Source organism: Nocardioides speluncae (genome assembly GCF_003121585.1).
Classification (GTDB): domain Bacteria; phylum Actinomycetota; class Actinomycetes; order Propionibacteriales; family Nocardioidaceae; genus Nocardioides; species Nocardioides speluncae.
In genome coordinates this window covers 1-53,272 of sequence record NZ_QEOO01000010.1, presented here as the reverse complement: position 1 = coordinate 53,272, position 53,272 = coordinate 1, and the positions used below count along the sequence as shown (strand labels likewise).

General features: G+C 71.5%; 47 protein-coding genes, 1 tRNA gene, 1 other RNA gene, 3 pseudogenes and 2 riboswitches. Of the genes and pseudogenes, 12 read left to right on the top strand and 40 right to left on the bottom strand.

What is annotated here, in order from left to right; all coding sequences use genetic code 11:
* Positions 1–115: 115 nt before the first annotated feature.
* From DDV73_RS04785 to ffs, 8 genes and pseudogenes are all read right to left on the bottom strand, one after another.
* Positions 116–1,156, bottom strand: coding sequence for an aspartate-semialdehyde dehydrogenase (locus tag DDV73_RS04785; protein ID WP_109506113.1), 1,041 nt, complete (start codon positions 1,154–1,156; stop codon positions 116–118).
* Positions 1,153–2,424, bottom strand: coding sequence for an aspartate kinase (locus DDV73_RS04780; RefSeq protein ID WP_109506117.1), 1,272 nt, complete (start codon positions 2,422–2,424; stop codon positions 1,153–1,155). The genes DDV73_RS04785 and DDV73_RS04780 overlap by 4 nt, the downstream gene beginning before the upstream one ends.
* Positions 2,425–2,515: 91 nt before the next feature.
* Positions 2,516–3,106 carry a DUF5063 domain-containing protein gene (locus DDV73_RS04775; RefSeq protein WP_109506112.1) on the bottom strand — a complete coding sequence of 197 codons (591 nt, stop codon included), beginning with the start codon at positions 3,104–3,106 and terminating at the stop codon, positions 2,516–2,518.
* A 14-nt stretch (positions 3,107–3,120) separates the two neighbouring features.
* Positions 3,121–3,717: a recombination mediator RecR gene (gene recR / locus DDV73_RS04770; protein ID WP_109506111.1), complete on the bottom strand. Its 597-nt coding sequence runs from the start codon at positions 3,715–3,717 to the stop codon at positions 3,121–3,123.
* Complete coding sequence (locus DDV73_RS04765) at positions 3,718–4,116, bottom strand: YbaB/EbfC family nucleoid-associated protein (protein WP_109506110.1); 399 nt, start codon at positions 4,114–4,116, stop codon at positions 3,718–3,720.
* Positions 4,117–4,350: 234 nt separating this feature from the next.
* A pseudogene (locus DDV73_RS04760) lies at positions 4,351–6,141 on the bottom strand (DNA polymerase III subunit gamma and tau); the annotation flags it as partial.
* 30 nt (positions 6,142–6,171) lie between these two features.
* On the bottom strand, positions 6,172–6,927 hold the full coding sequence (locus DDV73_RS04755) for a metallophosphoesterase (protein WP_109506108.1): 756 nt from the start codon (positions 6,925–6,927) through the stop codon (positions 6,172–6,174).
* 57 nt (positions 6,928–6,984) lie between these two features.
* Positions 6,985–7,075: signal recognition particle sRNA small type (gene ffs, locus DDV73_RS04750), an RNA gene on the bottom strand.
* A gap of 95 nt (positions 7,076–7,170) precedes the next feature.
* Here ffs and DDV73_RS04745 point away from each other — a divergent pair.
* Together DDV73_RS04745 and DDV73_RS04740 are read left to right on the top strand one after the other, a co-directional pair.
* Positions 7,171–7,259: transfer RNA gene (locus DDV73_RS04745), tRNA-Ser, on the top strand.
* Between the two features lies 1 nt (position 7,260).
* A complete protein-coding gene (locus DDV73_RS04740; RefSeq protein WP_109506107.1) occupies positions 7,261–7,578 on the top strand; it encodes a hypothetical protein in 318 nt (105 codons plus the stop codon).
* Positions 7,579–7,729: 151 nt separating this feature from the next.
* On the opposite strand, the gene DDV73_RS04735 is transcribed toward DDV73_RS04740, so the two are convergent.
* The 14 genes from DDV73_RS04735 to DDV73_RS04670 form a co-directional block, all read right to left on the bottom strand.
* The gene (locus DDV73_RS04735; protein WP_206050717.1) at positions 7,730–8,089 is read right to left on the bottom strand and encodes a (2Fe-2S) ferredoxin domain-containing protein; all 360 of its coding nucleotides are present in this window, start codon (positions 8,087–8,089) and stop codon (positions 7,730–7,732) included.
* On the bottom strand, positions 8,086–8,835 hold the full coding sequence (locus DDV73_RS04730; protein WP_109506106.1) for a CbtA family protein: 750 nt from the start codon (positions 8,833–8,835) through the stop codon (positions 8,086–8,088). Before DDV73_RS04730 ends, DDV73_RS04735 begins: the two co-directional genes overlap by 4 nt.
* A gap of 1 nt (position 8,836) precedes the next feature.
* Complete coding sequence (locus DDV73_RS04725; protein WP_109506105.1) at positions 8,837–9,025, bottom strand: CbtB domain-containing protein; 189 nt, start codon at positions 9,023–9,025, stop codon at positions 8,837–8,839.
* A gap of 28 nt (positions 9,026–9,053) precedes the next feature.
* Positions 9,054–9,238: riboswitch (cobalamin riboswitch) on the bottom strand.
* Between the two features lie 259 nt (positions 9,239–9,497).
* Entirely contained in the window at positions 9,498–10,745 is a 1,248-nt protein-coding gene (locus DDV73_RS04720) for a S8 family serine peptidase (RefSeq protein ID WP_161962288.1), read from the bottom strand.
* Positions 10,736–12,121, bottom strand: a complete 1,386-nt coding sequence (locus tag DDV73_RS04715) for a type VII secretion protein EccB (protein WP_109506103.1) — start codon at positions 12,119–12,121, stop codon at positions 10,736–10,738. The genes DDV73_RS04720 and DDV73_RS04715 overlap by 10 nt, the downstream gene beginning before the upstream one ends.
* A 14-nt stretch (positions 12,122–12,135) precedes the next feature.
* Positions 12,136–13,488, bottom strand: a complete 1,353-nt coding sequence (gene eccD / locus DDV73_RS04710; RefSeq protein WP_109506102.1) for a type VII secretion integral membrane protein EccD — start codon at positions 13,486–13,488, stop codon at positions 12,136–12,138.
* Positions 13,489–13,787: 299 nt separating this feature from the next.
* Positions 13,788–15,191, bottom strand: coding sequence for a hypothetical protein (locus DDV73_RS04705; RefSeq protein WP_109506101.1), 1,404 nt, complete (start codon positions 15,189–15,191; stop codon positions 13,788–13,790).
* Positions 15,191–15,718, bottom strand: a complete 528-nt coding sequence (locus DDV73_RS04700; protein ID WP_109506100.1) for a hypothetical protein — start codon at positions 15,716–15,718, stop codon at positions 15,191–15,193. The genes DDV73_RS04705 and DDV73_RS04700 overlap by 1 nt, the downstream gene beginning before the upstream one ends.
* A gap of 88 nt (positions 15,719–15,806) precedes the next feature.
* Positions 15,807–16,103, bottom strand: a complete 297-nt coding sequence (locus DDV73_RS04695; RefSeq protein ID WP_161962287.1) for a WXG100 family type VII secretion target — start codon at positions 16,101–16,103, stop codon at positions 15,807–15,809.
* Between the two features lie 41 nt (positions 16,104–16,144).
* Positions 16,145–16,462: a WXG100 family type VII secretion target gene (locus DDV73_RS04690; RefSeq protein WP_109506098.1), complete on the bottom strand. Its 318-nt coding sequence runs from the start codon at positions 16,460–16,462 to the stop codon at positions 16,145–16,147.
* A 150-nt stretch (positions 16,463–16,612) separates the two neighbouring features.
* The gene (locus tag DDV73_RS04685) at positions 16,613–17,263 is read right to left on the bottom strand and encodes a hypothetical protein (RefSeq protein ID WP_109506097.1); all 651 of its coding nucleotides are present in this window, start codon (positions 17,261–17,263) and stop codon (positions 16,613–16,615) included.
* Between the two features lie 65 nt (positions 17,264–17,328).
* Positions 17,329–18,423 carry a hypothetical protein gene (locus tag DDV73_RS04680; RefSeq protein ID WP_109506096.1) on the bottom strand — a complete coding sequence of 365 codons (1,095 nt, stop codon included), beginning with the start codon at positions 18,421–18,423 and terminating at the stop codon, positions 17,329–17,331.
* Entirely contained in the window at positions 18,423–18,800 is a 378-nt protein-coding gene (locus DDV73_RS04675) for a hypothetical protein (RefSeq protein ID WP_109506095.1), read from the bottom strand. Before DDV73_RS04675 ends, DDV73_RS04680 begins: the two co-directional genes overlap by 1 nt.
* Before the next feature lie 117 nt (positions 18,801–18,917).
* Positions 18,918–20,294, bottom strand: coding sequence for a hypothetical protein (locus tag DDV73_RS04670; protein ID WP_109506094.1), 1,377 nt, complete (start codon positions 20,292–20,294; stop codon positions 18,918–18,920).
* A gap of 123 nt (positions 20,295–20,417) precedes the next feature.
* Here DDV73_RS04670 and eccCa point away from each other — a divergent pair, with 123 nt between their 5' ends.
* Together eccCa and DDV73_RS04660 are read left to right on the top strand one after the other, a co-directional pair.
* The gene (gene eccCa / locus DDV73_RS04665) at positions 20,418–24,419 is read left to right on the top strand and encodes a type VII secretion protein EccCa (RefSeq protein WP_240617122.1); all 4,002 of its coding nucleotides are present in this window, start codon (positions 20,418–20,420) and stop codon (positions 24,417–24,419) included.
* Between the two features lie 55 nt (positions 24,420–24,474).
* The gene (locus DDV73_RS04660; protein ID WP_109506093.1) at positions 24,475–25,644 is read left to right on the top strand and encodes an alpha-hydroxy-acid oxidizing protein; all 1,170 of its coding nucleotides are present in this window, start codon (positions 24,475–24,477) and stop codon (positions 25,642–25,644) included.
* Between the two features lie 6 nt (positions 25,645–25,650).
* Here DDV73_RS04660 and DDV73_RS04655 read toward each other — a convergent pair whose 3' ends face one another.
* Positions 25,651–26,100, bottom strand: coding sequence for a nuclear transport factor 2 family protein (locus tag DDV73_RS04655; protein WP_109506092.1), 450 nt, complete (start codon positions 26,098–26,100; stop codon positions 25,651–25,653).
* Positions 26,101–26,426: 326 nt separating this feature from the next.
* Here DDV73_RS04655 and DDV73_RS27705 point away from each other — a divergent pair, with 326 nt between their 5' ends.
* Entirely contained in the window at positions 26,427–26,600 is a 174-nt protein-coding gene (locus tag DDV73_RS27705; protein WP_154402611.1) for a hypothetical protein, read from the top strand.
* Between the two features lie 83 nt (positions 26,601–26,683).
* On the opposite strand, the gene DDV73_RS04650 is transcribed toward DDV73_RS27705, so the two are convergent.
* The 9 genes and pseudogenes from DDV73_RS04650 to cobN all read right to left on the bottom strand — a co-directional run bounded on the left by DDV73_RS04650 (position 26,684) and on the right by cobN (position 38,686).
* Entirely contained in the window at positions 26,684–27,913 is a 1,230-nt protein-coding gene (locus tag DDV73_RS04650) for an MFS transporter (protein WP_109506091.1), read from the bottom strand.
* A 93-nt stretch (positions 27,914–28,006) separates the two neighbouring features.
* On the bottom strand, positions 28,007–28,324 hold the full coding sequence (locus DDV73_RS04645; protein ID WP_240617121.1) for a hypothetical protein: 318 nt from the start codon (positions 28,322–28,324) through the stop codon (positions 28,007–28,009).
* 191 nt (positions 28,325–28,515) lie between these two features.
* A pseudogene (locus DDV73_RS29665) lies at positions 28,516–28,890 on the bottom strand (helicase HerA-like domain-containing protein); the annotation flags it as partial.
* Positions 28,891–29,026: 136 nt separating this feature from the next.
* A complete protein-coding gene (locus tag DDV73_RS04635; RefSeq protein ID WP_109506089.1) occupies positions 29,027–29,554 on the bottom strand; it encodes a hypothetical protein in 528 nt (175 codons plus the stop codon).
* Between the two features lie 4 nt (positions 29,555–29,558).
* Positions 29,559–30,947, bottom strand: coding sequence for an Rv2231c family histidinol phosphate aminotransferase CobC (gene cobC, locus DDV73_RS04630; protein ID WP_109506088.1), 1,389 nt, complete (start codon positions 30,945–30,947; stop codon positions 29,559–29,561).
* Positions 30,944–32,422 carry a cobyrinic acid a,c-diamide synthase CobB gene (locus DDV73_RS04625; RefSeq protein ID WP_109506087.1) on the bottom strand — a complete coding sequence of 493 codons (1,479 nt, stop codon included), beginning with the start codon at positions 32,420–32,422 and terminating at the stop codon, positions 30,944–30,946. The genes cobC and DDV73_RS04625 overlap by 4 nt, the downstream gene beginning before the upstream one ends.
* A complete protein-coding gene (gene cobO, locus DDV73_RS04620) occupies positions 32,416–33,030 on the bottom strand; it encodes a cob(I)yrinic acid a,c-diamide adenosyltransferase (protein ID WP_109506086.1) in 615 nt (204 codons plus the stop codon). Before cobO ends, DDV73_RS04625 begins: the two co-directional genes overlap by 7 nt.
* A 2-nt stretch (positions 33,031–33,032) precedes the next feature.
* Positions 33,033–35,012: a VWA domain-containing protein gene (locus DDV73_RS04615; protein WP_109506085.1), complete on the bottom strand. Its 1,980-nt coding sequence runs from the start codon at positions 35,010–35,012 to the stop codon at positions 33,033–33,035.
* Positions 35,009–38,686: a cobaltochelatase subunit CobN gene (cobN, locus tag DDV73_RS04610; protein ID WP_276310085.1), complete on the bottom strand. Its 3,678-nt coding sequence runs from the start codon at positions 38,684–38,686 to the stop codon at positions 35,009–35,011. Before cobN ends, DDV73_RS04615 begins: the two co-directional genes overlap by 4 nt.
* 48 nt (positions 38,687–38,734) lie before the next feature.
* Positions 38,735–38,817: riboswitch (cobalamin riboswitch) on the bottom strand.
* Between the two features lie 350 nt (positions 38,818–39,167).
* Between cobN and DDV73_RS04605 the strand changes: the two genes are divergently transcribed.
* From DDV73_RS04605 to DDV73_RS04590, 4 genes are read left to right on the top strand one after another with little or no spacing between them, the layout of a single operon-like run.
* Positions 39,168–39,590: a hypothetical protein gene (locus tag DDV73_RS04605; RefSeq protein WP_154402610.1), complete on the top strand. Its 423-nt coding sequence runs from the start codon at positions 39,168–39,170 to the stop codon at positions 39,588–39,590.
* A 58-nt stretch (positions 39,591–39,648) separates the two neighbouring features.
* The gene (locus DDV73_RS04600; protein ID WP_109506083.1) at positions 39,649–40,707 is read left to right on the top strand and encodes a precorrin-3B synthase; all 1,059 of its coding nucleotides are present in this window, start codon (positions 39,649–39,651) and stop codon (positions 40,705–40,707) included.
* The gene (locus DDV73_RS04595; RefSeq protein ID WP_109506082.1) at positions 40,697–41,323 is read left to right on the top strand and encodes a precorrin-8X methylmutase; all 627 of its coding nucleotides are present in this window, start codon (positions 40,697–40,699) and stop codon (positions 41,321–41,323) included. The genes DDV73_RS04600 and DDV73_RS04595 overlap by 11 nt, the downstream gene beginning before the upstream one ends.
* On the top strand, positions 41,324–42,841 hold the full coding sequence (locus DDV73_RS04590; protein ID WP_109506081.1) for a precorrin-2 C(20)-methyltransferase: 1,518 nt from the start codon (positions 41,324–41,326) through the stop codon (positions 42,839–42,841).
* On the opposite strand, the gene DDV73_RS04585 is transcribed toward DDV73_RS04590, so the two are convergent.
* The 3 genes from DDV73_RS04585 to DDV73_RS04575 are packed head-to-tail and all read right to left on the bottom strand — an operon-like array spanning position 42,823 to position 45,081.
* The gene (locus DDV73_RS04585; RefSeq protein ID WP_109506080.1) at positions 42,823–43,710 is read right to left on the bottom strand and encodes a trypsin-like serine protease; all 888 of its coding nucleotides are present in this window, start codon (positions 43,708–43,710) and stop codon (positions 42,823–42,825) included. The genes DDV73_RS04590 and DDV73_RS04585 overlap by 19 nt on opposite strands.
* A gap of 10 nt (positions 43,711–43,720) precedes the next feature.
* A complete protein-coding gene (locus DDV73_RS04580; protein ID WP_109506079.1) occupies positions 43,721–44,449 on the bottom strand; it encodes a cobalt-precorrin-6A reductase in 729 nt (242 codons plus the stop codon).
* Positions 44,446–45,081, bottom strand: a complete 636-nt coding sequence (locus DDV73_RS04575; RefSeq protein ID WP_109506078.1) for a LysE family translocator — start codon at positions 45,079–45,081, stop codon at positions 44,446–44,448. The genes DDV73_RS04580 and DDV73_RS04575 overlap by 4 nt, the downstream gene beginning before the upstream one ends.
* A gap of 64 nt (positions 45,082–45,145) precedes the next feature.
* On the opposite strand from DDV73_RS04575, the gene DDV73_RS04570 reads away from it, so the two are divergent.
* Entirely contained in the window at positions 45,146–46,243 is a 1,098-nt protein-coding gene (locus DDV73_RS04570) for a cobalt-precorrin-5B (C(1))-methyltransferase (protein WP_240617120.1), read from the top strand.
* Positions 46,244–46,304: 61 nt separating this feature from the next.
* Here DDV73_RS04570 and cobM read toward each other — a convergent pair whose 3' ends face one another.
* The 4 genes and pseudogenes from cobM to DDV73_RS04555 form a co-directional block, all read right to left on the bottom strand.
* Positions 46,305–47,051, bottom strand: a complete 747-nt coding sequence (cobM, locus tag DDV73_RS04565) for a precorrin-4 C(11)-methyltransferase (RefSeq protein WP_109506076.1) — start codon at positions 47,049–47,051, stop codon at positions 46,305–46,307.
* Positions 47,048–48,214: a precorrin-6y C5,15-methyltransferase (decarboxylating) subunit CbiE gene (cbiE, locus tag DDV73_RS29585; protein ID WP_420818467.1), complete on the bottom strand. Its 1,167-nt coding sequence runs from the start codon at positions 48,212–48,214 to the stop codon at positions 47,048–47,050. The genes cobM and cbiE overlap by 4 nt, the downstream gene beginning before the upstream one ends.
* A 102-nt stretch (positions 48,215–48,316) precedes the next feature.
* Positions 48,317–49,783 (bottom strand): annotated as a pseudogene (locus DDV73_RS29580) (cobyric acid synthase); the annotation flags it as partial.
* On the bottom strand, positions 49,780–50,748 hold the full coding sequence (locus tag DDV73_RS04555) for a cobalamin biosynthesis protein (protein WP_109506074.1): 969 nt from the start codon (positions 50,746–50,748) through the stop codon (positions 49,780–49,782). The gene DDV73_RS04555 and the pseudogene DDV73_RS29580, both read right to left, overlap by 4 nt.
* Before the next feature lie 84 nt (positions 50,749–50,832).
* Between DDV73_RS04555 and DDV73_RS04550 the strand changes: the two genes are divergently transcribed.
* Together DDV73_RS04550 and DDV73_RS04545 are read left to right on the top strand one after the other, a co-directional pair.
* Positions 50,833–51,129: a type II toxin-antitoxin system VapB family antitoxin gene (locus DDV73_RS04550; RefSeq protein WP_109506073.1), complete on the top strand. Its 297-nt coding sequence runs from the start codon at positions 50,833–50,835 to the stop codon at positions 51,127–51,129.
* Positions 51,130–51,160: 31 nt separating this feature from the next.
* Positions 51,161–51,688, top strand: a complete 528-nt coding sequence (locus tag DDV73_RS04545) for a LytR C-terminal domain-containing protein (protein ID WP_161962285.1) — start codon at positions 51,161–51,163, stop codon at positions 51,686–51,688.
* 230 nt (positions 51,689–51,918) lie between these two features.
* On the opposite strand, the gene DDV73_RS04540 is transcribed toward DDV73_RS04545, so the two are convergent.
* Positions 51,919–53,133: an IS4 family transposase gene (locus tag DDV73_RS04540; RefSeq protein WP_109506071.1), complete on the bottom strand. Its 1,215-nt coding sequence runs from the start codon at positions 53,131–53,133 to the stop codon at positions 51,919–51,921.
* Positions 53,134–53,272 lie beyond the last annotated feature (139 nt).

The window sequence follows — 53,272 nt, the reverse complement described above, 5'->3', positions numbered from 1 at the left end:
AACACAGACGGCACCATCCGCCACGAGAACACCGGACCAGCCATGCGACACACCCATCAGGAGCAGGATGTTGCACTCACCGATGTGACCCACCTTGTGAATCTGCCCGCCCACGTCAGAGCGAGGCGGCGACCAGCTCGGCGATCTGGACGGTGTTGAGAGCGGCGCCCTTGCGGAGGTTGTCGTTGCTGACGAACAGGGCGAGGCCGCGGTTGTCGTCAACGCCGGGGTCGTGGCGCAGCCGGCCGACGTACGACGGGTCCTTGCCGGCGGCCTGCAGCGGCGTGGGTACGTCGCTCAGCTCGACGCCGGGAGCACCGGCGAGCAGCTCACGCGCCCGCTCCGGGGTCAGCGGCCGCGAGAACTCCGCGTTGATCGCCAGCGAGTGGCCGGTGAAGACCGGCACCCGCACGCAGATCCCGGAGACGCGCAGCTCGGGGATGCCGAGGATCTTGCGGGACTCGAAGCGGAGCTTCTGCTCCTCGTCGGTCTCGTTGAGCCCGTCGTCGACGATCGAGCCGGCGAGCGGGAGCACGTTGTAGGCGATGGTGCGGGCGTACTTCACAGGCTCGGGGAAGGCCACCGCCTCGCCGTCGTATGCCAGCTCGCGGGCCTTCTCGCCGACCGCGGTCACCTGCGATGCCAGCTCCTCGACGCCGGCGACGCCGCTGCCGGAGACCGCCTGGTACGTCGACGCGATCAGCCGGACCAGCCCGGCTTCGTCGTGCAGCGGCTTGAGCACCGGCATCGCGGCCATCGTGGTGCAGTTCGGGTTGGCGATGATGCCCTTCGGCCGGCGGGCGATCGCGTACGGGTTGACCTCGGAGACCACCAGCGGGACGTCGGGGTCGCGCCGCCAGGCCGACGAGTTGTCGACCACGACCACACCCGCGGCCGCGAACTTCGGCGCCAGCTCGCGGGACGCGGTCGCGCCCGCCGAGAAGACGGCGATGTCGAGCCCGGCAGGGTCAGCGGTCGTCGAGTCCTCGACCACGACCTCGCGGTCGCCGAACGGCAGCACCGTCCCGGCCGACCGCGCCGAGGCGAAGAACCGGATCTCCTCGATCGGGAAGCCACGCTCGAGCAGGATCTGCCGCATCGCGACGCCGACCTGCCCGGTCGCGCCGACGACGCCGAGGCGTACGCCGCGGCTCATCGTCCGGTCCCGCCGTACACGACGGCCTCGACCTCGTTGGCATCCAGGTCGAACGCGGTATGCGTGGCCTGGACGGCGGCTGGGACCTGGCCCTCGTCGACGACCACCGAGATCCGGATCTCCGACGTGGAGATCATCTCGATGTTGACGCCGGCCGATGCGAGCGCCGCGAAGAACTTGGCGGTGATGCCCGGGTGCGAGCGCATCCCGGCGCCGATCAGCGAGACCTTGCCGATCTGGTCGTCGTACAGCAGCTTGTCGTAGCCGACCTCGCTCTGGATCCGCGCGAGCGCGGTCATCGCGGTCTGGCCGTCGGTGCGCGGCAGCGTGAACGAGATGTCGGTGCGGCCGGTCGCGGCGGCGGAGATGTTCTGGACGACCATGTCGATGTTGATCTCGGCGGCGGCCAGCGCCTCGAAGATCCGGGCCGCCTCGCCGACCTTGTCGGGTACGCCGACCACCGTGATCTTGGCTTCGCTCCGGTCGTGTGCGACTCCGGCGATGATGGCCTGTTCCACGGCTTCTCCTTCGTTGTTCTCCGGCACGATCCAGGTGCCCTCCTTCTGGCTGAAGGAGGAGCGCACGTGGATCGGCATGTGGTAGCGGCGGGCGTACTCCACGCACCGCAGATGCAGGATCTTCGCGCCGCAGGCCGCCATCTCCAGCATCTCCTCGGTGGAGATCCGGTCCAGCTTGCGGGCGGTCTTGACCAGTCTCGGGTCGGCGGTGAACACGCCGTCGACGTCGCTGTAGATCTCGCAGACCTTCGCGCCCAGCGCCGCTGCCAGCGCGACCGCGGTCGTGTCGGAGGCGCCGCGGCCGAGCGTGGTGACGTCCTTGGTGTCCTGCGAGACGCCCTGGAAGCCGGCCACGATCGCGATCGCGCCGTCGCCGATGGCGGCCTCGATCCGGCCCGGCGTGATGTCGATGATCTTTGCCTTGCCGTGGGCAGAGTCGGTGATCACGCCGGCCTGGCTGCCGGTGAACGACCGAGCCTTGTAGCCGAGCTGCGCGATCGCCATCGCGACCAGCGCCATCGAGATCCGCTCGCCGGCGGTCAGCAGCATGTCCAGCTCGCGCGGCGGCGGCAGCGGGGTGACCTCCTCGGCGAGGTCACGCAGCTCGTCGGTGGTGTCACCCATGGCGGAGACGACGACCACGACGTCGTTGCCGGCCTTCTTGGTGGCCACGATCCGCTGGGCGACCCGCTTGATGCCGGCCGCGTCGGCTACGGAGGAACCGCCGTACTTCTGCACGACAATCGGCACGGTGTGCACTCTCTCTCAGCGCTGGGGGTGTACGACGCGTTCGCGACGGCGTCGTTGCACGTCAGCGATCTGAGGCCTGAGTTTACCGACGCTAGGCACCCGTCGCGTCGAGCATCTCATTGGCCGCGGCCAGGTCCTCGTCCTCGCCGGTGAACTCCGCGTCGAGCCGGTCGTGGGCGACCACGGTCAGCAGCGCGTTGAGGATCGCGCCCGCGAGGTTGCCCCACGACGAGACGTAGGAGAACTGCCACCACCACAGCGCCTCCATGACGTTGCCCTGGCGGTAGTGGCGCAGGCCGTTCTCCAGGTCCGTCGCGATGCTGGTGAGGTCGTCGGACATCTGGTTGATGACGATCTCGGGCGCATACGGGTCGAACACGAAGCTGTAGGTATCGACGCTGTCCAGGATCGTGGCCAGCCGCAGCCTCAGCTCGTCGAGGTCGGCCTCCGGGCCGACGTCGGGCTGGTGTTCCTGCGGTGGCGTGAAGTCGTGCTGCGCGCCGAGCCGGGCGCCGGCAAGCAGGACCTGACTGACCTCGAGCAGCAGCAGCGAGATCGCGCTGCCGCCGCCTTCCTTGGCGATCTCCCGGAGGGCCAGCAGGAAGCTGGTCACCTGGTCGGCGATCTGCTGCGCGAAGTCCTCGGTCTCGCTGTCGACGTCCTCGAGCCGTCTCTCAGTCATCTTCGCCCCTTTGTTCATTCCGCCTGCCGTCTTCCGGCGAATGCGCGGCCCAAGGTGACCTCGTCGGCGTACTCCAGGTCACCGCCTACCGGCAGTCCACTAGCCAACCGCGTTACGCGCAACCCCAACGGCTTCAGCATCCGGGTGAGATACGTCGCGGTCGCCTCGCCCTCGAGGTTCGGATCGGTCGCCAGGATGCACTCGGTGACGGTGCCGTCGGCCAGCCGGATCATCAGCTCGCGGATCCGCAGCTGGTCCGGGCCGATGCCGTCGATCGGCGAGATCGCGCCGCCCAGAACGTGGTAGCGACCGCGGAACTCCCGCGTCTTCTCGATCGCGACGACGTCCTTGTACTCCTCCACCACGCACAGCACGCTCGGGTCCCGCCGCTCGTCACTGCAGATCCGGCACCGCTCGGCTTGCGACACGTTGAAGCAGACGTTGCAGAAGCGCACCTTGGCCTTGACCTCGATCAGCACGTCGGCGAGCCGACGTACGTCGTGGGGGTCGGCCTGCAGCAGGTGGAAGGCGATCCGCTGCGCGCTCTTAGGACCGACGCCCGGCAGCCGGCCGAGCTCGTCGATCAGGTCCTGGACGACACCTTCGTACAACTAGTGCTCCTCGTCGATGCCGGGCATCTTGAGGCTGCCCGCGTCGCCGGAGCCGAGGTCGCTGAAACCACCGGCGACCGGACCCAGCTTCTGGCTGGCCAGCACGTCGGCCTGCGCCTTGGCGTCGCGGTACGCCGCGACGATCATGTCGCCAAGGTCGGTCAGGTCGTCGGCGTCGCCGCCGTCGAACTGGCCGGCCTTGATGTCGACACCGATCAGGTCACCCACGCCGGTGAGCCTCACGGTGACCGCGCCACCCGCGACGGTGCCGTCGACGGTCGCTTCGGCGAGCTCGGTCTGCGCGGCCTGCAGGTCGGCCTGCATCTGCTGGGCCTGCTGCAGCAGCGCGTTCATGTCGAGGCCACCGAAGCCCTCGCCGCCGAACGGGTTGTCCGTCATGTGTGTGTTCTTCCTTCTTCTTGTTGTGGTGTACGACGCCGGTCAGTCGTGGCGGATCTCTTCGATCACCTGCGCGCCGAGCTCACGCTGGAGCAGCTCGGTGCCGGCGAGCCCATTGTTCTCCGCGTCCGCGTCGTCCGGGTGCGCCTCGGCGTCCGCGCGCGCCAGCTCCTCCTTGGACGGCGGCAGGTTCGCCGGCCGAGATGCCACCGGTGGCGGCTCGGGTGCGGCGAGCGGCGGCTCGGGTGGCGGCGCGGTCGCGGCCGACGGCTCCGGTGCCGGGCTCGGCTCGGCTGGTGCCGGCGCGGGCGGCTGAGACTGCACGTGCACCGACGCCTGGGCGCCCGGATCCACGATCGCGTCGACCCGCCAGTCCGCACCGACCACGTCGATCGCGGCCTGGCGGACGATTTCCGGGCTGCCACCGTTGACGAAGCTGTCCCGCGCGCCGGAGTTCGCGAACCCGAGCGTCAGGGTCTTGTCGTCGACCGCGACCACCTGGGCGTGCTGGGTGAGGTGGATCCAGGTCACCCGCCGCTTGAGCTTGGTCGCCTCGACGATGTCGCCCCACAGCCGGCGTACGTCGACGAGCGACAGCCCGCCGCTCTTCGGCGCCGCGGCCGCCGGGGAGGCGGCTTCCGCCGCCTTCGGCGGGGGCGCAGGTGCAGGTGCTGGCTCCGGCTCGGGCACCGGCGGCGGCTCCGGCGCAGGTTCCGGAGCGGGTGGAGGCGGGATGGGGGCAGCAGCTTCGGGAGCGGCGGGCGGCGCGCTCCTCGCCGGCGCCGGAGCCGGTGCCGGCGCCGCGGGCATCGGCGTACCACTTCCAACGATCGACATCCGCTTCTCGAGGCGGTCCAGCCGGGCGAGCAGGCCGTCCTTGCTGTCGTCGGCACCGGGCAGCAGGATCCGTGCACAGATCAGCTCGAGCAGCAGTCGTGGGGCGGTGGCGCCGCGCATCTCGGTGAGGCCGGCCGCGACCAGGTCGGCGGCCCGGCTGAGCTCCAGCCCACCGAACCGGGCGGCCTGGGCGACCAGCCGCTCGCCGGCGTCCTCAGCGACGTCGATCAGGCCGGTGGCCGGCGCGTCCGGGACCGCCGCCACGATCACCAGGTCGCGCAGCCGGCGCAGCAGGTCCTCGGTGAACCGGCGTGGGTCCTGGCCGGTCTCGATCACCTTGTCGACCACGCCGAACACACTCGCCCCGTCACCGGCCGCGAACGCGTCGACGACCTCGTCGAGCAGCGACTCCGGCGTATAGCCGAGCAGCCCGGCGGCCAGCCCGTGGGTGACGCCGGCCTCGCCCGCACCGCCCAGCAGCTGGTCGAGCACCGACAGGGTGTCGCGCGCCGACCCGCCTCCGGCGCGCACCACCAGCGGCAGCGCCGCCGGCTCGATCGCGACGCCCTCGCGCTGGCACAGCTCGGCGAGGTACGCCGACAGCAGCCGCGGCGGGATCAGCCGGAACGGGTAGTGGTGGGTGCGCGACCGGATCGTCGGCAGCACCTTCTCCGGCTCGGTGGTGGCGAAGATGAAGCGCAGGTGGGGCGGCGGCTCCTCGACCAGCTTCAGCAGCGCGTTGAAGCCTTGCGTGGAGACCATGTGGGCCTCGTCGATGATGTAGACCTTGTACCGGCTCTTCACCGGCGCGAAGAACGCCTTCTCCCGCAGGTCCCGCGCGTCGTCGACGCCGCCGTGCGACGCGGCGTCGATCTCGATCACGTCGATCGACCCCGGCCCGCCACGGGCCAGGTCGCGGCAGGAGTCGCACTCACCGCACGGGTCGGCGACCGGCGCCTGCTCGCAGTTCAGCGCCCGCGCGAGGATCCGCGCCGAGGTGGTCTTGCCGCAGCCGCGCGGCCCGGAGAAGAGGTACGCATGGTTCACCCGGTTGTTCGCCAGCGCAGCCCGCAGCGGCGCCGTGACATGGTCCTGGCCGATGACCTCAGCGAAGGTCTCGGGCCGGTAGCGGCGGTAGAGGGCGAGGGGTGACTCCACGTCCTGAACCCTACGCACCCCCGCCGACACCTGGTAGGCGACGTACCGCGGGGCGGCGACTCAGAGCGTGCGCCAGTGGGTGACGAGGCGGCCATCGTCGCCGAGCAGGTGTACGGCGAAGCTCGGGCCCAGCTCGTGAGTGACCAGCGGCAGGGGCTCCGCGTCGAGGGTGACCGTCGAGGCCACCCCACCGCCCACCAGCACCGGCCGCCCGGCGAACGTCGACGCGCAGGCCGTGTGGGCGTGCCCGACCAGGACCGCGACGACGTCGTCGTGCCGCTCCAGGACCACCGCGAGCTGGTCGGCGTTGGCGAGCTTGATCGGGTCCATCAGCGCGATGTGGACGTCGACCGGCGGATGGTGCAGGCACACGAACGCCCGCTCGCCCGGCTCCCGCGCCGCCAGCCGCTCGTCCAGCCAGGCCAGCGTCTCCTTCTCCAGGAAGCCGTGGTCGAACCGCTCACCCGGCGGCGCCGGCACCAGCGACTCGAGCATCAGGAACAGGTGGCCCGCGACCCGGTGCGCCTCGTTGACCGGACCGTCGCCCGGGCGGCGCCGGAACGCGGCGTACCCCTCGCGCACGTCGTGGTTGCCCGGACAGAACAGCATCGGCGCCGGACCCGGCCACTTGCCGAGCGTCTGCTCGGCCTCGGCGTACTCCTCGGCCAGGCCGTGGTCGGCGATGTCGCCGGTGACGAGTACGACGTCCGGTCCCGGCCGGATCCCGGCCAGGTGATCCATCACCCGCTCCGACCGCTCCACCGCCGTGTCGTGGCCGCCGAAGTGGGTGTCGCTGATATGCGCGATGACCAGCACCTTGCCATCGTGACGTGTCCGAGGGCTGCGGCAAAGGCGCCGCGCCTCTGGACATGAAAAGGCCCCCCGCGTACCCGACAGAGCTCGCTTACCCTTGCTGCCTTCCGGCCCTGGGGGAGTTGGGCAAGATGCCGCCACACGGGGGGTTGCCGTTGAGTCTAGGTGAGCGGCGTACGACGCACCAAAGCGGGCCTCCGCGAGCCGGATTTCACCAGCCAGGCGCCGACGGGTAACCTCCTCCGCGGAGGATTCGCCTAGTGGCCTATGGCGCTCGCTTGGAAAGCGGGTTGGGTTAATAGCCCTCAGGGGTTCGAATCCCCTATCCTCCGCCACATGTCTCGCGACGCCGGCTGGTACAGGGTGCTCGGGCGCCGCCATGAGACCCACCTGCAACGCGAGCTTCGGGTCGTCGCTGACCTGGACGAGTGGTCGCGCGCCAAGCTCTATCGGGTTCGTCAAGGCGGATGGCGAGCCGATGCGACAACGGCCATTGCTGCGAGCGCGGCGGAAGAGACCTACCGGCTGACCGACCAGCTACCCGACTGGCAGAACAAGACCAGCGACATGTGGCGGAGCAACCTGCAGCACGTGTGGGGGTTCCTGGCCGGTGACCGATCACAGCACTACGTGCTCTCCCGTGGTGGGGGCTGACAGGGACCCCGTGAACGGCTTCGCACCTGGACTGCTCGCCTCCATCCGGCCCTGAGGTCCCGAAGGTGTACGTACAGGGCTGTCCGTACAAATTCGGCCCGAGTACGCCTCAGGACCCCGCGACTGTCGAACTCCTGTCGCCGGCTCCCGGCTACTCCACCGCGGTGAGGGCCGGCGGCTGCCGCACCAGGCCCGCGAATACGCCGGGCAGCGGCGCCGTACCGGGACCACCGGCACGCACCCAGGCCACGATCGCCGACACGGCGGCGTCGGTCAGCACCGAAGACAGCCAGACCGGGCGCGCACCCCCGTTGCGCGCGCCCGGGCTGGGCGAGACGACCACGACATTGGAGTCCTCGCAGGCGAGCAGGCAGCCCGAGGTGACAACCCGGGCGGCTCCCTCCAGCCCGGTCCGCAGCGCCTCGAGCTGCCCGTCGTGGTCGACGTCAGGGTGCTTGCGGCGGCTGCCGCAGCAGCAGTCCCGGCAGACCGTGACCGTCGGCAGGCTCACCCGGCGACGGCCGGCTCGGCGGCTGCCGCCGTACGGGTCCGCGGCGAGAGCAGCAGACCGAATCCGACCCCGAGCACGGTCCACAGCAGCCCGAGCATCGCCAACGAGGCGACCCGCAGGTCCCAGAGGATGTCGGCCGGCATGTCGGCGGGAATGCCGTCGGGAGAGCCCGGCACCAGCAGGAACAGCAGCGTCAGCCCGACCACCGCACCGGCCACCGCGAGCGCTGCCCGGCGGGGTACGTCGTACCCGCGGTCGGCGAGCGCCCGGTCCAGCGCGAACAGCGCGAGCACGATCAGCAGCCCGACCAGGATCGTCAGCACGTAGATCAGCGTCCGCCGGGTCACCGACTCCGGGTCACCGACGGCCGGCGGGTTCGCCGGGATCCGCAGGCCCGGAAGCAGCGTGAAGACCATGAACCCGAGCCCGGCCAGCACCACTGCACGACCGAAGTCGGACCCGCCCGGCAGCCGGTTGCGCGACCACGCGTAGACGACCGCGAACACCAGCCCGAACAGCAGGCCGGCGACGGTCACAGTGACGATGCCGCCGAAGACCTGCATCGAGCGGGAGACCAGCGGCTCCTCGTGGGAGTGGCCGCCGCCGTCGGCGTTGCCGCGGGCCTCCTCGATCACCAGCGCCCGGCGGACGACGGGCTCGAGGACCAGGTAGAAGAAGACGGCTGCGAGCGCGCCGGCAGCGGCTCCGGCCGCGAGTCCGCGGCGGAGAAGGTATCCGATGCCCATCTCAGTGGCAGGGGACGCCGAGCGCATGCCGCGCGTCGTGCGTGAACTCGTGGATGTACTCGGCGGCGGTGGCGCCGACCAGGCTGCCGTTCTCCTGGGTGATCAGGTAGAGCGCGGCGAAGGCGAGCGCGACCAGCGCCCAGGCCCAGACCGGGACGGTGGCGCGGGTACTGGCGGTGACGTTGGACATGGGCGGGGACCCTTTCTTCCATGCCTCGTGGATAGATCGCGCCGCAGCCGGTCTCCTGGCTTCCGGATCGACGCCCGCCCCTCGCCTTCCCAGCCGCTCCATGGTCGGAGGCGGGCCAGTGGCATCAGTCGAGGGTGGACTCCCCGGTCACAGTGGCGAGGACCACGTCGGAATCGCACCGACTTCCCGTGCACTGCGGCATCGGCACCTTCTCACATCCGGCACCCGCGCCGGTAGTGAGGAGTCCCACTCCCGCCGCCAGCGGAGCTCCGGGTCGAGGCAGTCTTCGCCAGCTCAGACTCGCTGACCCGGCCTGTCTTCACGCACAGACTCGCTGACCCGGCCCGTCTTCACGCACAAACTCGCTGACCCGGCCCGTCTTCACACAGAGAGTGTCAACACGGGCCGGGTCAGCGTTGCCTGGCGTCAACACGGACCGGGTCGGCGCTGCCTGAGGTTAACGCCGGCCGGGTCAGCGGCGTTGGCGGGCGAAGAGGGGGCGGAGGAGGGCGGCGAGGACGAGCGCACCGCCGGCGAGCAGGCCCCACCAGACGAACGACCGCCGGGCGTCGGCGTACCGGTCGGCGGGCGGTTCCGGGGCGGACGCGCGACCGGTCTCCTTGCGCTCCGGCCGGGCGCCGCTCACCTCGCCCTCACGAGAGATGGTCAGGTCCCGGGTCAGCGCCTCGACCGGCCGGATCACGCCGAAGCCCGTGAACACGTTGCGGTCGTCGGTGCTGCCGTTGGCCGTCTCCATGATCCGCGCGGCGGTCTGCTCAGGCGTGTACTTCGGGAACTCCTCCCAGATCATGGCGGCCAGCCCGCTCACCATCGCCGTCGACCAGCTGGTCGCGACCTGGTCCTCCGAGAGGAGGCAGGTGCCGCCTTCTGGGTACGCCGTCACCGCGAGGGCGGTCGGCGCCGTGACATCGGTCGACCGGCTGGCCAGGACGTACCCAGCGACGTCATTCTCGGTCTCACCGGCGGCGGTGTTCGCGTTCACCCCGAGTACGCCGTCGTAGGACGCCGGGAACTTCTTCGCGTTCTCGCCCGGCTCGTAGGGCTCGATCTCCTCGTCGCCATCGCCGGTGCGGTTGCCGGTGGCGGCCACGACCAGGATGTCGTTGGCCTGCGCCCGCTTGACCGCGTCCTTGAGCGCCTCTGTCGAACCGGTGGTCAGCGAGACGTTGATGACCTTGATGTTGTACCTGTCGGCGTTGTCGACGGCGACATCGATGCCCTTGGCGATGCCTTCGGCGGTGAGGTCGACGTCCTCGTCGGACTCCTCGCCCTTCGCAGTGTTGTCGTCGTACACCCGGACCGACAGGATCCGCGCCTCCGGCGCGATGCCGGTGATCTTGCCGTCGCGCTCGCCACCGGCGATCAGGCCGGCCACCTCGGTGCCGTGCGCGGCGCGCAGCTCCCCCTTGTTGAGTCCGCCCAGGATGATCTCGTCGGCCAGGTTCACGAACGAACTCGAGTCCTTGTCGACGCCGCTGTCGATCACCGCGACCCCGACGCCTTCGCCTTTGCTGATCGTCTGCGCACGCTCGACGTTGAGCTCCTCGAAGGGCTTGCTGATGGCGTCCGCCGAATGCGCCTCCGTAAAGTCGCCGGAGCAGTCGTCGTCGGCCGCGAACGCCGGCGTGGGCACCGCAACCGGTAGCACGGGCAGCGTGGCCGCGACGAGCAGGGCGGCAGCGCGGGTGGCTACTCGCACGACGGCTCGAGCTCCGGGTCGGGCGGTGCCAGTGCCAGCGCCGTCGACAGCTGCACACCGCATTCGAACAGCCTCATCCAGGTGTCCGGAACGATCGGCGCTTTCGAGACCTCATAGCCGAGGTTCTCGGGCGCTTTCGGGCCGAGGAGCTGGTGGCGCTTGCCCGCCGCGTCCACGACGTACGGGAGGCCACCCGAGGTGTCGTCGAAGCCCCCGACCAGCACGAACGCACCCCGGCCGGGCTGTACCGACACCTGCATATCGCCATCGTCGATGTCCTCCGCCGACGCGTCGGCGGAGGGGTTGGCGGCCAGTCGCACCGTCGGCGGCTCTCCGGCCTCGGGCTCCAGCCGGGCACACGGGTCGCCCTCGGTCGGCGGCGCGTCGCCCTCGGGCCAGATGTCGCGCGGGTAGTTGGCGCCGACCCGGGCCTCGTTCATCGCCGACGCCTCGCGCGGCTCCTCACCGCTGACCGCGAGGTAGGCGGCCTCGGCGAACTCGGTCAGCAGCACCGGGCCTGCGCTGGTCAGCAGGTAGGTGGCGGTGGGTGCCTCCACCACGTCGCCCACCTCCGGCTCGCCGTCCAGGCCGTCGATCGACTCCGCGTAGTCGATGCCGTCGTCCTCGAGGTCGAACGACTCCAGAGTGAGCGGTGGCCCCGCCGGGAACAGGTTGAGCCACTCCTGCGTCACCTCGAGCGCGTCGGCCGTGCCGGAAGCCCCCACGGCTTCCAGCAGGTTGTCCGCTTCGGCGTCGTCGTTGTCGGGCAGCTCGAACTTGTACGTCGCATCGTCGTCGCCGTCGACCAGCAGGTAGAACTTGCCGCCCTCCTGGACCGTGAGCGACTGGCCGGCCGAGATCTCCGCGCCCGGGTCCTTGGCCAGCCGCAGCCGGATCGCCTGGTCGGAGTCGGTGCAGGCGGTCCAGCCCGTGTTGATCAGCTGCCCGGACCCGGCCAGCGCCTTGGGCGCGTCGAAGATGCCGATGTCCTCGCCGATGTCCTGGGCCGCGATGTCCTCGTCCGCGACCGTCCGCGGGTCCAGGGCGTCTCCGAAGATCAGCTTGGCGGAGGTGTTGTTGTCCAGCGGTCGCAGCTCCGGATCGCCGTCGTCATCGAGGATGACGTACGGCGTACCCGTCTCCTTGGCGATGATCAGACCCGGGCTGAGCCAGTCCGACTCGGGCCGCTTCAGGAAGATGCCGGCGATCGCGGCACCGGCGACCAGGAGGATCGCGAGCGCCAGGCCACCGACCACCGTCCGGCCGGGCCGCACCGGCTCGACCTCGCGGCCTCCGGGCGCACCGCTGACGAACGCGGTCACCAGGCGGCGGCGGCTGAACGAGTGTGCCTCGACCAGATCACGTTTGGTGGACATGTCTCCTCAGATCCTCAGTTGCGGATCGACTCGAAGAGCCCGATGGCGAGCACGAGAAGCGGCAGCAGTGACAGCAGCGCGATCGTCTCGACGACGTCGCCGAACCGGCCGCGCTGCACCGACGGCGTGCTCGGCAGCAGCGTCACCGCCAGCACCAGAGCGCCGGTCGCCGCCAGCGAGACGGCGGCGGCCGGCCGCCAGTCGGGGTGCATCCAGAGGACCGCGATCGCGATCGCGACCAGGCCGAGGATGCCGGAGACCAGGCCGACCAGGACCTCGGACCCGGTGCGGTACTGGCGGGTGCGCAGCATCACGACCAGGCAGCACACGATCGCCAGGACGGTGCCGTAGATGCCGAGCGAGACCGCGAGCGGCGCGATCAGCACGAGGAGTACGCCGACCGTGCCGGACACCGCGAGCAGGATCTCGTGGGCCAGCCGGGCGTCCGCGCGGACCCGCTCCGGGTCGATCTCGGCCGGGTCGTTGGTGATGTCGGCGAGGGTGACCACCTGCTCCACGCGGGTGCTGGTGGCGCCGAGCGCAAGCCACGGGAAGACGCTGCCGGCGATCACTACGAGCGCCAGCGCGATCGTGTAGACCACGGCCGGGTCGAACTCGGCGTTCTCGCGGACCATGCCGCTGGCCGCGAAGATCGCGCCAACCACGACCGCGGGCAGCACCAGCGGCCGGCCCTCGCCGAGGCCGGTCAGCGCGAAGATCCCGACTCCAAGTGCTCCGAGGCCGGCGCACGCGAGCGGCAGACCGAACGGCTTGCCGTCCGGCGCCAGCATCAGACCCGCCGCGGCGCCGTACCCGGCGGCCATCCACGCCAGCGCTACCGCGGCCTCGGGCTCATGCTGGGCGCGGGACAGCACGATCGACCCGGTCAGCAGCAGGGCGGCGACCACCGACGCGGCGACACCGGCCAGCAGGCTGTCGCGCTGGATGAGCAGGGCGGCCGCGCCGAGGGTGAGCAGCAGGCCGGCCGACCAGAGAGCGGTACGCCGGCCCGCGGCCGGCTCCCAGGGCCGCAGCTCGTGCTCGACGACGTCGGACATCGCCTCGACCACGTCGTCGTACACCCGGGGCGGCTCGTCGTCGACGCCCGCGGCGACGGTCAGCAGACCGCCGTCGTCCACGCCCTGCATGGTGAGCCCGGCGTCGGGCGAGAGCTGGCGGCCGTCCTGGGTGACCAGCCGGTAGCCGCCGTACACCGTGGCCGCGTCCAGCAGGCCGACGCTGCGCGCGAGCTCCGGGACGAGCTCGGCGACCGGCACCGCTCCGGGCAGTACCAGGTCAACCCTTCTGGTCCCGGAGGCGACGGTGACACGCACCAGTCCGGACGTGGCGGCAGATGCCTGAGTCATCGTGCCCTTCCTCGAAGTAGTTGCCTGGTGGTCAGCGCTCGCATGCTATCGGGCGGTGCCCAAGCCCGGATCCACCGATGCCCGCCTACTGCGCGCCACCATGTGGGCGCGCTAGCTGCGTTGGCGAAGACTCGACGGGCCTCCGGCCCGCCTTCGCTCCGCCGCCTTGCCATCACACCCACCTGGCGACGCTCGTGACGACGCCCATCGGTGGATCCGGGCTGGGCTGCCGGACGGGCCACAGGGCCCGTGCCAGGAGTACTGGCTCGGGCCCTGTGGAGGGGTTGCTGCATCCGGTGTCAGTCGAGTACGCCGGGAGCGGCGCCCTCGTCGTCGGTCCAGTCATGCTCGGTGTCGAAGAACTCCGACTCGTTCGGGTTCTGCTTGTCTCCCTTGCGCCGGCCTCCGCCGCCGCCCGGGGACATCGCGCCGCGACCACCGCTGGTGCCGCGGCTGGCAGCGCCCTTGGCGCCACCCTTCGCGCCGCCCTTGCCGCTGCCGGAGCCCGCCGAGGCCGCCCCGCGACCGCCGGCCGCACCCTTGACGCCACCCCGGCCGGCGCCCTTCGCGCCGCCCTTGCCGGCGCCGGCACCCGGCGACATCGCACCACGACCGGCACCACGACCGGCACCACGCGTGCCGGTGCCACGGCCGGCGCCGCCGCCCGGCGACATCGCACCGCCACGGCCGATCGCGCCGCCCTTGACGCCACCCGCACCGCGGGTGCCGCCGATCGGGCGGACGCCGCCACCGGGGCTGAGCACGCCGCCACCCTTCAGGCCGCCGAGCGCACCGCCGATGCCGCCGATGCCGCCACCGATCGCACCGGCCACACCGCCGATCGCACCGATCCCGCCCGGCGAGCCCGGGCTGGGGGTCCCGACGTGACCGGGTCCGCCCGGCGTCGGCGGGGTGTAGGTCCCGCCGTCCTCCGGGTCGCCCGGGGTGTCCGGCGGGTCGTACGGGTCGCGGGGGTCGATCGGGTCGCGCGGGTCCGTCGGGTCACGCGGGTCGTCGGGGTCGCGCGGGTCGTCCGGGTCGTCCGGCGGGTCGATCGGGTCGTCCGGCGGGTCGTACGGGTCACGCGGCGGGTCGATCGGTGGCCGGCCCGGGGTCCGGATCGGCGTCCGACCGCCGCCGGGCTTCCTGCCACCCGGGTCGTTGCGATCCGTGGGCGGAATGCCGTGGATCTGGCGCATCTCCTCCGCCGCCTCGTCCAGCTTCGGGGTCAGCTGGTCGAGCTTGATCCTGGCCGCCTTCTCGCGGGCGGCCCAGGCCGCCTCGTTCTTGGCGACCTCTTGCTTGTTGTGGTTCTTGTCCTCGGGAGAGAGGGGCTCCAGGCCCTTCGGCTTCTTGAGCTCCGGATTGGAGATCGGACTGCCGTCGAACTGGTTGACCGTCGAGCTCGCGCTACCGAGCTCGTACTCCGCGGTGCCGAGGGCGGTCTCGGCACGCCGCATCTTCTTGGCTTCGTCGTCCACCTTCTTGCGGACCGCGATGAACGCCTCCCGGGCGGCGACCCGGGTCTGCTTGCCGAGCGGCTCGTCCGACTCGAGCTTCTTGATAGCCCGGGTGAGGGAGGCCGAGACCTCCTCGAGGGAGGTGGCGCCCATGGTCCACTTGCCCTTGCCGGCGGCGATCGACGAGCCGCTGAGGTGGGCGACCGCGGCGCGCAGCTTCTTCTCGTTCGGCCCCATCGCCATCAGCCCTCACCCTCTTCCTTGGTCGGCCCCTTGTCGGAGCCCGGGTCGTCGGTGCTCGGGTCGCCGTCGGCGTCCGGCTCCTCGGAGTCCGGGTTGCCGTCGGTGTCGGCGTCGTCCTCGGTGTCGGTGTCACCGGAGGCCGCGTCGTCCTGAGACTCGTTCGTGTCGGTGGCGGTGTTGTTCATCTCCGCGAGCCGCTGGATGCGGGCCAGGTCCTCGGCGCTCAGCTCGTCGGCGTCAATGGCCTCGCGGCCGGCCTTCTGCATGCCATCGTGGAAGTCACGGAGGTCCTTGATCACGCCGGTGAGCGTTCCGTGCATCACCTTGTGCGCGCGGTCGTGTTCGTAGCCGAGAATCTTTCCGGAGTACGAACCTCCGAAGTCGCTCTCCTTGGTCGGCATGTCGCCGAACTTCACGTCGGAGACGTTGTCGGACTCGCTCAGCAACTCTGTCGCGATACCGCTGATCTCATCCAGCAGGACGCTCATGGTCGAGCTGGTGAGCGCATCGAACGGCATGAAACCCATCGGGGCTCCCCCTCTGTCGGATCGTGTTCCTATCGCCGTCGGGGGCCGGGCTGACGATCAGCACCGGCCCCCGTCGTCATGACGTCGTTCAGCCGCGGAAGCGGTTCGCGCCGCGCAGGTCGGCCTCGAGGTACGAGGTGTTCGACTGGTCGACAGCGACACCGATGTCCTTGAGCAGGTCCTTCATGTCGCGCATCGCGGCTTCCCAGTTCTTCTTGGCCGTGTAGTAGGCCTCCTTGGCCTGACCGGTGAAGTCGGGGAGGATCTTCTCGAGGTCACCCTCGAGCTGGTTGAGGCGGTTGTCCACGTCGGTGGAGGCCTTCACCAGGTCCTGCGACGCGTTGCTGAGCCCGCCGTGGTTAACCTTCAGGTTTCCGTCGCTCATTTGATTCATACCCTCTCTCTAAAGTCGTTGGTGGTGGATGGTCAGCCGAGACGGCCCTGCAGCTTGCTGAACGCCTGCTGCTGCTCGTCGTCGGTGATGTTCCATTCCTTGTCGGTGCCGTCGAGGTTGTCGGCAAGCTCGACCAGGTTGCCGAGAACGGTGGCGGCGTGGGTGTCCCAGGCCTGCATGACCTTCACGAAGGACACCGAACCCATGCCCTCCCACTGCGCGCCGATGCCCTCGAGCTGACCGCGGAGCGTCTTCAGACGACCCTGGAGGTCGGTCTCACAGGTGCGGGTCATCTCCGCGCCCCGCTTCATCGTCGCGTTGATGTTCTGCATTGCGTTGCCGCCAGACATCGCGGCCTCCTTCCCCCGGGCGACTCCGTCGCATCGAGATCGTGGTTTCGGGTGGCGGTCGCCACCCTGACAACAACCTGTCTACCCGACCGACCTTTACCCAAACACCCCTGCAGACATTTTCCACAGTTTTTTTTGCGAACGCACAGTTCAGGGTCTCCAGACGATCGGCTTGCCGTCCCAGATGTTGTACGGCGAGTCCGAGCGCGAGTACTGCGCGCCCACCAGCGCCTCGCCCTTGCGGACCGTGATCGGGTTGCAGGTCTCGAACGAGTCCCCGGGCTCGGGCAGCCTCGGCTCCACCGGGTACTGGCACTGCTCGAGGGTCGAGCTCGCCAGTGGGCCGGCGAAGCCTGTCTTCGTCACGCCGCCGAAGTCGGGGGCGACATCGCCGGTGCTGACCATCCCGTCCTTGGCGTGACTCACGATCGTCACCCGGCTCCGGATGTAGTGCACCGTGTCGGCGGCGAGGTCGACCGACTCGCCCCGGAGGTCCGCGGGCTTCGCGCGATCAATCCGCAGCACGGTCAGCTCGATGACACCGGACCCCTTGATCTCCAACGTCGCGGTCTCGCCGTACTTCAGCTGCGTGCCGGGCGCGGTCATCTCACCGTCGCCGGTCGGGTCGCCCGTGGCCTCCGTCGGCGCGTCGGTGGGTGACTCCTCGGTGGACTCCGAGGCGCTCGGGCTGGCCGACGGCTTGCTGTCACCGTCGCCGTCGTCGTCCGACCCCGACGTACACGCGGCGGTGAGGGCGAGAACGGTCGTCGCGGCGGCGGCAATGCCGGAGCGGATACGCATGGCGGCTCTCCCGATCGAGTCTGTTGGCGTCGGCCCAGGCTACCGGGCTGGGTCGGCAGCGCCGACTACGCGTAGCGACCGCCAGGGTCCTCCGCGTTCGGAATCGCGTCCAGCCGGAGCACCTGCTTGTCGTTGATCTCCTCCGCCAGCGGCTTGAGCCGGTCGCCGATATCGGTCATGGCGTCGGTGGCGTGCTTCGCAATCTTGGTGAGAGCCGCCTCCAGGTCGTCGACGAACTCCTGGGCCGTCTTCGGCGTCTTCGGGCTGGAGTCCCCGGACTCCGCCTTCTGGAGGGCGTCGTAGGTGTAGGTGAAGGCGACATCGAATGTCCCGGCGTACTCCTTGCTGCCGACGAGCTCGGCCAGGAGCACGCCTCCCCCAGGGAACTGGTCGGCGTAGTCGACGGCCGCGTCCCTGGTAGCCATCATGAGGTCGGAGAGCTTGTAGCCACTTCCGGGCGGGAAGGGAAACACGTCGGCGTCCTCGACCCAGGCAGCCAACGCGTCCTCCAAGCCTTGGCGAGCGTTCGTGGCCTGCCGAAGCATGGTCTTCTGGCCCGCGGCGATGATGTCGCCGGTCCCGCCCGCGGCCATCTGAGCGGCGGCCGCATAGTTGAGCAGGGCATGAACGACCGGGCCAACCTCATTGCTCCAGACCTCGAACTCTGTCGAGGCACCGCCCGTCCAGTGGTTGTCCATCAGCACCTGCACGTCGGCGAAGCAGTCCACCAACAACCCGCGCTTCGTCGTCCCCAGCTCGGCCTGCTGGGCCCGAGCCGCCCGGATCAAGGACTGGGCGTCCACGCCGTAGAGGTGCTGCACCAAGCAGCCACGGAGCCAGGCCCCGATGCCCGCGGCCTGGCCCTTGCCTACCGCGAACGCGGCGTCTAGGTGAGGCTTCCACTCGTCGTACCCGATGCTGGGGAGTGTCGGCCAGACGGTGAAGGACCTCCTGGTGGGCATCGCATACGTGTACGGCGCCGGTCCCGCGCCGCCCTCCTCGCCGGTGTCCGTGGGGAGGTTCTGCTCGCGGACATACCGAGCCACCGACTCGATCCCCATGAGGTCGGCAAGGAGCTCCTCGATGTCGTCGGTCACCCGCTCGAACTCCTGGTCGGTGTAGCCCGCCGCGCCGTCGCCCGGCCCGTCATAGGTGCCCATCAGCCCTGACCTCCGCTGCGCGCGGGTGGAACCGGCGGCAGCTCGAGACGACGCTCGGCAAGATCTCCTCCGATGCTGTCGGCCGCGGCGGCCGCCCGCTCATCGGTGGCGACATAGTCGTCAGCAACCGCCACGATGGCGGTCGCCGCGGCATGCCACGACAACACCGCGCGCCGCAGCAGCCGGTACGCGTCGTCGTTGATCGCAACGGCCCGGGTGAGCGATGTGGGCGAGCCAGCGGCGAACGCCTGGGCCTGCCACGCGTCGCTGGCGTCGCCCAGTTGCTCGACGGTCGATGCAAGCTCCCCGGCAAACTCCGGAAAGGTCACCTTCCCCGCCCGATACATGTCCTTGAGATCGGCCTTGAGAGTCGACATCGGTCGGCTCCTTCCCCCTCGGTGGCACTCGGCATTGCCACTCTCCTGCCCGGGCCGACATGGGGCAAACGGGTCCTCGGAGGCCTGTGGATAACTCTCAGCCCGGAGGATCCGGGCTTAGCCGAAGCGCTCGGAGCTGATCTCCCAGAGGGTGCGGACGATGCCGGAGGACACGAAGATCGCCGCGACGGCGAAGGCTCCGCAGATGCCCTCGCCGATCTCGGCGCGGCGGGCCCACCAGACCGAGCGCCAGCCGCGGCCGGTCGCCACCGCGGCGGCGACCATGATCGCGCCGAGGAACAGCGAGGTGACTACGACGAGCGTGGCCTGGCCGCTCTTGGCGTGCCTCAGCAGCTCGATGGTCAGCACCAGCCAGCAGGCGAGACCGGCCAGCCGGAGCAGCAGTCGCGCGGAGCGGTGCCGGTAGCTGCGGGCCGCGAACAGCAGCGCGCCACCGGCGAAGAACACCAGGCAGCGAGCGCCGTTCTGATCCACCTCGACCAGCGCGGTGGCCAGCAGCTGGGTGGCCGAGAGGACCGTGACGACGAAGACGGCTGCCGCTCCTGCGGTCACGATCCGGCTGCCGCGCCGGACCAGGGCGGTGATGGTCGGGGTGGTGACCAGCATCCGGCCGCGACGGCCGCGCGGCCGATCGCGGGCGGACCAGGCGGTGACCGCGAGCCGCTCCAGGTCCAGCAGCACCTGGTCGGGTACGTCGATCGCGAACGACGGGATGAAGCGGGCGGCCAGCATCGCGGTCACCAGCAGCACACTCCACAGCAGTGGCGGGCTGAAGCCGGCGACCGCCCAGACGCCGGCGGCCAGGAAGATGCCGGCGCCGGTGATCATCACGACGGTGAGCGCATCGTCGCGCTCGTCGGCGAGGGTGCGGGCGATCGCCGCGGTGACCGCGGCGGCGAGGCCGGCGATGCCGAGCGCCATCGGCAGCTCGACCGCGCCGGGCTCCCACACGATCGCGTAGGCGCCGGCGGCCGCGAAGGCCGGCGCGGCGAGGGCGCGCTGGGCGGCGTACCGGCCGACGGGGAGTACGCCGAGGATCGCGCCGACGGCGAGCAGGTCGACGGTGATCGTGTGGAGGAGGAACGAGTCGACGTGTGCGGCGAACCAGCCGGACAGCACGGCTGCAGCGGCCGCGACCGCAATCACCAGTCCGGAGACCGGGCCGGCCGTCTCCGGGGCCTCGTCGGTTCGGCCCGCGCCGCTCACGGCGGGCCCTGGGCCGCCGAGCGCGGCGACCAGCAGCTGTCCGGAGACGACCCGCTCCTCGGTCAGCGGGCGGGCCGGGTCGATCACGCGGCCGGTGGTGGTGTGCAGCCGGGGTACGACGCCCAGCCCGGCCTCGCGGGCGTACTCGAGCGCGACGTCGGACCCGGATGCGCCGGCCGGCACCACCAGGTCGAGGACGCCACCTGGGCCGTGCACGCTGAGCGCGAGCGTCTCCGACAGGGTGCCGGATGTCCCGAGTGCCGCCACGGCCGCTGCCCTCCTACGCGCGAGTCTGAGTCGTCTAGAGGCTAGCCGAACGCTCCGGCCGAACGAGTGTCGGAGTTAAGGGCTAGCATCGGGCCGTCCGAGTCCGACGATCTTGGGGGACGATTGAGTACAACGCTGCGTGGCGGCCAGCGGCTCGACGAGCCGGAGATGCCTGGCGGCCAGATCGTCCTGCAAGCGCCTCCGGAACTGCAGGAGCACGAAGGCGCCGCCAGCGTGATGATGAACGCGATCCCGATGCTCGGCAGCGTCGGCTCGATCGTGCTGGTCGCAACCATGGGCGGCGCCAGCGGTGGCGGCACCCGCTGGATCGCGGCGGGCATGTTCCTGTTCGCCACGCTCGGCTTCATCTTCGTCCAGATCGACCGGCAGCGTAAGCAGAGGGCGCAGCAGGTCACCGGCTCCCGGACCGAGTACCTCCGCTACCTCGGCAGCATCCGCAAGGTCGCGCGCGACGCCGCCGACCAGCAGCGCCGAGCGCTCAACTGGCACCACCCCGAGCCGCACGCGCTGCCCGCGATCGCCGAGGACCGGACCCGGCTGTGGGAGCACGGCCCGAGCGACCCCAACTTCCTGCAGGTCAGGTACGGCCTCTGCTCGCAGCCGCTCTCGCTGGAGCTGGTGCCGCCGGAGAGCGCCCCGATCGACCAGGTCGACCCGGCCGCCGCGTCCGCGCTGCACCGGCTGCTCGTCGTACACAGGCTGCAGCCGAACCTGCCGGCCTCGATCGACCTGCGGGCCTTCGACCGGATCGAGGTGTGCGGCCCCGAGGACGAGGCCCGGTCGCTGGCGCGGGCGATGGTCTGCTCCGCCGCGGCGTTCCACAACCCGGACCAGCTGCTGATAGCGGTGCTCTCCTCGGACCAGAACCTGCAGCACTGGGACTGGATGAAGTGGCTTCCCCACGCGCAGAGCGCGCAGCAGTCCGACGCGGTCGGACCGATGCGGATGGTCACCACCTCGCTCGACGACCTCGGCGCGCTGCTGCCCAGCGACCTCGCCGACCGGCCCCGGTTCGGCGCCGACGAGCGGCCGGCCAACCCGCACATCCTGCTGGTCGTGGACGGCGGCCACCTGCCGCCCGGCAACCACATCATCCCGCCCGACGGCCTGCACGGCGTCACCCTGATCGACCTCCCGGCGCGCTGGGACCAGCTGGAGGACCCGACCCGGCTGCGGCTGCAGTTCGAGGACGCGCCGCCGGCCAAGGAGAAGCTGCCGGTGACCGCGCTGCGGATGCGCGAGGAACCGATCAAGGCGATGGCCGACCAGTGCGACCTGGCCACCGCGGAGGCGTTCGCCCGCCGGCTGTCGCCGCTGCACACGGTCTCGGCCGGTACGTCGGAGGCGGCGGCGACGCCGGGCGAGATCACCGGCCCGACCGACTTCATGGAGCTGCTCGGCCTCGGCGACGTCCACACCTTCGAGCCGTCCGCCGCGTGGCGGACCCGGCCGGCGCGCGACCGGCTCCGGGTGCCGATCGGTCTCAACGAGAGCGGCGGCATGGTCCACCTCGACATCAAGGAGTCGGCCCAGCAGGGCATGGGCCCGCACGGCCTGGCGATCGGTGCGACCGGCTCCGGCAAGTCGGAGTTCCTCCGCACGCTGGTGCTCGGCCTGACCATGACCCACTCCCCCGAGCAGCTCAACCTGGTGCTGGTCGACTTCAAGGGTGGTGCGACCTTCGCCGGCATGTCGGAGCTGCCGCACGTGTCGGCCGTGATCACCAACCTGGCCCAGGAGCTCACCCTCGTCGACCGTATGCAGGACGCTCTGTCCGGTGAGATGGTGCGCCGCCAGGAGCTGCTCCGCGAGGCCGGCAACTTCGCCTCGATCCGCGACTACGAGAAGGCCCGGCTCAACGGCGACGACCTCGAGCCGATGCCGTCGCTGTTCATCGTGGTCGACGAGTTCTCCGAGATGCTGACCGCCAAGCCGGAGTTCATCGACCTGTTCGTCGCCATCGGCCGGCTCGGCCGCTCGCTCGGGCTGCACCTGCTGCTCGCCTCGCAGCGCCTGGAGGAGGGCCGGCTGCGCGGGCTGGAGTCCCATCTCTCCTACCGGGTCGGCCTGCGTACCTTCTCCGCGGGCGAGTCGCGCGCGGTGCTCGGCGTACCCGATGCCTACGAGCTGCCGCCGGTCCCGGGCCTCGGCTACCTCAAGCCCGACCCGACCACGCTGCAGCGGTTCAAGGCGGCCTACGTCTCCGGCCCGCCGAGCGGCCGGGTGCGGGTACGCCGCGACGAGGGCGGCCACGTCCAGGGCATCCTGCCGTTCACGATCTCCGAGGTGCAGACCCTGGAGCCGGTCGACCACGAGCCGGAGCCACAGCAGGTGCAGGCGCCGCAGGAGGGCAACCAGGCCTCGCTGCTCGACATCGCGGTGGGCCGGATGGTCGGCCAGGGACCCGCGGCGCACCAGGTGTGGCTGCCGCCGCTCGACGTACCCGACACCCTCGACCAGCTGATGCCGGACCTGACCGTGGACCCGCAGCTCGGCCTGGTCTCGCCGCAATGGCGGGCGCTGGGCGGACTGGTGATCCCGCTCGGCACCGTCGACCGGCCACGCGAGCAGCGCCGCGACACGATGACGGTCAACCTCAGCGGCGCGGCCGGCCACGTCGCGATCGTCGGCGGTCCCCGGTCCGGCAAGAGCACCCTGCTGCGCACGATCGTGACCTCGATGTCGCTGACCACGACGCCGCTGGAGACCCAGGTCTTCGTCCTCGACTTCGGTGGCGGCACCTTCGCGCCGCTGAACCGGCTGCCGCACGTCGCCGGCGTCGGCAGCCGCTCCGAGGGTGACGTCGTACGCCGGATCGTGGCCGAGGTCGCGGGCGTGGTGGACCGCCGCGAGTCGTACTTCCGCGCCCAGGGCATCGACTCCATCGAGACCTACCGGTCTCGGCGGGCCCAGGGCCGCGCCGACGACGGGTACGGCGACGTGTTCCTCATCGTCGACGGCTGGAGCACCCTCCGTGCCGACTTCGACGACCTGGAGGGTGAGCTGCAGCAGCTCGCCACCCGCGGCCTCACCTTCGGCATGCACCTGGTGGTCGCGACCAGCCGCTGGGCGGACTTCCGCGCCTCCACCCGTGACATCTTCGGGACCAAGCTGGAGCTCAAGCTCGGTGACGCGATGGACTCCGAGGTCGACCGGAAGGTGCAGGCGCTGGTGCCGTCCGGCCGCCCGGGCCGCGGTCTGGTCCCCGGCAAGCTGCACTTCCTGGGCGCGCTGCCGCGCGTGGACGGCGCACCCGACGCCGCCACCCTCGGCGACGGCGTCGACAACCTGATCGAGCGCAGCCGGGCGGCCTGGCAGGGCCCGACCGGTCCGAAGCTGCGGCTGCTGCCCGAGCGGATCGAGCTGGAGGCGGTGCGCGAGCAGGCCAAGCAGATGGGGCTGGACGACCGGCTGCTGCTGCTCGGCATCAACGAGAAGGAGCTCGCTCCGGTCGCGCTCGACCCCGACACCGAGCCGCACCTGCTGGTGTTCGGCGACGGCCAGTCCGGCAAGAGCGCGCTCCTGCGCGCCCAGCTCCGCGAGATCATGCGCACCCGCACGCCCAAGGAAGCGCAGATCGTGGTCATCGACTACCGGCGTGCACTGCTGGGCGAGGTGGGCGAGGAGTACCTGCTCAACTACCTCACCAGCGCGACCCAGGCCGAGCCCGCGATCCGCGACCTCGCGGCCTACCTCCAGAACCGGCTGCCCGGGCCCGACGTCACCCCCGAGCAGCTGCGGGCCCGTTCGTGGTGGACCGGCGCGGAGGTGTTCGTCGTGGTCGACGACTACGACCTGGTCGCCACCCAGCAGTCCTCGCCGCTGCAGCCGCTGGTGCCGCTGCTCGCGCAGTCCCGCGACACCGGCCTGCACCTCACGGTGACCCGGCGTTCCGGTGGCGCCTCGCGCGCGCTCTACGAACCGGTCATCCAGACCCTGCGCGACCTGGCGATGCCGGGCATGCTGCTCTCCGGCAGCCCGGACGAGGGCTTCCTGATCGGCAAGCTGCGGCCGGTCCCGGCGCCTCCGGGCCGCGGCCGGATCGTCACCCGCGATGCCGGCACCCAGACCGTCCAGCTCGCCTGGACCGACACCGCCCTCTAGATGTTGGACATCTGACCAGGTTAGGGTCGCGGAAGCGAACCTGAGGGAGAGACACATGGCACTGGCGGCACCGTTCGGCAACTACCAGCTCGAGATCTACCTGAACGGCCTGACGGGAGTCCTCCCGAAGCTGCCGATCACCTACGCCGACCTCGAGGATGCCGCGGCCGGCGCGCTGCCGGCGTCGGTGCTGTCCTACGTCGCGGGCGGGTGCGGCGACGAGCTCACTCAGCGCGTCAACGTCACCGCCTTCGAGAAGTGGGGGCTGATCCCGCGGATGCTGCGGGCCTCCGAGCACCGCGACCTGTCGGTCGAGCTGTTCGGGATCACGCTGCCCACGCCGGTCTTCATGGCGCCGATCGGCGTGATCGCACTCTGCGCCCAGGACGGCCACGGCGACCTCGCCACAGCCAAGGCGTCCGCGCAGACCGGCGTACCCATGGTCGCGTCGACGCTGATGGAGGACCCGATGGAGGAGGTCGCCGCAGCGGCCGAGTCCACGCCCGGGTTCTTCCAGCTCTACACGCCGAAGGACCGCGACCTCGCGGCCAGCCTGGTGAGCCGCGCCGAGGCCGCGGGCTACCGCGGGATCGTGGTCACGCTGGACACCTGGGTGCCCGGCTGGCGGCCGCGCGACCTGGCCGCCGGGAACTTCCCGCAGCTACGCGGGCACTGCCTGGCCAACTACTTCACCGACCCGGTGTTCAAGGCCGCGCTCGGCCAGGACCCGGCCGACAACCCGCAGGCCGCGATCATGCAGTGGGTCGGCACCTTCGGCAACCCGCTCACCTGGGACGACCTGGAGTGGCTGCGCTCGCTCACCAAGCTGCCGCTGATCCTCAAGGGCATCTGCAGTGGCGAGGACGCGCGGCGGGCGCTGGACGCCGGCGTCGACGGGATCTACTGCTCCAACCACGGTGGCCGGCAGGCCAACGGCGGGATGGCCGCGATCGACGCGCTACCCGGCGTTGTGGAGGCCGCCGGTGACGCGCCGGTGCTGTTCGACTCGGGCGTGCGCACCGGCGCCGACGTGGTCAAGGCGCTGGCACTCGGTGCCACTGCGGTCGGGATCGGTCGGCCGTACGCCTACGGGCTGGCGCTGGGTGGGGTCGACGGGGTCGTCCACGTGCTGCGCTCGATCCTCGCCGAGGCCGACCTGCTGATGGCGATCGACGGCTACCCGACGATCGCGGACCTCTCGCCGGAGGCGCTGCACCGCAACTGAGCGCCCTCAGCGGGCGTGCGGCCGCGGGCTGGTGTCAATCTTGAAGCTCGGTACGTCGTCCATCGACCAGGTGAGCTCGAAGGTGCGCTGGTAGCCGGTGTGCTGGACCCGCCAGCCGTCGGCGGTGCGGACGTACCGGTCCTCGTAGATCGCCGCGCCCTCGATCACGACGCGGTACGGAACGGCGTACACCTTGTCCTCGAGGTACCAGACGCCGACCGCGGTGTCGCCGTCCACGGTGATCTCCGGGTGGTGGACGTGGTGCATGGTGACCATGCCCTCGCCGAGGTTGGTCCGCATGTAGCCGACCAGCTCCTCGCGACTGCCGAAGACCAGGCCGGCGTAGTCGGCGGTCGCCTCGGGGACGAAGCAGTCGGCGAACGCCGTCCACTCCTTGGTGTCGAGGGTGCGGAGATAGCGGTACTTCAGCCGCGCGATCGCGTCGATGTCGTCCACTAGTGGGCATCTCCGGAAGTTCGTCGAGGGTCTGAGTGGTCAGGGTGCGTGCAGCGCAAGGCGTCGGAGGGAGGCGGGCCGGTGGCCCGTCGACCGACGACAACGCAGCGATGTGCGTGCCCTGGCCGCTCAGACCCCGACGAACTTCCGGAGATACCCACTAGGGGAACCTAGCGCGCCCGAGTCGCGTTGGACGCGGTGTATCTCACAGGCAGTGAGACACACCTGTAACTCGCCGTGTACCTCCTCGCTAAACGGACATGGCAATCTGGAGTAGTTCACAACACTTAGAACGCTCAACCACCACACAGGGGGCTTCGGAAGAGATGACCACAAGTCATGACATCGACGTCACGCTCGACGCACGACGGGACAAGCGTGACGAGGCGGAGGCACGACGTGCGCGTGACATCGTCGCGCTGCTGGACGATCGCGCCGATCTGCGAGGGGTCTACGCGATGGCCGACATGGTCGACGACGCGGTCCGCTGGACCGCATAGCCACTAAGCGTTCTCTCGGCGGCGCGACGCCCAGCACTCTCGGGCGTCGCGCGCGGTCTGGTCGCCGCTGGCTCAGCGTGGAGTCAGCGGCGACCGGGCTGGCGGGCTGACCGGGCTGCCAGGCCCGCGGCGACGAGCAGGATCACGAGGCCGAGCGCACTAAGGCCAGCGCCGAGTACGGCGGGAGCCCGGTAGCCCCACCCGGCGGCGATCACGAGGCCGCCCAGCCAGGCACCCAGCGCGTTGGCGACGTTGAGCGCCGCGTGGTTCATGGCCGCACCCAAGGTGACCGCACCGCCGGCGACGTCCATCAGCCTTAGCTGCAGGTTGATCACGAGCACCGAGCCGGTAGCGGTGACCAGGAAGGCGACGGGCAGCAGCGCCCAGCCACCGGCGGCGGCCACGAAGTAGGCCAGTAGCACCAGGATCCCGAAGCCGGCCGAGAGCAGCAGGCTGCGGAAGACCGACCAGGCCGCGAGCTCGCCGGCCACCCAGGTGCCGATCACCATGCCGAGGCCGAGCGCCAGCACAAAGAACGGGACGGTGCTGCGCTCCAGACCACCGACCACGGTGACCGTCTTGGCGATGTAGGAGTAGACCGCGAACATCCCGCCGAAGCCGATCGCGCCGGCGGCCATCGTCAGCCAGACCTGCACGCTGCCGAAGAACTCGCGGGCCTCCTTGCGGCCGCTGGTCTCCGAGTCACCCGGCACCGACGGCACGGCGGCCAGCACACCCGCCGCGGTCACGAGCGCGAGCACCGCGGCCAGCAGGTACGTCGTACGCCAGCCGGCCTGCTGCCCCAGCCAGGTCGCGAGCGGTACGCCGACCACGTTGGCGACCGAAAGGCCGAGCATCACGCTGGCCACCGCGCGCCCGCGCCGTGCCGGCGCGACCAGGCTGGCCGCGACCAGGCTGGCGACGCCGAAGAACGCGCCGTGCGGAAGCCCGTCGAGGAACCGGGCGGCGGTCAGCACCCGGAAGTCCGGTGCGAACGCGCTGATCAGGTTGAACGCGCCGTACGCCGCCATCAGGCCGATCAGCATCGCGCGCCGCGGCAGCGCCGCTCCGAAGAACGCCAGCACCGGTACGCCGACAACCACCCCGAGTGCGTACGCCGAGATGATGTGGCCTGCCATCGGCACCGAGACGTCCACGCCGTCGGCGATCTCGGGCAGCACGCCCATCGTCATGAACTCGGTGGTGCCGATCGTGAAGCCACCCACGGCCAGCGCAAAGATCGCCAGCCCGGGGCGAGCGGTCCCGACGGTGGGCTGGTCGTCGGCCGGGGTCACGACCTCGGTCGAGCTCATCGGGCAGGGCTCCATCGGTCGGGGCTGATCGGCGTGGTCACGTGGGGTGACAACCACGGGTGGCGGCCGAGCATTCCAGGGTACGGGGCCGGGTCAACCCGCCATGAACGCCGACAGGGTCCGCTCGATCACCGTCGTCATCTCGCGCCTCGCCAGGTCACGGTCGGCGGCCGACGCGACGTACATCGCCGCCTCGTCGGCGACCGAGATCAGGGCGTGGGCGAGCGGCCGGGTCGGGAGATCGATGACGTCTCCGTCGGCGATGCCCTGGATGAGCGCGCCCTCGATGAGCGCTAGCACGTAGGGCTGGCAGAGCTCGCGCCACCGCATCCAGCCGAGCACCGACGGCCCGTCTGTCAGCAGGATCCGCTGCACCTCTGGCGCCTCGCACGCGTCGAGCCAGGCGTCCATGGCCCGCAGCATGACCGCCGAGAACGTCGGGTCGTCGCCGGCCAGCGCGTGCTCGGCGATCTTCTGGGTGACGTCGGCCTCGACGGACTCGAGCACGCCGGCGAACAGTTCGGTCTTGTCCGCGAAGTGGTGGTAGAGCGCGCCCCGGCTGACCGCGGCCTCGGCCACGATCGCCTCGGTGACTCCTGGGTCTCGTTGAGGCCGAGCACCTTGCTGAGCAGCATCGGGCCGAACGCGGTCATCGTCACCCGCAGCGGGATGCCGGTGCCCTGCCCGCCGAGCGCGTAGAACTCGGTCGGGAAGCCCGTGGCCTGCCACTCCTGGCCGACGCTCGTGGCTCGTTCGGTGATCTTGTCGCTGGCCTCGCCCGGGGTGGAGAGACCGGACAGGTCGCCCTTGATGTCGGCCGCGAACACCGGTACGCCGGCCGCGCTGAGCTGCTCGGCCAGTAGCTGCAGGGTCTTGGTCTTGCCGGTGCCGGTCGCGCCGGCGATCAGGCCGTGCCGGTTGAGCATGCCGAGCGGGATCCGGATCCGTACGTCGGACAGGTCGGTCGGGTTGAGCATCAGGCCGCCGAGCTCGAGCGCCTCGCCCTCGAACTGGTAGCCGGCCGCGATCGCCTCCGCGATCGAGCCCTGGGCGGGTGCGTCGGTCATGGCGGGAGCCTAGTCCGCACTGCGGCCCGATCAGGCGGGTTCTGGGCTACCCGTTCGGCACCGTCGCGAGCGCCACGATCGTCCAGTGCACCGGTTCGGGCTCTTCCTCCGGCGGCAGTTCGAGCATCCACTCAAGGAGCCGATTTGCCATGTCGTAGCTCGGGATTAGGCCAAGCTCGTTGACGCGGACGTCCAGCACCGAGTCGACCATCGGGAGGTAGTTGTGGCAGTGCCAGCTGTGGACGTCGCCCCAGGTCTCGACGCCGATCACCTCGAACCCGAGCCGCTTCGACCCGGTGGGCAATGCTTGTTGCCGAGCCAGCAACTCGGTCGGATCCAGCTCGTCGGCGAACTCGGCCAGGAGCTCGGCGGCATCCTTCGGCGCCAGGCCGAGCGCGACGATGTCGTCACCTGGCACGTCTGCCGGACCGTCGTACCAGCCGTACTCGGGCAGTATCAGGCCGTCGGCCAGGCACCCGCTCACGGTCAGCAGCGGGTCCGGTACCGACCGCGACAGGAAGTCGGGGCGGGGCGTGGGCGAGGCACCGATGTAGCCGGCGAGGTGGAAGGCCATGGCGTCATCGTCTCGCGATCGTGGCAAGAAGCCGATCAGCGGTCGGCCGGTCGCGAGCCGCGAGCCGCAGCCAGGTCTGGTCCAAGCCCGGGAAGGTGTCGGCCCGGCGGACCGCGATCCCCTGGCCGCGGAGGTCCTCGCGGATCCGGGCGGCGTCCGCGTGGCGCGCGAGGAGGTACGGCGCCCGCGGGTTCGGGACGGTCGTGAAGCCGCTCGCGTGGAGGCCGGCCGCGAGGTGAGCGAGGTGGCCGGGCAGCTCGGCGCGGACCTTGGCGGCGTACTCCCTGCCCTCGTCGGACAGGCAGGCGATCGCGGCGACGGCGGCGAGCGAGCTGACGGGCCACGGGTTGCGGCGCGCGGCCAGCCGTTCGATCAGGTCGGGGTGGGCGATCAGGTAGCCGACCCGGAGGCCGGCGAGCGAGTAGGTCTTGGTCAGGCTGCGGATCACCACCAGGTGGCGGCCGGCGGCCGCGCGCCGGGCCAGTGAGTGGTGCGGCTCGGCGACGTCCTCCACGACGTCCATGAAGGCTTCATCCACAACCACCAGCCGCTCGTCGGCCGGACTGTCGGTGGCGAGTGCTTCGATCTCATCGGGGTCATGGAGCCGGGAAGTGGGGTTGGTGGGATTGCCGATGATGACGAGGTCCGCGCCGCTGGGCGGTCGCGCGCCGCCGAGGCGGAAGCCCGTGTCGGGTTCGAGGAGCAGCCGGTGCACGGCGTGACCGTGGGCGCGGAGGGCCGCTTCGGGCTCGGTGAACTGCGGGTGCACCACGACCGGGTGCTGCCAGGGCTGCTGCGCGACCAGTGAGAACGCCTCGGCTGCGCCGTGGGTGAGCAGTACGGCGTCAGGCGGGACGCCGTGGGCTCGCGCGACGGCTGCCGTGGCGGCGGTCGGGTCGGGGTAGCGGGCGAGGTCGGCGACGGCGTCGCGGAGTGCGGACGCAAGGAACGGCGGGGGTTCCTGCGCGTGGACGTTGACCGCGAAGTCGAGCATGCCGGGCGCCGCTTCGACATCGCCGTGGTGGCGCAGGTCGGGGCCGGGCTCACCGACACACACCACCCAGCCGTCAGCCGCCAGTGTGCTGACGGGTGTGGCGCTGGCGGCACGCACGGCCGCCTCGGCGACCGACGGGGTGCCGACGTGCGCGGCGACGGTGTCGCTCGGGTGGTCGACGTCCTGTCCGGCGAGCGTGGCCGCGTCGTACACCGCGAGCCTGCAGTCGGCGGCTTCGATCAGGCGCCGCACGCCCGGGTGGTCGCGTCGCCGGTCGATGGTGGCGACGGTGGTGAGGTCGGTCAGCGACTGCCCGGTCTCGGCGATCGCCTTCGCGGCCAGCGCTAGCAGGTCGTCGGGCTCGGCGCCCGGTCGACCACCGACGCCGAGGACGGTCACGGCTGCGGCCGGGTGGTCTCGGAGAAGTGCAGGTCGACCCGCTCGAGCACCTGGGTCACGTCGAGGAGCGCGCGGGCGAAGTCACGGGCGGCCTCGACGAGGCGGACGGCCTGCTCGGGATGGCCGGCGCCGTGCACGTGCAGGTACGACGCGTGCACCGTCGGTCCGGCCCAGCCTTCGGCAGCGGTGCTGCCGTCGGCGACCGGCCAGGTCCAGGCCGGTCGGGTGTCGTCCCACGCCACCGCCGTGCGGTGGAACTCGTGGCCGGCGACCTGCTCGCCCGCGCGCACGATCGGGCTGTCGGCGACAGCTGTCGCGCGCCGGTAGCCGAGGGTCAGCTTGGGGGTCATCGCGCCCGACATAGGCAGCACGCCGGCGAGCGGGTGGCCGTCGAGCGCGCGCCCGAGGTAGAGCAGGCCGGCGCACTCGGCCACCACCGGCCCGCCGGTGCGGGCAAAGTGGGCGACCTCGCCGAGCAGTCTGCGGTTCTTGGCGAGCTCGGTGACGTGCATCTCGGGGAAGCCCCCGCCGATCACCAGGGCCGACGTGCCTGCGGGCAGGCCGCCGCTCCGGAGCGGGTCGACCACGACGACGGCGGCACCGGCGGCGGTCAGCTGCTCGACGTTCTCGGCGTAGGTGAAGGAGAACGCCGGGCCGCCGAAGACCGCGATCACCGGCTTCGCCCGGCGCAGGGTCGGGTCCGCTGGAGTGCTGTCCGTCAGGCTTGCGGCCGGCGTCCAGGGCTCGGCAGTCAGCGGTGGTGCGGTGAGCGCGATGGCCAGCAGGGCGTCGAGGTCGACGTACTCGGTGATCAGGTCGGCGAGGGCGTCGACGGCGGAGACGGCGTCGGGATGGCGTTCGGCGACCGGGACCAGGCCGAGGTGCCGCGACGGTACGACGAGCTGCGGCAGCCGCGGGACCGAGCCCAGGACCGGCAGCCCGGTGCGCTCCACGCCGGCGCGCGCCTCCGCCTCGTGCCGGGGTGAGGCGACGTTGTTGAGGATCACCCCGGCGACGTTCACCTCCGGGTCGTAGGTCGCGAAGCCGTGCACGGTCGCGCCCACGCTGCGGGCGCTCGCCGCGCAGTCGACGACCAGGATCACGGGCGCCTCGACCAGCTTCGCGACGTGCGCGGTGGAGGCGAAGCCGTCACGCCCGATGGCGCCGTCGAACAGGCCCATCACACCTTCGATCACCGCGATGTCCGCGGCGAACGGCACCGCCGCGCCATGCCGCAGCAGCGGTGCGACCAGCTCCTCGCCGCAGAGGAAGGGGTCGAGGTTTCGGCCGACCCGGCCGGCCGCGAGGCCGTGGTAGGACGGGTCGATGTAATCCGGCCCCACCTTGTGCGGGGAGACCGCGAGCCCGCGGGCCCGCAGGGCCGCCATCAGCCCGGTGGCGACCATGGTCTTGCCGTGGCCGGAGCCCGGCGCTGCGACCACGAACCGGGGCAGCCGGCCCGGTGTCCCTACCATTCGATCCCCTTCTGGCCCTTCTGGCCCGCGTCCATCGGATGCTTCACCTTCGTCATCTCCGCAACCAGGTCTGCGTAATCCACCAATGCCCCATCTGCGTCCCGGCCGGTGATCACCACGTTCTGGTGGCCGGGCCGTTCGCGCAGTGTGGCGACCACGTCGTCGACCGAGATCCAACCCCATTTCATGGGGTAGGTGAACTCATCGAGGATGTACAGGTCGTGACTTTCGGCCGCGAGCCGCCGCTTGATCTCCACCCAGCCGTCCTGGGCCGCCGCGGCGTGGTCCTCCTCGGTCCCCTGCTTGCGCGACCAGCTCCAGCCCTCCCCCATCTTGTGCCACTCGACCGGCCCGCCGACACCGGTGCGGGCGTGCAGGTCGCCGAGCGCCTTGTACGCCGCCTCCTCGCCGACCCGCCACTTCGCGCTCTTCACGAACTGGAACACGGCGATACTCCAGCCCTGGTTCCAGCCGCGCAGCCCGAGCCCGAACGCGGCCGTCGACTTCCCCTTCATCGGCCCGGTGTGCACGATCGTCAGCGGCCGGTTGCGCCGCTGCCGCGTGGTGAGCCCGTCGTTGGGCACTGCGGTCGGCTGTCCCTGTGGCATGTCTAGGCGACCTTTCCTTTGACGATCCCGGCGAGTGTCGGCGCGGCGATGTCGCCGAGCGGCAGATGGTCGGCGCCCAGTCGGACGGCCAGCTCGCGCGCCAGCCCGAGCCGGACGACCGCCCGCGGGTCCTCGGCGTCGACCACGATCCAGCTGGTGCCGCGGGCAGCGATCGCGTCGGCGACGGCCCGGGCCCTCGCGAGGGCGTGCGGCCCGGCGGTGGCGCGGCCGTCGGTGAGCAGGACGACGAGCGGCCGCCGCCGCGGGTCACGGACCTGCTCGCGTCGTACCAGGTCGGCGGCGGTCGCCAGCCCTTCGGCGAGCGGCGTCCGGCCGCCGGTCGGTACCTCGCTCAGCATGCGCTCGGCCCGGTCCACGCCCGCAGTCGGCGGCAGCGCGACGGCGGCCGCGTCGCCGCCGAACGTCACCACGGCGACCCGGTCGCGGCGCTGGTAGGCGTCGAGCAGCAGGCTGACCACGGCGGTCTTGACCTCGCGCACCCGCTTCGCGGCACCCATCGACCCCGAGGTGTCGACGACGAACACGACCAGGTTGCCCTCCTTGCCCTCCCGCACGCTGCGCCGCAGCGCGTCCGGCCCGAGCTCACCGATGCGAGCAGCGGCGAGCAGGGTGCCGGTGGCGGAGAAGCCGGTGCCGCTGGGGTGGTCGAGCGGTACGGCGCGCAGCTGCCGGCCGACCGAGGTGATGGCGCGCGACCGGCGCCCGGACAGGCCGGCGCCGACGGTGTCGAGGCGGAGCAGCCGGGCGCGGTACGGCGTACCGGCGGCCTCGCGGGTGCGCGGCGATTCTTGGTTTCGAGACGGTTGCTGCGCAACCTCCTCAACCGGCGAATCAGCCGGCAGTTCCGGTGGTTGAGGAGGTTGCTCTGCAACCGTCTCGAAACCACCATCGGGACCGCCATCGGGATCCGGATCCAGGTCGGGGTCGGGGTCGTCGTCAGGCTCGGGCGGCGCGTGCTCGTCGAGCAGGTCGTCGAGCGAGTCGGCGGAGTCGCCGGTGTCGAACGGGTTGCGGCGCCGCCGGTGTGGCAGCGCCAGCCGGGCGGCGACCCGGATGTCGTCGTTGTCGACCGAGGTCCGTCCGCACCAGGCCGCGTGCGCGACTGCGGCCCGAGCCATGACCAGGTCGCCGCGCAGCCCGTCGACGTCGTACGCCGCGCAGATGGTGGCGATCGCGGTCAGCGACTCGTCGTCGAGGACCACCGAGGGCAGCAGCGCCTGCGCCTTGGCGATCCGCTCGGCGACCGCACCGTCGGCAGACTCGTACGACGCAGCGAACGACGCCGGGTCGGCCTCGTAGGCGAGCCGGCGCCGCATCACCTCGACCCGCGAGGCCGGCTCCCGGGACGCGACCACGTCGACGGCCAGCCCGAACCTGTCCAGCAGCTGCGGGCGGAGCTCGCCCTCCTCGGGGTTCATGGTGCCGACCAGCACGAACGCCGCGGCGTGCGTCACCGAGACGCCCTCACGCTCCACCCGGGCGCGGCCCATCGCGGCCGCATCGAGCAGCGTGTCGACCAGGTGGTCGGGCAGCAGGTTGACCTCGTCGACGTACAGCAGTCCGCGGTGCGCGGTCGCCAGCAGCCCGGGTTCGAAGGCCACCTCGCGCGAGGAGACCAGCCGGTCCAGGTGCAGTGACCCGGTCACCCGGTCCTCGGCCGCGCCGACCGGCAGCTCGACCAGCCGGACCGGCCGCTCCGTAGCGGTGCCAGCGTGAGCGGCAACGTCAGGGCAGCTCGGGTCGGGCGCGGTCGGCGTACACGAGAAGCGGCAGCCGTCCACCACGGTGACGGGCGGCAGCACCGAGGCGAGCGCGCGCACCATCGTGGACTTGGCGGTGCCCTTCTCGCCGCGCACCAGCACGCCGCCGATCGCCGGCGACACCACCGACAGGCACAGCGCCAGCCCGAGGTCGTCCTGGTCGACCACCGCGCTGAACGGGAAGGTGACGTCGCCGGTCACGAGGACCGCCCCTCGATCTCGCCTTCGGCGGCCAGGAGTACGTCGGTGAGCGCGGCCGTCATCTCGGCCGGCGGCGCTTCCCAGAGCCCGCGGCTGGCGGCCTCGAGCAGCCGCTCGGCCATGCCGTGCAAGGCCCACGGGTTGGCCTCCTCGAGGAAGGCGCGGTTCTCGTCGTCGAGCACATACGACGAGGTGAGCTGCTCGTACATCCAGTCGGCGACCACGCCGGTGGTGGCGTCGTACCCGAAGAGGTAGTCGACGGTCGCGGCCATCTCGAACGCGCCCTTGTAGCCGTGCCGCCGCATCGCCTCGATCCAGCGCGGGTTGACCACCCGGGCGCGGAAGACGCGGGAGGTCTCCTCGACCAGCGTGCGGGTGCGGACGGACTCGGGGCGGGTGGAGTCGCCGATGTACGCCGCGGGCGCCTCGCCGGTCAGCGCGCGGACGGTCGCGACCATGCCGCCGTGGTACTGGAAGTAGTCGTCGCTGTCGGCGATGTCGTGCTCGCGGGTGTCGGTGTTCTTTGCGGCCACCGCGATCCGCTTGTACGCCGTCTCCATCGCCTCGCGCGCCGGCTCGCCGTGCCGCTCGCGGCCGTAGGCGTAGCCGCCCCAGACCGTGTAGACCTCGGCCAGGTCGGCGTCGGTGCGCCAGTCCTTGGAGTCGAGCAACTGCAGCAGGCCGGCGCCGTACGTGCCGGGCCGCGAGCCGAAGATCCGCGTGGTGTTGCCGCCGTCCTGCTGGGCGTGCGCGCGGACGTAGTTGTCCTCGGCACTCTCGTCGAGGCCGGCGACCAGGTTGACCGCGTCGTCGAGCAGCGCGACGACGTGCGGGAACGCGTCCCGGAAGAAGCCGCTGATTCGCATCGTCACGTCGATCCGCGGCCGGCCGAGCTCGGCGAGCGGGATCGGCTCCAGCGTGGTCACCCGGCGGGAGGCCTCGTCCCAGACCGGCCGTACGCCGAGCAGCGCCAGCACCTCGGCGATGTCGTCGCCGGCGGTGCGCATCGCGCTGGTCCCCCACATCGACAGGCCGACCGACTTCGGCCACTCGCCGGCGTCGTCCTTGTGCCGGTTGACCAGCGACTCGGCCAGCAGCTGCCCCGTCTCCCACGCCAGCTGGCTCGGGATCGCCTTCGGGTCGACGGAGTAGAAGTTGCGCCCCGTCGGCAGCACGTTGACAAGCCCCCGCAGCGGCGACCCCGACGGCCCCGCCGGCACGAACCGCCCCTGCAGCGCCTTGACGACGTGGTCCAGCTCCTCGGTCGTCCGCCGCAGCCGCGGCACCACCTCCTGTACGGCGAACTCCAGCACCCGCCGTACCTCATCCGTCACATCTGCACCGCTAGCCTCAGCTTTCCCCGGTTGACCGGGGAAACCGGAACTTGTCGGCCAATCCCTCCCGACGATCTCGAGCGCCTTGTCGATGGCGGCGACGGTCCAGTCGCCTGCAGCGAGGGTGGAGATAAGCTCGCGGGCGATGGCTTCGAAGCGGTCGGCGCCGGCGCGGTCACGGGCCGACTCGTCGAGGCCGAGTGCCTCCCGGAGCCCCGGCACATGCGCGGACCCGCCCCAGATCTGGCGGGCGCGCAGGATCGCGAGGACCAGGTCGACCTCGGCGTCGTCGCGCGGCGGCGCGCCCAGGACGTGCAGGCCGTCGCGGATCTGCGCATCCTTGATCTCGCATAGCCATCCGTCGATCTGCATGATCATGTCGTCGAAGCGCTCGTCGTCGGGCCGGTCGGTCAGGCCCAGGTCCTGGTCCATCTTGGCCGCCTGCAGCAGCGTCCAGATCCGCGCGCGGATCGCCGGCAGCTTGGCGGGGTCGAGGGTCGCGACCGAGGCGTGCTCGTCGAGCAGCTGCTCGAGACGCTGGATGTCGCCGTACGACTCCGCTCGCGCCATCGGCGGCACCAGGTGGTCCACGAGTACGGCGTGTGCCCGGCGCTTGGCCTGGGTGCCCTCGCCGGGGTCGTTGACCAGGAACGGGTACACCAGCGGCAAGTCGCCCAGCACCGCGTCCGGGCCGCAGTCGGCCGACAGGCCGGCGTTCTTGCCGGGCAGCCACTCGAGGTTGCCGTGCTTGCCGAGGTGGATCACCGCGTCGGCGCCCCAGCCACCCTCAGCGCGCGGCGCGGCCAGCCAGCGGTAGGCCGCCAGGTAGTGGTGCGACGGCGGCAGGTCGGGGTCGTGGTAGATCGCGATCGGGTTCTCGCCGAAGCCGCGCGGCGGCTGCACCAGCACCACGACGTTCTCGCTCTGGATCGCGGCCAGCACGATGTCGTCGCCATCCACGAACAACCGGCCCGGCGCCTCGCCCCAGTGCTCGACGACGTCGCCCCGGAGCCCGTCCGGCAGGGCGTCGAACCACTGCCGGTAGACCGTCGCCGGGACCCGGTTGGTGTTGGCGCTGAGCTGGCTCTCGGTCAGCCAGTTCTCGTCGTACCCGCCCGCCTCGATCAGTGCATGGATCAGCGCGTCGCCCTCGCCGGACTCGACACCCGGCAGCGCACCCGCGCCGAGCCAGCCCTCGTCGCGCAGCCTCCGCAGCAGCGCCACCGCCGAGGCGCCGGTGTCCAGCCCGACCGCGTTGCCGATCCGGGCGTGCTTGGTCGGGTACGCCGAGAGCACCAGCGCGACCCGGTGCTCGGCCGGCGCCAGGTGGCGCAGCCGGGCGTGGGCGACGGCCAGGCCGGCCACCCGCGCCGCGCGCTCCGGGTCCGCGACGTACGCCGGCAGCCCGTCCGTGTCGAACTCCTTGAAGCTGAACGGCACCGTGATGATCCGGCCGTCGAACTCGGGCACGGCGACCTGGGTGGCGGCGTCGAACGGCGACACCCCCTCGTCGTTCTCCTCCCACGCCTGCCGCGGCGAGGTCAGGCAGAGCGCCTGCAGGATCGGCCGGTCCAGCCGCTCCAGCGCACCCGCGTCCCAGGCTTCGTCATCGCCGCCGGCCTGCGCGGTGGCCGGCTTGGTACCGCCCGCCGCGAGCACCGTGGTGACGATCGCGTCCGCCTCGGCGAGCGCGTCGAGCAGAGTCTGGTCGGCGTCGCGCAGGGAGGCACACCAGATCGGCAGCGGCCGCGCACCCTTCGCCTCGATCGCGTCGCACAGCGCGTGCACGAACGCGTTGTTCCCGCTCATCTCGTGCGCCCGGTAGTACAGGACGGCGATCGCCGGCCCGGCCGCCGGTTGAGGAGGTTGCGCAGCAACCGTCTCGAAACCAAGGCTTGGTCGCTCGAGGTGGCCCCACGCCGGCGCGGGCGCCGGCGGCTCGAAGCCTTCGCCGGTCAGCAGCACGGTGTCGGAGAGGAACCGCGCGAGCTGGGCGAGGTTGGCCGGGCCGCCGTGGGCGAGGTAGGCGTGGGCCTGCGCGGCGACGCCGGCGGGGACCGTCGACAGCCCCATCAGCTCGGCGTCCGGCGCCTGCTCACCGGTGAGTATGACGACCGGCCGCGGCCCGGCGAGCAGCCGGTCCAGCCCCTCCTCCCACGCCGCCCGGCCGCCCAGCAGCCGGACCACGACCAGGCTGGTGCCGTCGAGCAGTGCGTCGAGGTCGGTGACCCGGGTGGGGTTCGCATAGCGCCAGGCGACGGTGGCCTCCGGCGTACCGACCGAGGCGCGCGCGCTCATCAGGTCGGTGTCGGAGGTCGAGAGCAGGAGCAGCTCGGGCACGGGGACCTCTTCCTGGGGTATCCACGCCCCGGGTGAGGAAGGCGACGGGAGTTCCTGACTCGCGGCCCTGTCATCGCAACCAGGGCTCGCTCACAGTGGCGGGACCGTGCCGGACTCGAACCGGCTTCCTCCGTGCTGTCACCTTCAGCGGCAGCGCACCCAGCCGGACGCGCCGGCCCGAGCATACCTGCGCCGCACGCTGTCCGGGACGGACAGCCGACGACCACGCCGCCGGTTGAGGAGGTCCCTACTATCGCTGGCACGGGAGGTGCTCGATGCCCAAGATGCCAGCAGTACACGTCAGGGGCCGCAGACGGGTCGTGGCCCTGGCGACGTCTGCTGTCGCCGGCGTGCTCGCAGGCGTCGCTACCGCGAACATGATCGCCCGGCCGGGCGCCGGACCCCGCGACGATCCGCCCGACGACCCGCCCGCCGAGACCGCACGGTGCTGGGACGGCACCAAGACCCCGGACCTCTCGTCGTGCTCGCTCCCGATGGTGCCCGCGGCATGGAGTGGGTCTTCCCGAACCTCAAGCCTCACCAGTGCATGGACCGCAGCCAGGCCGTCCAGCGGCCGATCTACTACGAGTGCCCACTGAGAAAGTTTGGCGCCACGGTCTTCCACAGCCGGATCCTCAGCGTCGGATGGGGCGAAGACCACTACCCCAACAAACTGGGCGGCGCCACGGAAGAGTCCGTACATCGCGACTCCGCCGGCCGCGTGATCGGGACAATCTGGCGCTACCCGCCGCAGGACACTGCGCAGCCATGGGTGCTGTCGGTGATGTCGGAGGGCAACCCGTTCTCCTTGACCATCCGCGCGCGCACCGTGCGGGACCGCGAGTGGATCCTCGACAACATGGTCAGCATGCGGCCGGCGGCAGAGATCCGCGGTGTCCCCTAGGTCGTACAGCTACACGTTGAAGATCGCGGCCTGACCTGGCACGTATGCTGCGGGCGCCATGCCGACGACCCGAACCGCCACCGACCGCTGCCCCGGAGCACTCCGGCTGCACGCGGCGGACGACGGCCATGTCGCCCGGATCCGGGTGCCCGGCGGACGGGTCACCGCACCCCAGCTGCTCGCGCTGTGCGACGCGGCGGACGCGCTCGGTGACGGCGTACTCCACCTCACCTCACGCGGAAACGTGCAGGTCAGAGGGCTCGCAGCGGACGCCGGCGAAGACGTCGCGACCCGCCTGGTCGCGGCCGGCCTGCTGCCGTCACTGGCGCACGACCGGGTCCGCAACGTGGTCGCCTCGCCGTACGCCGACCTTGATGGCGTCCTGGCCGACTTCGACCGAGCGCTGGTGGCCGACCCCGGGCTGGTCGAGCTGTCCGGCCGGTTCCTGTTCGGCATCGACGACGGCAGCGGCGACGTCCTCGCGCTCCGGCCCGACCTTGCGGTCACCGCCGGATCGGACGGTCCGGACAGGTGGCGGCTGGTCGTCGACGGTCACCCGACCGAGCTCGTCGGTGACGCCGTGACCCTGCTGATCACCGCGGCGCACCGCTTCCTCGACCTGCGCGCCCAGCACGCTCCCGAGGCCTGGCGGGTTCGCGAACTGGGCACCGCCGCCGCGCATCTCGGGGAGCGTCATGCGAAGCGGTTGCTATCGCTGCCGACTCGTATGACGTCCAACCCGGCCACCGCGATCGTCCCGCTCGGGGCGCCGACCAAGGCATGGCGCGCCCTCGCCGGGCTGGCGCCACAGCTGGTGCTGACACCTTGGCGCACCGTCGTAGTCGTTGCGGATCCGGCGGCGGTGCGAGCGGCCGGCTTCGACACCGACCCGGACTCGGTCTGGGCGCGCACCAGCGCCTGCATCGGCCGGCCCGGCTGCGCGAGCGCACTCGCCGACGTACGCCGCGACGCCGCCGAGCTCGCCACGGCCCACCCCGGCCGCACGATCCACATCTCGGGCTGCGCGCGCCGCTGCGGCCACCCGGTCGCGGCCCACCTCGACGTCGTGGCCACCGACGCCGGCTACCAGATCCAGGAGCGGCCAGATGGAGTATGAGAAGGACGGCGCGGCGATCTACCGCGAGTCGTTCGCGACGATCCGGCGCGAGGCCGACCTGACCAGGTTCGACGCCGACACCGCGCAGGTCGTGGTCCGGATGATCCACGCCTGTGGGCAGGTCGATCTGGCCGCGGACGTCGCGCACACCCCCGACGTGGTCCGCCGCGCCCGGGCCGCGCTCCAGGCCGGCGCGCCCATCCTCTGCGACGCCCACATGGTCGCCAGCGGAGTCACCCGGGCCCGGCTCCCGCGCGACAACAAGGTCGTCTGCACGCTCCGCGACGAACGGGTTCCCGGCCTGGCGGCCGAGCTGGGCACCACCCGGTCCGCGGCCTCGCTCGACCTCTGGGGCGACCGGCTGGACGGCGCGGTGGTGGCGATCGGCAACGCTCCGACCGCGCTGTTCCATCTGCTGGAGGCGCTCGCCACGACCGACGCCCGGCCGGCCGCAGTGATCGGCATCCCGGTCGGGTTCGTGGGCGCGGTCGAGTCCAAGCAGGCGCTCGCGGAGAGCGAGCTCGGCCTGGACTGGCTGGTCGTCCACGGCCGGCGCGGTGGGTCCGCGATCACCGCCGCCGCCGTCAACGCCATCGCTACGGAGAGGGAGATCTGAGTGAGCACCACCGGACGGCTGTACGGCGTCGGGCTCGGCACCGGCGATCCCAAGCTGATGACGCTGCGCGCCGTCGAGGTGATCGCGCAGGCCGACGTCGTCGCCTACCACTCGGCTCGCCACGGCCGCTCCAACGCTCGCCGGATCGCCGCCGCGCACCTGCGCGAGGACCACATCGAGGAGCACCTCGTCTACCCGCTCACCACGGAGACGACCGACCACCCGGGCGGCTACCGCGGCGCGCTCGACGAGTTCTACGAGGAGGCCGCCGCCCGGCTCGCCGCGCACCTCGACGCGGGCAGCGACGTGGCGGTGCTCAGCGAGGGTGACCCGCTGATCTACTCGTCGTACCAGCATCTGCACAAGCGGCTCGCCCACCGCTACCCGACCGAGACCGTCCCCGGGGTCAGCTCGATCTCGGCGTCGGTCGCGGCGCTGGGCGTGCCACTCTGCGAGGCCGACGAGGTGCTCACCGTGCTGCCCGGCACACTGCCTGTCGAAGAACTGGCCGCCCGCCTGGCCAGCACCGACTCGGCGGTCGTGCTCAAGCTCGGCCGCACCTTCCCCGCTGTACGCGAGGCACTAGGACGGGCTGGCCGGCTCGACGATGCGAAGTACGTCGAGCGCGCGACCATGCCCGAACAACGGGTCGCCGCCGTTGCCGACGTCGACGCTGATTCGGTTCCCTACTTCTCGATGGCGGTCCTCCCGTCTCGTCTGGGTGCTAGCGAGAACGTAAAGGCCACCACCGACAGTTCTGCGACCCAAGGCCAGGTCACCGTGGTCGGCCTCGGCCCGGCGGGCCCGATGTGGCTGACGCCGGAAGCCAAGGGCGCGCTGGCCCGGGCGACCGACCTGGTCGGCTACACGACGTACATCAAGCGGGTCCCCGAGCGAGCCGGCCAGACCCGGCACCTCTCCGACAACAAGGTCGAGTCGGAGCGGGCCGAGTTCGCGCTCTCGCTGGCCGGCCAAGGCCGCGACGTCGTCGTGGTGAGCAGTGGCGATCCCGGGGTGTTCGCGATGGCGACGGCGGTGCTGGAGGTGGCAAGCGAGGAGCGGTACGCCGCCGTACCCGTCCGGGTCCTGCCCGGCATGACCGCCGCCCATGCGGCAGCGGCGAGGGCAGGCGCGCCACTCGGCCACGACTACGCCACGATCTCGCTGAGCGACCGGCTCAAGCCGTGGGACGTCATCGCCCGCAGGGTGAGGGCGGCGGCGGAGGCGGACCTGGTGCTCGCGATCTACAACCCGGCGTCCCGCGAGCGTCGGCACCAGGTCGGCGAGCTGCGCGACCTGCTGCTGGAGATCCGCAAGCCGGACACCCCGGTCGTGGTCGCGCGCGACGTCGGCGGCCCCACCGAGTCGGTCCAGGTCGTCGATCTCGCCGACCTGGACCCGGAGACCGTCGACATGCGGACGCTGCTGATCATCGGCTCGTCGCAGACCCAGCGCGTCGTGCGGGCCGGCGGCGAGGTCGTGGTCTGGACCCCCCGCCGCTACGGCAGCGCGACGTAGGGCGCGAGGAAGGTCCGCGCGGACCGCGTATCCAGCCGGTAGGTGACGTTGGTGGCGTAGCACGGCACGTCGCCCGTGATCGTGGTCGCCGCCAGCACCATCTCGCCGCCCAGCGTGACGAAGTTCGGGCCGCCGGAGTCGCCGTAGCAGGCGCCGCCCCAGTCCTGCGACTCCCGCATCGCCAGCCGGACCCAGGCCTTGTTGAGCGCGTCGAACCCGACTGCGGCCTTCAGCCGGACGCCACCGCCGGGATGGATGTGGCCGCCGGGCGCACGCTGGGCCTCCGCGGTCCCATAGCCGACGACCAGCCAGTCGGCCGCGTCCAGTCCGCGCGAGCCGACCGCCGACAACTGGCCGGCCGTCGGCAGGCTTGCCGGAGTGAACTCCCAGACGTCGGCCGGGGTCGTCGCGCGGTCCGCGAAGTCGACCACTGCGATGTCATGGGAGTCGGCCCCGGTGCCGGGGAACGCCGGGTCGTACGCAGGCGTGCCCTCAACGGCATGGCCGTTGACGACGAACCACGCCGCCGCCTCGGCGCCCGTCCTCCCGGCCTCGGCCGCGTCGTCGAGCAGGCCCTGCACGTCCTGCTCGAGCGAGACGTAGAAATGCGCGTCAGCGGACCAGTCGGTCGCACAGTGTGCGGCCGTCAGATAGGTGTCGTCGTCGATCATGGTGCCGCTGCAGTACCAGTCGAAGGTCTCGTTGCTGCCGTCGCCGTCGCGGTCCCAGAGGACCATGAATGCGCCCACTTCGGTGCGCTCGGTCGCCGGCTCCGAGTTGTAGGTGCTCACCGCGGTCGCCGGCAGCGCCACGGCCCCGAGTAGTGCGATGCTGACCGCGCCCGCGGACAGGGCAAGTCGTCGTGCCATCTCAACCCCCTCAGGTCGATGCTCTAGCCAACTGTCCCACCCAGTCCGCCACAGCGTCGGCGGTTTCGACCACCCGGGCGCCGGCAGGTAGCGGCGGCCGGTCGATCACCACGATCCGTACGCCGAGCGCCCGCGCCGCGTCCAGCTTGGCGACGGTCGCCGGGCCGCCGGAGTTCTTGGTGACCAGGGTGTCGATCCGGTGCTCGCGCAGCAGCGCCAGCTCGTCGTCGTACTCGAAAGGCCCGCGCGCCAGCAGCAGCTCGTGCCGGGCCGGCAGCGGCCCCGTTGGCGGGTCGATCGAGCGGACCAGGAACCACGCGTCGGCCCCGGCGAAGGCGCCGACGTGCTGGCGGCCGATGGTCAGGAAGACCCGCTCACCGGCGGCGAGAGAGGCAGCCGCCGCCTCGGCCGATGCGACCCGCAACCACGAGGGGTCGGCCGGCCAGGACGGCCGGTCCAGGATCAGAGCGGGTACGCCGACGGCAGCGGCCGCCGCATGCGCGTTGGCGGTGATCCGGGCGGCGTACGGATGGGTCGCGTCGACCAGCGCCTCGATCCGATGCTCGACCAGCCATTCCGCCAGCCCCTCGGCGCCGCCGAAGCCGCCGATCCGGACCTCGCCCTCGGGCAGCCGCGGGTCGGCTACGGCGCCGGCGAGCGAGGTGAGCACTTCATGACCACGCAGCCGCGAGGCCAGCTCCCGAGCCTCGCCGGTGCCGCCGAGGAGCAGGACCTTCACTCGGAGGCGGCCATGGTCACGCCGAGCCCGATCATCATCGTGCCGCCGGTGGCGCCGAGCGCGTCGAGCCGCTTCGGCTTGCGGGCGAACCAGTCCCGCGCCTTGCTGGCCACCAGCGCCCAGATGGTGTCGGAGGTGACCGCGAGCGCGCCGAAGATAACCCCGAGCAGGGCGACCTGGAGCCCGGTGTGGCCGGCCGCCTCATTGGTGAACTGCGGCATGAACGCCACGAAGAACACGATCGACTTCGGGTTGGTGACACCGACCACGAACCCGGTCCACACCGCGCGCCCGGGGCGCTCCGACCTGGCGTCGGCCGGCCGCTCCAGCGCCTCGCGTGCCTCCGCGCGGTTGCGGATCGCCTGGATGCCGAGCCACACGACGTACACCGCGCCGGCGATCTTGAGCACCGAGTACGCCGTCGCGCTGGCCGCCACGATCGCGCCCAGCCCGACCGCGACCATCAGCACCTGCGCGACCAGGCCGAAGGTATTGCCGACCACCGACAGCAGCGCGGCGCGCCGGCCGACGGTCAGCGCGCGGCCGATCGTGAAGAGCAGGCTCGGTCCCGGTACCTGGATGAACAGGATCGACGCGACGACGAACGCGAGCAGCTGACTGGTGGTGGGCATGACAGCCATTGTCCGGCGCGGGCGCCTGACCGCAATCCAATTCTTGACCAGCGAGAATGGCCGGGTGAACGACAGCGTGGCCAGCGGCCGCGACGCGCAGCTCGAGCGCACCGGTCTCCGCTCCGGCTGGACGACCGGTGCCTGCGCGACGGCGGCGACCGCCGCGGCATACCAGGCGCTGCTGACCGGCGAGTTCCCGGACCCGGTGACGATCACGCTGCCCAAGCACCGGCCGGCGTTCGCGCTCGCGGTCGAGTCGCTGGCCGGCGACAGGACAAGCGCGATGGCCGGGATCGTCAAGGACGCCGGCGACGACCCGGACGTCACCCACGGAGCACTGGTCAGGTCGACGGTACGGCGAGGCCCGCCAGGCAGCGGGGTCACCTTCCGCGCCGGCCCGGGCGTCGGCACGGTCACCAAGCCGGGACTGCCTCTCGACGTCGGCGAGCCGGCCATCAACCCGAAGCCGCGGGAGTTCATCCGCGCCCATGTCGAGGAGCTCGCCACCCGCTTCGCCGACCCTGGCGACCTGGTCGTCGAGATCTCGATCGACCACGGCGAGGAGCTCGCCCGCTCCACCTGGAACCCGCGGCTCGGCATCCTCGGCGGGCTGTCGGTGCTCGGCACCACCGGCGTGGTCGTGCCGTACTCCTGCTCGGCCTGGATCGACTCGATCCGGCGCGGCATCGACGTCGCGCGTGCGGCTGGGCACCCGCACGTCGCCGGCTGCACCGGCTCGACCTCGGAGCGCGTCGCGGTCGAGACCTACGGGCTCCCCGACGACGCGCTGCTCGACATGGGCGACTTCGCGGGCGCTGTCCTCAAGTACCTCAGGAGCCACCCGATCCCCCGGCTCACGATCGTCGGCGGCTTCGCCAAGCTCTCCAAGCTCGCCGCCGGCCACCTCGACCTCCACTCCGGGCGCTCCCAGGTCGACCTCGCGTTCCTCGACGCGCTCGCCCCTGGCCTCGGCATCTCCGCCGCCAACACCGGCCTCGACGCGCTCCGGATCGCCCAGGCCACCGGCGCTCCTCTGGGCAATGAGGTCGCGGCCCGCGCCCGCGACACCGCGCTCGACGTACTCCGCGGCGCACCCGTCGCCGTCGACGTCATCTGCATCGACCGCGCCGGCGAGATCGTCGGCCGCTGGCCGCCCTTGTAACGCGGAGTTACGACCTCATGTGTGTCTGTAATTTCTGGGTGGCAGTGTCCGTAACTCCGCGTTACAAGGCCCGGACCCGGTCGCAGGAGTAGAGGTGCGAGTCGCGGAACCCCTCCGCGGCGAGCGAGGCGCCGACGATGATCACGGCGGTACGCCGCAGCCCGGCCTCCTTGGTCTGGGCCGCGATCGTGGCCAGGGTGCCGCGCAGGATCACCTCACCGGGCTGGGACGCGAACGCGACCACCGCGGCCGGGCAGTCCTCGCCGTAGTTCGGCAACAGCTCGGCCACCGCCTCGTCGATCAGGTGGGTCGCCAGGTGCAGCACGATCAGGCCGCGGCTCCGGCCGAGGTTGGCCAGCGTCTCGTGCTCGGGCATCGCGCTCGCCTCGCGCGCCATCCGGGTCAGGATCACGGTCTGGTTGACGGTCGGGACGGTCAGCTCGCGCTTGAGGGCTGCCGCAGCCGCCGCGAACGCAGGCACGCCGGGCGTGAGGTCGTAGTCGATCCCGAGGGCGTCCAGCCGGCGGAGCTGCTCGGCGACGGCAGACCAGACCGACAGGTCGCCGGAGTGCAGGCGGACGACGTCGTGCCCGGCGTCGCTCGCCGCGACGTACTCCGCCTCGATCCGGTCCAGGTCGAGCTGGGCGGTGTCGACCAGCCGGGCGTCCGCCGGGCACTCGTCGAGCAGCTCGCGCGGCACCAGCGACCCGGCGTACAGCACGACGCTCGCCGACTGCAGCAGCCGCTGCCCGCGGACCGTGATCAGGTCGGCCGCACCCGGCCCGGCACCTACGAAGTGGACGATCATGACTGCCTTTCGGTGGTCGAGCCTGTCGAGACTTTCTTCGCACTCCATTGCACGACCGGCATCGCCGGCCGCCACCCCGTGAACCTGCCGACCTCGGTCGACCGCGCCACCTCGAGCCTGGTCAGCGTGCCGCCGAGCTTCTCGCGGTAGCGGACCAGGTCGGCCTGCGACTCCAGCGTGACCGCGTTGGCGACCAGCCGGCCGCCCGGCTTCAGCGCCGCCCAGGCCGCGTCCAGCACGCCATCGGTCGTCAGCCCGCCGCCGACGAACACCACGTCGGGTGCTTCCAGGCCCTCCAGTGCGGCCGGCGCACTGCCGACCACGACCTCGAGTGAGGGTACGCCGAGCGCGGCGGCGTTCTTGGTGATCCGGTCGGCCCGGGTCCGGTCCTGCTCGATCGCGATCGCCCGGCAGGAGTGCGCCGCCCGCAGCCACTCGATCGCGATGCTCCCAGCACCGCCGCCGACGTCCCACAGCAGCTCGCCCGGCCGCGGCGCCAGCGCGCTCAGCGTGACCGCGCGGATCTCGCGCTTGGTGAGCTGGCCGTCGTGCTCGAAGCCCTCGTCGGGCAGGCCCGGAGTCACCTGTTCGCCCTTGCCGACGCATTCGACCGCGACCACGTTGAGCCGTGGGATCTCGCCCGACGTGCCCCGCACGATCGACTCGGCCAACGACCCGAGATCGCCGAGAACGGTCACCGACGAGTCGCCGAATCCCGCATCGGCCAGCACGGCAGCGACCTCGGCCGGGGTGCTCTCGTCGCGGCTCAGCACCAGGACTAGGGCGCCGTCATGGAGGTGCCGGCGGAGCACGTCGGCCGGCTGGGTGAGCAGTGACACCACGGTCGTCTGCTCAACCGGCCAGCCCAGCCGCGCGCAGGCCAGGCTCACCGAGCCCGGGTGCGGCAGCACCTCGATGTCGTAGTCGGCGCCGACCTCGGCCAGCAGGGTACGGCCGATGCCGTGCCACATCGGGTCCCCGGAGGCGAGTACGACGAGCCCGCGCGGCGCATGCCGCTCGACCAAGGGCCGCACGCTCGGCCGCAGCGGCGACGGCCACGCCACCCGCTCGGCCTTGACCCCGGTCGGCAGCAGGTCCAGCTGCCGCTGGCCGCCGACCACCACGCCCGCTGCCTCGATCGCCGCCCGCGACCCCGGCGCCACCCCCGCCCAGCCGTCCGCCCCGATCCCCACGACCCGCACGGGTGGTCGAGCACTCGGTGGTCGAGCAGGTTGCGCAGCAACCGTCGTCGAGACCACTCCATCGATGACGTTCAGAACCGCATCGAGCCCGACGTGCTCCTCCAGCGCATCCGCGAGCCGGTCCACCATCGCCTCCCGGCGAGCAGCGTACGACGGCGTACCCGGCGTCGCCGCCCAGGTCGAGCCGGTCAGCGTCGCGACGTGGCCGAGGAAGGCGCGGCGGAAGTCGTCGTTCTCGAAGGCCCCGTGCCACGTCGTACCGAACACCGGACCGACCGACCACCCGTCGAGGAACGGCTCGGCCTCCGCCCCGTCGGCCAGCGTCGCGACGCCGTGATGGATCGCGTACGCCGAGACGTCGTGGCCGCGCCAGGCGCCGCGGGGCAGGCCGAGCTGCTTGGTCGCGCCGAAGCCGACCGTGGTCGGCAGCAAGCCGAGGCCGTCCACCACGCCGCCGGACTCGACCCCGGCCGGGTCGCTGATCGAGCGGGCCAGCATCTGGTAGCCGCCGCAGATTCCCAGCACCGGCCGCCCGGCGGCGACCCGCTCGGCCAGCGCTCGGTCCAGGCCGCGGGCCCGGAGCCAGGCGAGGTCGGAGACGGTGGCCCGGGACCCCGGCAGCACGACCAGATCGGCCCCCGAAACGTCCACAGGCTGCGCGGTGAACGAGATATCCACAGCCGGCTCGCTCGCCAGGGCGTCAATGTCGGTGGCGTTGGAGATCCTCGGGAGACGAATCACCGCTACCCGAAGGGAGGCCTCCACCGATGTCCCAGAGATGCCGCCGATCGCGAGCGCATCCTCGGAGTCGAGCCAGACGTCGTCCAGCCACGGCAGGACGCCCAGCACCGGCCGGCCCGTGCGCTCCTCGAGCACCTCCAGCCCCGGGTTCAGCAAGGTCACATCGCCGCGGAACTTGTTGACCAGCCAGCCGCGGATCAGCGCCTGGTCGGCGTCGTCGAGCATCGCGAGCGTGCCGTACATCGCCGCGAGCACCCCGCCTCGGTCGATGTCGCCCACGACCACGACCGGCAGCCCCATCTCGCGGGCGAGGCCCATGTTGACGTAGTCGCCCGTGCGCAGGTTCACCTCCGCCGGTGAGCCCGCGCCCTCCGCGACGACCACGTCATAGCGACTCGCGAGCGAGCGGAAGGCGTCGTACGCCGCGGCGGCGAGGTGCGCCCGCCCGGTGGCGAACTCGCCTGCCTCGAGGGTGCCGGCGGGCTGCCCCATCAGCACGATGTGGGAGCGCCGGTCGGAGCCCGGCTTGAGCAGCACCGGGTTCATCGCGGGCTCGGGTACGACGCCGGCCGCGACCGCCTGCAGCCACTGGGCGCGCCCGATCTCGGCTGCCGAGCCGCCGGGCGAGCCGTCGGCCGAGCCGCAGACCATCGAGTTGTTGGACATGTTCTGCGACTTGAACGGCGCGACCGAGATGCCGGCCCGGGCGAGCATCCGGCACACGCCGGCGGTCACCAGGCTCTTGCCGGCGTCGGAGGTGGTGCCTGCGATCAGGAGGCCACGCGTCATCGCCGCCGCCAGACGGCGGGGACCGGCGGCAAGGCGTCGGCCGCGCGGGCGGCCACGAGTGCGCCGAGCACGGCCGCCACCGTTGCCGCCGACGAGACCCGACGAGACAGCGCGGCGCTGCGTCGTACGTCCGCGACGTCGACCGGCCGACCGTCACCCATCACGCCACGATTCTCCGTCACGCCGAAGTAGTCGTTGGCACCGCCCAGCCGGACACCGAGCGCGCCGGCGGCGGCCGCCTCGACCTGGCCGGCGTTCGGGGACGGATGGTGGGCGCCGTCGCGACGCCAGATCCGCCAGGCGTCGCCGGGCCGGTCGGCGACCGCGACGGTCAGCATCGCGGCGACCCGTGCGGGCGGCAGGTTGAGCAGGTCGTCCACGCGTGCCGAGGCCCACCCGAACCGCTCGTAGCGCGCGGACCGGTAGCCCACCATCGCGTCGAGGGTGTTCGCCGCGCGGTACCCGAGCAGTCCGGGTACGCCGAACAGCGCGCCCCAGAAGAGCGGGGCGACGACCGCGTCGGAGGTGTTCTCGGCCACCGACTCGACGGTCGCGCGCGCCAGGTCGGGCGACTCCAGGTCCGCGGCGTCCCGGGCGCAGACGTGCGAGAGCCGGTCCCGGGCACCGGCAAGATCGTCGGCCTCGAGCAGCCGCGCCATCGCCTCGGCCTCGCGCACCAGCGACGTACCGCCGAGCACGGTGAACGTCGACACGGCCACGACCACCACCTCGGCAACGCCGCCGCGCATCCGCCGCTGTGCCACCTCGGCCACCACGGCGGTGCCGCCCACCAGCAGCACCGTGTACGCCGCGCCCCGGGCCCGGGAGTCGGCGTACCCGACCCGTTCAACGCCGCCGGCCACCCGCCCGAACAGCGCAACCGGGTGCCCACGGCGCGGATCGCCGAAGGCGCGGTCGGCCAGGAAGCCCGCCGCCAGCCCCAACGCACGCGCCCGGCTACCCACGAGGCCGAGGTTAGTGGCTGTGCAAGAGCAACTCGCGCGAAGCCCACGGGTGCGGACAGATCAGGTTTCCGTATAGTCAACGCCGTGATCTTCAAGCGAGTGGGCGACGGGAGGCCGTATCCCGACCACGGACTGAATGCTCGCGGCTGGGCGGATGTGCCGCCCCGACAGGTACGACTGGACGAGCTGATCACTACCAAGGACACCCTCCAGCTGGCAGCACTGCTGGACGAGGACTCCACCTTCTTCGGCGACCTGTTCGCCCATGTCGTCGAGTGGCGCGGAGACCTCTACCTCGAAGACGGTCTGCACCGCGCGCTGCGGGCGGCCCTGCAGCAGCGCAACGTTCTGCACGCCCGCGTGCACTCGGTACAGGGCTAGCGACGGACACCGAGATGACGGGGGCAGGCTGATGGGGCCGCAAGTAAAGTCAGCGCTCACCCTCACGGTGCTCGGCGTCATTCTCGTGGTCTTCCTGGTCTGGGGCTGGAACGCCGCGACCGCACCCCTGCCCGGCCTCGGCGGCGACAGTTCGGCGGAGGAGGAGGGCCCGGTCTGCGAGCCGCGTGCGGTCAAGAAGGGCGAGAGGATCCGCACCGTCGACGTCACCGTCAGCATCCTCAACGCCACCGCCCAGGACGGCCTGGCCGCCAAGACCATGCGCCAGTTCACCGGGCGCGGGTTCGGCGACGGCGAGCTCGGCAACGCCCCCACCGAGCACGACGTCCTCGGCGTCGCGATCGTGACCGACGACCCCAGCAGCCCGGCGGTCCGGCTGGTGGCCAGCTACCTCGGCGACAAGCCGCGCATCATCCAGAGCCCGCCGACGGCGCTGGGCGTGGTCGTGGTCATCGGCGAGGACTTCGAGCGGCTCAGGCGCGGCGCCAGCGCAGTCACGGTGCGAGAAGACACCACGATCTGCAGCCCGCTCAGCAGCTGACCGGGGAGATGCCCACTAGATGCAATACCGTTCAGTTAGCAACCTGGATGCGGTAGTCGGGCGGGTGCTGCGGTTGGGGCCAGGTTGCGTGGTGGGCGCGTTTGACGTGCCACTTGGGCATCTTGCGTTTGATGACGCGCGGTGCCGAACGCTGGCGTCGGGCGGGGTTGAGCCGACGGATGAGTCGCTGGAGGAAGGACTGCCAGCCCGGGCTATCGCGGCCGTGCTGGTCAGGGGGGAAAAGCGCCCGGGTGGGCGAGGGTTTGCCTGGCGATCCGCAGCGCGGCGACGAAACTGACCCGGTCCGGGTCGTGCCCGGAGTGGGTGGCGGCCTCGGCCATCAGCGAGCGGATCGCGTAGTGACAGCACAGGTGTCCCCAGATCTCCTGGAGGACCAGGTCCGGGGACTTCGATCGCAGCACGGTGCGTGGTCCACGCTGGTGGGTCTTCAACTCGTCGAAGGTCAACTCGATCTCCCACCGTTGGGTGTAGGCACCAGCGAGGTCGACCGCGGCGACCTGGTCGGGATCAAGCAGCGTGGTGAACAGCCGGTAGGCGGCGGGGTTCTGGCGGCCGTCGTCGATGGTGTAGTCGATGACGCGGACCAGCATCGGCTCCTCCCGACGCGCCGAGGCTGGTGTGGTGCGGCGCAGGTGGGCCAGCCAGGAGCCGTCGGGAAGGTCTTGGAGGTGGGTCGGTTTCGGGCCGGCCTTGTCGGTGCGGACTCGCCACAACAGGTCGCCGCCGGTGCTGATCGCCTTGCGCCACAGGGCGTAGGAGAAGAACCCACGGTCGGCCAGCAGCAGCATCCCCGGCTCCAGCCGGTCCAGCAGCGGTCCGGTCAACGTGGCCTCGGACTCCGAGTACCTGCCAATCTCGGCAGCGAACACCGCGTGCGTGCCGCACTCGGCCAGCGCCACGACCCTGGCCTGCGGGAACGCCGCCTGCTCGCCCTTGTTCACCCCCGGGCGCCCGAAGTGCTCGGCGTTCACAGGGGTGTCTGCCACGTCCAGACACATCCCGTCGACCGCGACCAGACGCCGCCCGGCCAGCCACACTCCCGGCGTCGCCTCGGCACCGATCGGCTTGGCGACCCGCTCGAACAGCGCCGCCAACGGCTCCGAGCCCAGCCGGGCGCGAGCCTGGAAGATCGCGGACTTGCTCGGCGGGGTGTAACTCTCCTGCCACCCCGAGGCCCACGAGAGCCCGTCGGTCAGCTGAGCGAGCACGTCCTCGTACGAGCCCTCGGAGTACAGAGCCATCCCGATCGAGAAGTAGGCCATCACCCGCGCCGGCAACGAACGATTCCGCTGCTCGGTCCGCCCCGCCCCAGCGATCACCTCATCAACCAGCTCGGGCGGGAACACCCGCGTCAGCACTCCGACCGACACCAGATCGGACAAGCGTCGCTCGGTCTCCGGCTTCTTCCATCCAGCACGCGGCATACCACCAAACTACACCGCTGTAGTCCTAACTTAACGGTATTGCCACTAGATGAGTTATTCCAAGGTGTGCGGTCGGTGTGGCAGGAGTGAAATGGGCTGAGGGTGTCCAAGAGTCGGTGTTGCGACCCATCTCAAGCTC

Excerpts from the sequence above, each read along its gene's own strand:
- DDV73_RS04765 (WP_109506110.1), bottom strand. The coding sequence starts at position 4,116 with ATGACGGACAACCCGTTCGGCGGCGAGGGCTTCGGTGGCCTCGACATG.
- DDV73_RS04625 (WP_109506087.1), bottom strand. The coding sequence starts at position 32,422 with ATGGTAGGGACACCGGGCCGGCTGCCCCGGTTCGTGGTCGCAGCGCCG.
- DDV73_RS04680 (WP_109506096.1), bottom strand. The coding sequence starts at position 18,423 with ATGGGCACCTATGACGGGCCGGGCGACGGCGCGGCGGGCTACACCGAC.
- DDV73_RS04585 (WP_109506080.1), bottom strand. The coding sequence starts at position 43,710 with ATGGCACGACGACTTGCCCTGTCCGCGGGCGCGGTCAGCATCGCACTA.
- DDV73_RS04785 (WP_109506113.1), bottom strand. The coding sequence starts at position 1,156 with ATGAGCCGCGGCGTACGCCTCGGCGTCGTCGGCGCGACCGGGCAGGTC.
- DDV73_RS04675 (WP_109506095.1), bottom strand. The coding sequence starts at position 18,800 with ATGTCGACTCTCAAGGCCGATCTCAAGGACATGTATCGGGCGGGGAAG.
- DDV73_RS04700 (WP_109506100.1), bottom strand. The coding sequence starts at position 15,718 with ATGGGTTTCATGCCGTTCGATGCGCTCACCAGCTCGACCATGAGCGTC.
- DDV73_RS04695 (WP_161962287.1), bottom strand. The coding sequence starts at position 16,103 with ATGAGCGACGGAAACCTGAAGGTTAACCACGGCGGGCTCAGCAACGCG.
- DDV73_RS04635 (WP_109506089.1), bottom strand. The coding sequence starts at position 29,554 with ATGGCCTTCCACCTCGCCGGCTACATCGGTGCCTCGCCCACGCCCCGC.
- DDV73_RS04600 (WP_109506083.1), top strand. The coding sequence starts at position 39,649 with ATGCCGACGACCCGAACCGCCACCGACCGCTGCCCCGGAGCACTCCGG.
- DDV73_RS04575 (WP_109506078.1), bottom strand. The coding sequence starts at position 45,081 with ATGCCCACCACCAGTCAGCTGCTCGCGTTCGTCGTCGCGTCGATCCTG.
- DDV73_RS04645 (WP_240617121.1), bottom strand. The coding sequence starts at position 28,324 with ATGGACGCCTGGCTCGACGCGTGCGAGGCGCCAGAGGTGCAGCGGATC.
- DDV73_RS04650 (WP_109506091.1), bottom strand. The coding sequence starts at position 27,913 with ATGAGCTCGACCGAGGTCGTGACCCCGGCCGACGACCAGCCCACCGTC.
- DDV73_RS04595 (WP_109506082.1), top strand. The coding sequence starts at position 40,697 with ATGGAGTATGAGAAGGACGGCGCGGCGATCTACCGCGAGTCGTTCGCG.
- DDV73_RS04685 (WP_109506097.1), bottom strand. The coding sequence starts at position 17,263 with ATGCGTATCCGCTCCGGCATTGCCGCCGCCGCGACGACCGTTCTCGCC.
- cobM (WP_109506076.1), bottom strand. The coding sequence starts at position 47,051 with ATGATCGTCCACTTCGTAGGTGCCGGGCCGGGTGCGGCCGACCTGATC.
- DDV73_RS04740 (WP_109506107.1), top strand. The coding sequence starts at position 7,261 with ATGTCTCGCGACGCCGGCTGGTACAGGGTGCTCGGGCGCCGCCATGAG.
- DDV73_RS04540 (WP_109506071.1), bottom strand. The coding sequence starts at position 53,133 with ATGCCGCGTGCTGGATGGAAGAAGCCGGAGACCGAGCGACGCTTGTCC.
- DDV73_RS04715 (WP_109506103.1), bottom strand. The coding sequence starts at position 12,121 with ATGTCCACCAAACGTGATCTGGTCGAGGCACACTCGTTCAGCCGCCGC.
- DDV73_RS04545 (WP_161962285.1), top strand. The coding sequence starts at position 51,161 with ATGGGGCCGCAAGTAAAGTCAGCGCTCACCCTCACGGTGCTCGGCGTC.
- DDV73_RS04725 (WP_109506105.1), bottom strand. The coding sequence starts at position 9,025 with ATGTCCAACGTCACCGCCAGTACCCGCGCCACCGTCCCGGTCTGGGCC.
- DDV73_RS27705 (WP_154402611.1), top strand. The coding sequence starts at position 26,427 with ATGACCACAAGTCATGACATCGACGTCACGCTCGACGCACGACGGGAC.
- DDV73_RS04730 (WP_109506106.1), bottom strand. The coding sequence starts at position 8,835 with ATGGGCATCGGATACCTTCTCCGCCGCGGACTCGCGGCCGGAGCCGCT.
- DDV73_RS04660 (WP_109506093.1), top strand. The coding sequence starts at position 24,475 with ATGGCACTGGCGGCACCGTTCGGCAACTACCAGCTCGAGATCTACCTG.
- cobO (WP_109506086.1), bottom strand. The coding sequence starts at position 33,030 with ATGCCACAGGGACAGCCGACCGCAGTGCCCAACGACGGGCTCACCACG.
- DDV73_RS04705 (WP_109506101.1), bottom strand. The coding sequence starts at position 15,191 with ATGGCGATGGGGCCGAACGAGAAGAAGCTGCGCGCCGCGGTCGCCCAC.
- DDV73_RS04690 (WP_109506098.1), bottom strand. The coding sequence starts at position 16,462 with ATGTCTGGCGGCAACGCAATGCAGAACATCAACGCGACGATGAAGCGG.
- eccD (WP_109506102.1), bottom strand. The coding sequence starts at position 13,488 with ATGACTCAGGCATCTGCCGCCACGTCCGGACTGGTGCGTGTCACCGTC.
- DDV73_RS04775 (WP_109506112.1), bottom strand. The coding sequence starts at position 3,106 with ATGACTGAGAGACGGCTCGAGGACGTCGACAGCGAGACCGAGGACTTC.